46 protein-coding genes (1 of these 46 cut by a window edge) are annotated in these 44,477 nt (G+C 69.3%); 20 read left to right on the forward strand and 26 right to left on the reverse strand.

What is annotated here, in order from left to right; genetic code table 11:
- Nucleotides 1-354: the 5' end (the start) of a hypothetical protein gene (locus B2742_RS12440; protein ID WP_292066758.1), read on the reverse strand. It extends 1,188 nt beyond the left edge of the window; only the first 354 of its 1,542 coding nucleotides appear in the window; it begins with the start codon at nt 352-354; its stop codon lies off the left edge, out of view.
- Between the two features lie 206 nt (nt 355-560).
- Between B2742_RS12440 and B2742_RS12445 the strand changes: the two genes are divergently transcribed.
- Both B2742_RS12445 and B2742_RS12450 read left to right on the forward strand, forming a co-directional pair.
- Complete coding sequence (locus B2742_RS12445; protein WP_292066759.1) at nt 561-2,120, forward strand: AMP-binding protein; 1,560 nt, start codon at nt 561-563, stop codon at nt 2,118-2,120.
- Between the two features lie 83 nt (nt 2,121-2,203).
- On the forward strand, nt 2,204-2,623 hold the full coding sequence (locus B2742_RS12450; protein WP_292066761.1) for a DoxX family protein: 420 nt from the start codon (nt 2,204-2,206) through the stop codon (nt 2,621-2,623).
- Here B2742_RS12450 and ygiD read toward each other — a convergent pair.
- The 3 genes from ygiD to B2742_RS12465 all read right to left on the reverse strand — a co-directional run bounded on the left by ygiD (nt 2,620) and on the right by B2742_RS12465 (nt 4,789).
- A complete protein-coding gene (ygiD, locus tag B2742_RS12455) occupies nt 2,620-3,375 on the reverse strand; it encodes a 4,5-DOPA dioxygenase extradiol (RefSeq protein ID WP_292066762.1) in 756 nt (251 codons plus the stop codon). The two genes, B2742_RS12450 and ygiD, sit on opposite strands and share 4 nt — an antisense overlap.
- A gap of 71 nt (nt 3,376-3,446) precedes the next feature.
- Nucleotides 3,447-3,914: a hypothetical protein gene (locus tag B2742_RS12460; RefSeq protein WP_292066765.1), complete on the reverse strand. Its 468-nt coding sequence runs from the start codon at nt 3,912-3,914 to the stop codon at nt 3,447-3,449.
- On the reverse strand, nt 3,911-4,789 hold the full coding sequence (locus B2742_RS12465; RefSeq protein WP_292066768.1) for a D-alanyl-D-alanine carboxypeptidase family protein: 879 nt from the start codon (nt 4,787-4,789) through the stop codon (nt 3,911-3,913). The genes B2742_RS12460 and B2742_RS12465 overlap by 4 nt, the downstream gene beginning before the upstream one ends.
- Nucleotides 4,790-4,932: 143 nt before the next feature.
- Here B2742_RS12465 and B2742_RS12470 point away from each other — a divergent pair, with 143 nt between their 5' ends.
- Both B2742_RS12470 and mazG read left to right on the forward strand, forming a co-directional pair.
- Nucleotides 4,933-6,309 carry an MFS transporter gene (locus B2742_RS12470; protein WP_292066771.1) on the forward strand — a complete coding sequence of 459 codons (1,377 nt, stop codon included), beginning with the start codon at nt 4,933-4,935 and terminating at the stop codon, nt 6,307-6,309.
- Nucleotides 6,306-7,091, forward strand: a complete 786-nt coding sequence (gene mazG / locus B2742_RS12475) for a nucleoside triphosphate pyrophosphohydrolase (RefSeq protein WP_292066775.1) — start codon at nt 6,306-6,308, stop codon at nt 7,089-7,091. Before B2742_RS12470 ends, mazG begins: the two co-directional genes overlap by 4 nt.
- Nucleotides 7,092-7,269: 178 nt before the next feature.
- Here the strand turns inward: mazG and hflX are convergent, their stop codons facing one another.
- The 7 genes from hflX to B2742_RS12510 all read right to left on the reverse strand — a co-directional run bounded on the left by hflX (nt 7,270) and on the right by B2742_RS12510 (nt 15,042).
- Nucleotides 7,270-8,583, reverse strand: a complete 1,314-nt coding sequence (gene hflX / locus B2742_RS12480; RefSeq protein WP_292066778.1) for a GTPase HflX — start codon at nt 8,581-8,583, stop codon at nt 7,270-7,272.
- Nucleotides 8,584-8,829 carry an RNA chaperone Hfq gene (gene hfq / locus B2742_RS12485; RefSeq protein ID WP_292066782.1) on the reverse strand — a complete coding sequence of 82 codons (246 nt, stop codon included), beginning with the start codon at nt 8,827-8,829 and terminating at the stop codon, nt 8,584-8,586.
- 108 nt (nt 8,830-8,937) lie between these two features.
- Nucleotides 8,938-9,801: a D-amino-acid transaminase gene (locus tag B2742_RS12490; protein ID WP_292066785.1), complete on the reverse strand. Its 864-nt coding sequence runs from the start codon at nt 9,799-9,801 to the stop codon at nt 8,938-8,940.
- Nucleotides 9,798-11,213 (reverse strand): sigma-54-dependent transcriptional regulator, encoded by a 1,416-nt coding sequence (locus tag B2742_RS12495; protein WP_292066787.1) that lies wholly within the window; start codon nt 11,211-11,213, stop codon nt 9,798-9,800. Before B2742_RS12495 ends, B2742_RS12490 begins: the two co-directional genes overlap by 4 nt.
- A 9-nt stretch (nt 11,214-11,222) precedes the next feature.
- Entirely contained in the window at nt 11,223-13,523 is a 2,301-nt protein-coding gene (locus B2742_RS12500; RefSeq protein WP_292066789.1) for a sensor histidine kinase NtrY-like, read from the reverse strand.
- Nucleotides 13,520-14,572 (reverse strand): tRNA dihydrouridine synthase DusB, encoded by a 1,053-nt coding sequence (gene dusB / locus B2742_RS12505; protein WP_292066793.1) that lies wholly within the window; start codon nt 14,570-14,572, stop codon nt 13,520-13,522. Before dusB ends, B2742_RS12500 begins: the two co-directional genes overlap by 4 nt.
- Nucleotides 14,573-14,616: 44 nt before the next feature.
- On the reverse strand, nt 14,617-15,042 hold the full coding sequence (locus B2742_RS12510) for an MAPEG family protein (RefSeq protein WP_292066794.1): 426 nt from the start codon (nt 15,040-15,042) through the stop codon (nt 14,617-14,619).
- Between the two features lie 110 nt (nt 15,043-15,152).
- On the opposite strand from B2742_RS12510, the gene B2742_RS12515 reads away from it, so the two are divergent.
- Nucleotides 15,153-16,292, forward strand: coding sequence for a bifunctional 2-C-methyl-D-erythritol 4-phosphate cytidylyltransferase/2-C-methyl-D-erythritol 2,4-cyclodiphosphate synthase (locus B2742_RS12515; RefSeq protein WP_292066796.1), 1,140 nt, complete (start codon nt 15,153-15,155; stop codon nt 16,290-16,292).
- Here the strand turns inward: B2742_RS12515 and B2742_RS12520 are convergent.
- Nucleotides 16,279-18,609, reverse strand: a complete 2,331-nt coding sequence (locus B2742_RS12520) for a fused MFS/spermidine synthase (RefSeq protein WP_292066799.1) — start codon at nt 18,607-18,609, stop codon at nt 16,279-16,281. The two genes, B2742_RS12515 and B2742_RS12520, sit on opposite strands and share 14 nt — an antisense overlap.
- Nucleotides 18,610-18,693: 84 nt before the next feature.
- Here B2742_RS12520 and B2742_RS12525 point away from each other — a divergent pair, with 84 nt between their 5' ends.
- Nucleotides 18,694-19,185 (forward strand): CinA family protein, encoded by a 492-nt coding sequence (locus B2742_RS12525; RefSeq protein WP_292066801.1) that lies wholly within the window; start codon nt 18,694-18,696, stop codon nt 19,183-19,185.
- A complete protein-coding gene (locus B2742_RS12530) occupies nt 19,182-19,412 on the forward strand; it encodes a sulfurtransferase TusA family protein (protein ID WP_292066803.1) in 231 nt (76 codons plus the stop codon). Before B2742_RS12525 ends, B2742_RS12530 begins: the two co-directional genes overlap by 4 nt.
- Here the strand turns inward: B2742_RS12530 and B2742_RS12535 are convergent.
- Nucleotides 19,375-20,331, reverse strand: coding sequence for a YihY/virulence factor BrkB family protein (locus B2742_RS12535; RefSeq protein ID WP_292066805.1), 957 nt, complete (start codon nt 20,329-20,331; stop codon nt 19,375-19,377). The genes B2742_RS12530 and B2742_RS12535 overlap by 38 nt on opposite strands.
- 164 nt (nt 20,332-20,495) lie before the next feature.
- On the opposite strand from B2742_RS12535, the gene B2742_RS12540 reads away from it, so the two are divergent.
- The 4 genes from B2742_RS12540 to B2742_RS12555 are packed head-to-tail and all read left to right on the forward strand — an operon-like array spanning nt 20,496 to nt 23,814.
- Complete coding sequence (locus B2742_RS12540) at nt 20,496-21,809, forward strand: diguanylate cyclase domain-containing protein (RefSeq protein ID WP_292066808.1); 1,314 nt, start codon at nt 20,496-20,498, stop codon at nt 21,807-21,809.
- 42 nt (nt 21,810-21,851) lie between these two features.
- Nucleotides 21,852-22,448 carry an ArsR/SmtB family transcription factor gene (locus tag B2742_RS12545; RefSeq protein WP_292066812.1) on the forward strand — a complete coding sequence of 199 codons (597 nt, stop codon included), beginning with the start codon at nt 21,852-21,854 and terminating at the stop codon, nt 22,446-22,448.
- Nucleotides 22,449-22,455: 7 nt separating this feature from the next.
- Nucleotides 22,456-23,199, forward strand: coding sequence for an SRPBCC family protein (locus B2742_RS12550; RefSeq protein ID WP_292066814.1), 744 nt, complete (start codon nt 22,456-22,458; stop codon nt 23,197-23,199).
- Nucleotides 23,200-23,217: 18 nt separating this feature from the next.
- Nucleotides 23,218-23,814: an SOS response-associated peptidase family protein gene (locus B2742_RS12555; protein WP_292066816.1), complete on the forward strand. Its 597-nt coding sequence runs from the start codon at nt 23,218-23,220 to the stop codon at nt 23,812-23,814.
- Nucleotides 23,815-23,820: 6 nt separating this feature from the next.
- On the opposite strand, the gene guaA is transcribed toward B2742_RS12555, so the two are convergent.
- The 5 genes from guaA to guaB are packed head-to-tail and all read right to left on the reverse strand — an operon-like array spanning nt 23,821 to nt 29,316.
- Nucleotides 23,821-25,383, reverse strand: coding sequence for a glutamine-hydrolyzing GMP synthase (gene guaA / locus B2742_RS12560; protein WP_292066818.1), 1,563 nt, complete (start codon nt 25,381-25,383; stop codon nt 23,821-23,823).
- Complete coding sequence (locus tag B2742_RS12565; protein ID WP_292066820.1) at nt 25,380-26,027, reverse strand: 5'-methylthioadenosine/S-adenosylhomocysteine nucleosidase; 648 nt, start codon at nt 26,025-26,027, stop codon at nt 25,380-25,382. Before B2742_RS12565 ends, guaA begins: the two co-directional genes overlap by 4 nt.
- Nucleotides 26,024-27,430, reverse strand: a complete 1,407-nt coding sequence (locus B2742_RS12570) for an RsmB/NOP family class I SAM-dependent RNA methyltransferase (RefSeq protein WP_292066823.1) — start codon at nt 27,428-27,430, stop codon at nt 26,024-26,026. Before B2742_RS12570 ends, B2742_RS12565 begins: the two co-directional genes overlap by 4 nt.
- 9 nt (nt 27,431-27,439) lie before the next feature.
- Nucleotides 27,440-27,838, reverse strand: a complete 399-nt coding sequence (locus B2742_RS12575; protein ID WP_292066827.1) for an MAPEG family protein — start codon at nt 27,836-27,838, stop codon at nt 27,440-27,442.
- Nucleotides 27,839-27,855: 17 nt separating this feature from the next.
- Nucleotides 27,856-29,316, reverse strand: coding sequence for an IMP dehydrogenase (gene guaB, locus B2742_RS12580; protein WP_292066830.1), 1,461 nt, complete (start codon nt 29,314-29,316; stop codon nt 27,856-27,858).
- A gap of 131 nt (nt 29,317-29,447) precedes the next feature.
- Between guaB and B2742_RS12585 the strand changes: the two genes are divergently transcribed.
- Nucleotides 29,448-29,996, forward strand: a complete 549-nt coding sequence (locus B2742_RS12585; RefSeq protein WP_292066833.1) for a DUF2061 domain-containing protein — start codon at nt 29,448-29,450, stop codon at nt 29,994-29,996.
- Here B2742_RS12585 and B2742_RS12590 read toward each other — a convergent pair.
- Nucleotides 29,993-30,703 carry an RlmE family RNA methyltransferase gene (locus B2742_RS12590; protein ID WP_292066835.1) on the reverse strand — a complete coding sequence of 237 codons (711 nt, stop codon included), beginning with the start codon at nt 30,701-30,703 and terminating at the stop codon, nt 29,993-29,995. The genes B2742_RS12585 and B2742_RS12590 overlap by 4 nt on opposite strands.
- A gap of 67 nt (nt 30,704-30,770) precedes the next feature.
- Here B2742_RS12590 and B2742_RS12595 point away from each other — a divergent pair, with 67 nt between their 5' ends.
- A complete protein-coding gene (locus B2742_RS12595; protein WP_414633065.1) occupies nt 30,771-31,235 on the forward strand; it encodes a peptidylprolyl isomerase in 465 nt (154 codons plus the stop codon).
- A gap of 34 nt (nt 31,236-31,269) precedes the next feature.
- On the opposite strand, the gene rnd is transcribed toward B2742_RS12595, so the two are convergent.
- Nucleotides 31,270-32,418: a ribonuclease D gene (rnd, locus tag B2742_RS12600; RefSeq protein WP_292066840.1), complete on the reverse strand. Its 1,149-nt coding sequence runs from the start codon at nt 32,416-32,418 to the stop codon at nt 31,270-31,272.
- An 80-nt stretch (nt 32,419-32,498) separates the two neighbouring features.
- Between rnd and purM the strand changes: the two genes are divergently transcribed.
- The 3 genes from purM to B2742_RS12615 all read left to right on the forward strand — a co-directional run bounded on the left by purM (nt 32,499) and on the right by B2742_RS12615 (nt 36,292).
- Nucleotides 32,499-33,536, forward strand: a complete 1,038-nt coding sequence (gene purM / locus B2742_RS12605; RefSeq protein WP_292066843.1) for a phosphoribosylformylglycinamidine cyclo-ligase — start codon at nt 32,499-32,501, stop codon at nt 33,534-33,536.
- Nucleotides 33,537-33,551: 15 nt separating this feature from the next.
- Nucleotides 33,552-34,157 carry a phosphoribosylglycinamide formyltransferase gene (gene purN, locus B2742_RS12610; RefSeq protein ID WP_292066845.1) on the forward strand — a complete coding sequence of 202 codons (606 nt, stop codon included), beginning with the start codon at nt 33,552-33,554 and terminating at the stop codon, nt 34,155-34,157.
- 71 nt (nt 34,158-34,228) lie between these two features.
- A complete protein-coding gene (locus B2742_RS12615; RefSeq protein ID WP_292066848.1) occupies nt 34,229-36,292 on the forward strand; it encodes a M13 family metallopeptidase in 2,064 nt (687 codons plus the stop codon).
- An 83-nt stretch (nt 36,293-36,375) separates the two neighbouring features.
- Here B2742_RS12615 and B2742_RS12620 read toward each other — a convergent pair whose 3' ends face one another.
- The 3 genes from B2742_RS12620 to ndk form a co-directional block, all read right to left on the reverse strand.
- On the reverse strand, nt 36,376-36,576 hold the full coding sequence (locus B2742_RS12620) for a glycine zipper 2TM domain-containing protein (protein WP_292066851.1): 201 nt from the start codon (nt 36,574-36,576) through the stop codon (nt 36,376-36,378).
- A 44-nt stretch (nt 36,577-36,620) separates the two neighbouring features.
- Complete coding sequence (locus B2742_RS12625; protein ID WP_292066853.1) at nt 36,621-37,271, reverse strand: YoaK family protein; 651 nt, start codon at nt 37,269-37,271, stop codon at nt 36,621-36,623.
- 88 nt (nt 37,272-37,359) lie between these two features.
- Nucleotides 37,360-37,779, reverse strand: coding sequence for a nucleoside-diphosphate kinase (gene ndk, locus B2742_RS12630; protein WP_292066855.1), 420 nt, complete (start codon nt 37,777-37,779; stop codon nt 37,360-37,362).
- Nucleotides 37,780-37,923: 144 nt separating this feature from the next.
- Here ndk and B2742_RS12635 point away from each other — a divergent pair, with 144 nt between their 5' ends.
- The 3 genes from B2742_RS12635 (at nt 37,924) to mutL (ending at nt 42,015) form a co-directional block, all read left to right on the forward strand.
- Nucleotides 37,924-39,813 (forward strand): ABC-F family ATP-binding cassette domain-containing protein, encoded by a 1,890-nt coding sequence (locus B2742_RS12635; protein ID WP_292066858.1) that lies wholly within the window; start codon nt 37,924-37,926, stop codon nt 39,811-39,813.
- Between the two features lies 1 nt (nt 39,814).
- Nucleotides 39,815-40,054 (forward strand): DUF2164 domain-containing protein, encoded by a 240-nt coding sequence (locus B2742_RS12640; protein WP_292066860.1) that lies wholly within the window; start codon nt 39,815-39,817, stop codon nt 40,052-40,054.
- An 83-nt stretch (nt 40,055-40,137) separates the two neighbouring features.
- Nucleotides 40,138-42,015 (forward strand): DNA mismatch repair endonuclease MutL, encoded by a 1,878-nt coding sequence (mutL, locus tag B2742_RS12645; RefSeq protein WP_292066862.1) that lies wholly within the window; start codon nt 40,138-40,140, stop codon nt 42,013-42,015.
- 1 nt (nt 42,016) lies between these two features.
- Here mutL and B2742_RS12650 read toward each other — a convergent pair whose 3' ends face one another.
- Together B2742_RS12650 and B2742_RS12655 are read right to left on the reverse strand one after the other, a co-directional pair.
- On the reverse strand, nt 42,017-42,205 hold the full coding sequence (locus B2742_RS12650; RefSeq protein WP_292066864.1) for a hypothetical protein: 189 nt from the start codon (nt 42,203-42,205) through the stop codon (nt 42,017-42,019).
- An 84-nt stretch (nt 42,206-42,289) separates the two neighbouring features.
- Entirely contained in the window at nt 42,290-43,324 is a 1,035-nt protein-coding gene (locus B2742_RS12655) for a Kelch repeat-containing protein (protein WP_292066866.1), read from the reverse strand.
- A gap of 254 nt (nt 43,325-43,578) precedes the next feature.
- Between B2742_RS12655 and B2742_RS12660 the strand changes: the two genes are divergently transcribed.
- On the forward strand, nt 43,579-43,854 hold the full coding sequence (locus tag B2742_RS12660) for a YjhX family toxin (protein WP_292066869.1): 276 nt from the start codon (nt 43,579-43,581) through the stop codon (nt 43,852-43,854).
- On the opposite strand, the gene rsmD is transcribed toward B2742_RS12660, so the two are convergent.
- Entirely contained in the window at nt 43,837-44,412 is a 576-nt protein-coding gene (gene rsmD / locus B2742_RS12665) for a 16S rRNA (guanine(966)-N(2))-methyltransferase RsmD (RefSeq protein WP_292066871.1), read from the reverse strand. The genes B2742_RS12660 and rsmD overlap by 18 nt on opposite strands.
- Nucleotides 44,413-44,477: the final 65 nt, after the last annotated feature.

Below are 44,477 nucleotides of genomic sequence, written 5' to 3' on the forward strand. Positions count from 1 at the left end.
CGCCAGCAGGCCAGCGCCGATCAGAAAGGGCAGTTTGAACTTCGGCCGCTTGCGGACCCAGAGGAAGTACAACAGGGCGCAACCGCAGAAATAGCCGGCCCCGAGGCCGAGAACCATCAGGGCCCCCGCGAAGGTGCTGAAGCTCTCGAAGGCGATGAGGCCGAAGGATTCCTGCAGGGCGGTCCGCAGCGATGCAATGTGCGGCAGCAGGACCGAGAGGTTGGCCGTAAGAACCCCGAGGGCGCCCGTCCAGGCGATGGATTTCAGGAACCAGGGCGGCAGACCCGGCGCCGGACCGGCCGCGTAGGCCGCCGGCAGTTCGGTCAATTTCGGCGGCGGTTCCTTCCCGGTCACGCGCTTTCCCTGCCCCCTGAGCCTGACAGGATTAGAGAGAACAGTGATCGAATTCCAGAGGCTCGGCGACCGGGGTCAGATTCCATCAGCCGCCGGACGGACGCCTTCGGTTTCACGCAAGGTAACGCACCTTTTCAATGCGGCGTGGCGGCTCTAGTTTGGTTGTTGAAGACAAAGGGCGCGGGCCAACCGCATCCGCACGGAGGATGGACTTGCGCGTAGCCCTCGATGCCAAGGACGGCGAACAGACTGTTTTCGATAGCCTGATCGCCGCGCGCGACAGGTACGGCGACAAGGAAATCCTCGAGGATCTCGATCGCAAACCGCTGACCTACACCGGCCTGATCCGGGCCGCCTTCGTTCTGGGCCGCAAGATCGCCGCCATGACCGAACCGGCCGAGCGGGTCGGCATCCTGCTGCCGTCCAGCATGGGGGTGGTGGTCACCTACTACGGCCTGCACGCCCACGGCCGGGTGCCGGTGATGCTCAACTTCACCTCGGGCCAGGCCAACATCAAGGCGGCGATCCGGGCCGCCGGGGTGAAGAAGATCCTCTGCGCCAAACGGTTCGTGAACCAGGCCAAGCTGGAAGACCTGCTGGACGATCTGGCCACGGTCGCCGAAATCGTCTGGCTGGACGACGTGCGCAAGACCATCGGCCTGCCCGACAAGCTGTACGGCCTCATGGCCGGGATGATGCCCAAGCGGTTCCGGGTGAAGACCGACCCGTCCTCGCCGGGCGTGGTGCTGTTCACCTCGGGCAGTTTCGGGGCACCCAAGGGCGTGGTGCTGAGCCAGTGGAACCTGGTCGCCAACTGCCGTCAGGTGGCCCAGCATATCGACCTGTTGCCCGAATGGGTGATGTTCAACCCGCTGCCGACCTTCCACTGTTTCGGCCTGACGGGCGGGGTGCTGCTGCCGATCCTGCACGGGATGAAGGCGTTCCAGTATCCGTCGCCCCTGCACGCCAAACAGATCGTCGAACTGCTGCCGGACGTGAAGGCGTCGATCCTGTTCGCGACCGACACCTTCCTGAACCAGTACGCCCGCGTCGCCGCGCCGGACGATTTCGCCACCCTGCAGTTCGTCGTCGCCGGGGCCGAGAAGGTGCGGCCCGAGACCCATCACCTGTTCAACACCCGCTTCCACGGCCTGAAGCTGCTGGAAGGCTATGGCGCGACCGAGGCGGCGCCCGTGGTGGCGGTGAACCACCCGGATCGCAATCGTCCGGGCACGGTCGGCCAGATGATGCCCGGCATGGAGTGGCGGATCGACCCGGTCGACGGCATCCCCGACGGCGGGCGGCTGTTCCTGCGCGGGCCCAATGTCATGCGGGGCTATCTGTCGGCCGATAACCCTGGAAGCGTCGATCCGCTTCCGGGCGGGTGGCATGACACGGGCGACATCGTGGATATCGACAAGGACGGCTATGTCTCGATCCTCGGGCGGGTGAAGCGGTTCGCCAAGATCGGGGGGGAGATGGTGTCGCTGACGGCGGTCGAGGGGCTGGCCAGCGCAGTCTGGCCCGACTCGCGCCACGCCGTCGTCGCCATTCCCGACAGCCGCAAGGGCGAGAAGCTGGTGCTGGTCACCGACCGGCGCGACGCCGACGTCGCCCGCCTGGCCGAATGGGCCCGCAGCCACGGCGCGCCCGAACTGGCCGTGCCCAAGAAGATCCTCCGCGTGGCCGAGGTGCCGGTGCTGGGCACGGGTAAGACCGACTATGTCCGCATCCAGCAGATGGCCGAGCTGGAAAAGGCCGCCTGACGGTCAAGCTCTTGACTGCAACAGTAACAGTTTCAATATGACGAGCGGTCCGAGCCGGGCCGGTGACGGAAGGAACTGACCCCATGAGCCTGTTCTCCAGACTCGACCCCCATTCGGACAAGGCGCTGGCGGGCCTGCGCATCGTCTCCGGCCTGATGTTCATGCAGCACGGCGCGCAGAAGATCTTCGGCTTCCCGGCGCCCGCGATGGGTCCGTTCGACATCGCCAGCCAGATGGGCGTCGGCGGGGTTCTGGAGCTGGTCGGCGGGGCGATGATCGTGCTGGGGCTGTTCACCCGCCCGGTCGCCTTCCTCATGTCAGGCATGATGGCCGTGGCCTATGCCCAGTTCCACTGGCAGTTCGGCGGAGCCTCCTTCTTCCCGATGGTCAATCAGGGCGAACTGGCGGCGCTGTACTGCTGGGTCTTCCTCTACCTCGCCTTCGCCGGACCGGGCGCCTGGGCCGTGGACCACGTTCTGAAGCGCAAGACCGACCTCGCCTAACCGATCCGCACGCCCGTCATCGAGATCGATCCACCCTCGATGACGTCGTTGAAGAAGCTGACGTCGTCGCCCGGCCTGCGCTGGGCGGCGACGTAGAGCAGCGGCAGATAGTGTTCGTCGGTCGGGACGCTCAACTGGGCGTCCTCAGCCAGACCGACCCAGTCGATCAGGGCGTCGTCGTCGCCGCGCAGCAAGGCCGCCTTGACCGCTTCGTTGAAGCGCCCGGCCCAGTCGTAGGGCTCGCCCCCCGCCCGCTTCCAGGTGCGTAGATTGTGCACGAAGTCGCCCGAGCCGGCGATGATGATCCCCTCGTCCCGCAGCGCCGTCAGCCGCTTCGCCAGCGCATGATGGCCGCGCGCGTCGAGGCTGCGATCCAGCGACAGCTGCACCACCGGAACATCGGCCGCGGGCCAGACATGGGCCAGCACAGACCAGGTCCCGTGATCGAGGCCCCACTGCGTCGTCGGGGTCGCCCCGGTCAGTGCCGAGACCCGCGCCGCCAGCTCGGGCGAGCCCGGAGCCGGATACTGCACCGCATGCAATTGATCGGGGAAACCACCGAAATCATGGATGGTTTCGGGATTCGACTGTGCCGTCACGGCCAGGCCGTTCGTCTCCCAATGGGCCGAGATCATGACCACGCCCTTCGGCTTGCCCACAGCCTCTCCCAGAGCACGCCAGGCGTCCGCATACGGCCCGCCAAGGGCGTTCATCGGTGAGCCGTGGCCGAAGAAGATCGCGGGCTGGCGCATCAGGGTTCGCCTCAGTCTATTAGAAACAGTGTGTGTTTCTAATATGGGCTGGGCGGCAGGCGACGCAAGGCTCACGCACCGATCCGGGGACCGATCGGGCAGACACGATCATAGAAGGCCGGGTCCGCCGGAACGGGCTGGCCCCGCGTCAGGCGAAACCGGTGCTCGACCACCATGGCCTGCTGCTCGATGTTCAGGCCGCCCCAGTCGCAGTCCACCCCGACCGGGTATTCATAAGAGGCCGGCCGATCGCCCGCCCGGATCTTGCCGGTCAGCAGATTGACCCCCTGCTGCGCCTGCCAGACATGCGTCAGTTCATGCACCAGAAGGGCCTGAAGCTTCAGGGCCGCGGTCGAGATGTCGACCGGCAGGGTGAGTGCAGGCCAGACGATCCAGTCCCGTCCGACCCAGCGCCCGGGCACAAAGGCCCGGTCGAAAGGCCAGGGCGCGGGCAGGAAGCGGACGGAGTCGAGCGCCAGGGCATCACCGAAGGCCTCGATCGCCAGGGCCCGTTCTCCGTCCGTAAGGCCCCGGATCACGATGGCGGCGGCGGTCCGGCGTAGCCGCTCGCCGGACTGACCCACTCCCAGTGCCAGGGCTCGAAGGCATAGGGGACGAAGCCGAACCGGCCGGCGTTCTTCACCAGCCAGCGATAGGTGGCGCCGCGGCTCATGTGCAGGCGGCTGGGCGGCGAGGTGTTGTCGACGCCGAGGCCGATGACCTGGCCGACATAGAGGTCCACCGCCGTCCCGGTGCGGTGCGGCGAACAGACGGCGCGGCGCACGCCGTCGCAGTTGCCCGAGGCCGCGCACCGCGCCGCATCGGCCGCGGGGTCGCGGAAGCCGGAGAAGATCTGCAGCAGTTCCGGGTCATTGGCGACTTCCGGAACCTCGGCCCGGGCGGCGGCGACCATCTGGCGATAGGCCTCGAGCACATCGCGGCGCAGCAGGCGGGTCAGGCGGTCGGCGTGCTCCTCCTCGGCCACCAGATAGCCGAGCTGGTACAGCGGCGGAGGGTCGGGACAGGGCTCGTCGCGCACCCGGGCCATGATGAAGGGCCGCCGCTCCTGCCACAGTCCGCGGAAGGTATGGAAGGTGGGCGGGTCGAAGACGCCGGTCGAGGGCAGTTGATGCGCCGTCTGGAAATCCGCGAGCCGTCGCGCGAAGATCGGCGAACTGGCGGCGCAGCCGGTGCCCAGCTCCTGCTGAATCAGGGGCACATAGGTCTCCCACCCCCATTCGGCCGAGCCGAACGGGGCCCATTCCAGCGCGTGCAGCGAGATGCCGTTGGCCAGGGCGGGGCCGCCCCAGTCCTCGATCTGACGGTCGCAGAACTCGGCCTGCGCCCGGGCCGGCCCGGCGACCAGCAGGGTCGCGAGGGCGCTGATAAGCAGCAGGAACAGGCGCATCGGCATGGCGGAAGCTGAGCCTGTCTCTGTGTCCGCCGCAAGGCCCTTCACGTTGCGCCAGAACCAGCCCGGGGACGGCTCGCGTGGCGCGCGCAAAGGCGGCATGGTGGAGCCACGGCCGACTCAGGGCCGGATCGCCGGACGCCCGCATGACCGACGCCGCCCCGATCGCCGCCGCGCCCGCGACGCCGCGCCGTTCCAACGCCATCCTCGCCGCCTTCTCCGGCCCCTGCCTGCCGCTGGCGGCCTTCGGCGTCGCCCTGCCGGTGACCCTGCCCGAGTTCTACGCCACCTATGTGGGGCTGGAGCTGGGGGTGGTCGCGGCGGTCTTCATGGCGGTGCGGCTGATCGACATTGTCTTCGACCCCTTCATCGGCTGGGGCATGGACAAGACGAAGACCCGCTGGGGCCGATACCGCCCGTGGATGGCGATCTCGACGCCGATCCTGATGTTGTCGGCCCTGATGATGTTCGTGCTGGTCCAGCCGGGCGCCGGCGCCGCCTACCTCTTTGGCTGGCTGCTGGTGCTCTATCTCGGTTTCTCGATCGGGACGCTGGGTCAGCTGGGCTGGGCCGCGGTGCTGGCCCCGCAATACGACCAGCGCAGCCGCGTCTATGGCTGGTGGCAGGTGTTCAACATCATCGGCGTGATCCTGATCCTGATCCTGCCGACGGTGGTGGTGAAGACCGGCATCGGCGACTACGCCGACGGCGTGCGCATCATGGGCTGGGCCATCATGATCGCCCTGCCGGTCACCATCGGTCTGGCCATGTTCGTCGTGCCCGAGCCCGTCAACGCCGGCGCGGCGCCGCACGGCGGCCCGAAGGCCTACCTCGGCCTGTTCGGCAAGAAGACGGTGCGCAAGCTGCTGTTCGCCGACCTGCTGTTGGGCGTGGCGCCGGGCATCACCGGCTCGCTGCTGTTCTTCTTCTTCGGCCAGGTAAAGGGCTACGACCACACCCAGGCGTCGCTGTTCATGCTGTTCTATTTCGTAGCCGGACTCGTCGGGGCGCCGTTCTGGGCCTGGCTGGCGACGAAGATCGGCAAGGACAGGGCGCTGGCGACCGCCAGCCTGGTGTTCGCCGTCTTCTACATCGGCGCGACCCTGGTCCCGGGCGGCAATTTCGCCCTGACCGCCGCCGCCATGTTCATCGCCGGCCTGCCCTATGCCGCCGGCCTGTTCCTGCTGCGGGCCATGATGGCGGATGCGGGCGACGAGGTCCGGCTGGACACGGGCGTGGACCGGACGGGCCTGATGTTCTCCATTCTGTCGGCCACGACCAAGATCGGCCATGTCGTGGCGCTGATCCCCTATCTGATCCTGCAGGGGGTCGGCTTCCGCGCCATTCCGGGGGTCGAAGGCAACAGCGAGAGCTCGCTGCTGACGCTGCAGATACTCTTCATCGCCGTGCCCGGCCTGTTGCTGGCGGCGGCCGCCCTGGTGCTGAAGGGCTATCCGCTGACGCCAGCCCGCCACGACGAAATCCGCAAGGCGCTGGAAGCGCGCGACGGCGCCGCCGCATGAGGCCGATCGACCGTCTCATCGGCATCATGGCGAAGCTGCGCGACCCGGTGGGCGGCTGTCCGTGGGACGTGGAGCAGACCTTCGCCACCATCGCCCCCTATACGCTGGAGGAGGCCTATGAGGTCGCCGACGCCATCGAGCGCGGCGACATGGACGAGCTGAAATCCGAGCTCGGCGACCTGCTGTTCCAAACCGTCTTTCACGCCCGCATGGCCGAGGAACAGGGGCTGTTCGCCTTCGACGACGTGGCCAACGCCATCGCCGACAAGCTGGAACGCCGGCATCCGCATGTTTTCGGGGACGAGGCGGCGAAACCGGACGGCGTGGCCCAGAAGGCGCGCTGGGAGGACATCAAGGCCGCTGAACGCGTGGCCAAGGCCCAGCACGGCGTGCTCGACGACGTCCCCGTCGGCCTGCCCGCCCTTGCCCGCGCCGCCAAACTGACCAAACGCGCCGCCCGCGTCGGCTTCGACTGGCCCTCGACCGACGAGGTGTTCGACAAGCTGCACGAGGAGGTGGCGGAACTGCGCGTCGAGATCGCCGCCGGCGATCTCGACAAGGCCCGCGACGAGGTCGGCGACCTGCTGTTCGTGGTGGCCAATCTGGCGCGGAAGCTGGGGGTGGAGCCGGAGGACGCGCTGCGCGGGGCGAACGCGAAATTCGTGCGGCGGTTCGGGTTTATCGAGGCGGCGCTGGCGAAGGACGGGCGCGGACCGGAGCAGAGTGATCTGGCCGAGATGGACGGGCTGTGGGACGCGGCGAAGGCGGCGGAACGGGCCTGACCCTCTCTACCCTTCTCCCTTTGGGAGAAGGTGGCCCGAAGGGCCGGATGAGGGTCGACTTCAGAAGTCGGCCTGAGCCGGACCGCTAGCGACCAGCCAGCCGCCCCTCACCCTTTCGCGCAGCCGATCGCTGCGCTCCCGAGCGCTCAAGCCCTCTCCCAACGGGAGAGGGGCGCGGTTACCCGAACTGCCGCTCGAACCGTCCCAGCGCCGCCGGGTGCAGGCGCACCGTCACATGCGTCCGGCCCTCGTCGTCCGTTTCGCGCCCCGTAACCCGCCCGTTCTCATACAGCCACGCCAGCGCCTCCCCCTGCGACGGGTCCAGCACCAGCACCGTCTCCGGGTCGTCGTCGATCAGGCCCGCGATGGTCTCGCGCAGGGGTTCGATCCCCTCCCCGGTCCAGGCCGAGACGGCGACCGCCTTGCCGTCACGGGCCAGGCGTTCGGCCTGACCAAACACGGCCTCGCGGGCCTCGTCGTCGAGCAGGTCGATCTTGTTCCAGACCTCCAGCACCCGGCGGGTCTTGCCCTCCGGGGTCTCGATCTGTTTCAGCACCGCCTCGACGTCCTTCGACTGCGCCTCGCTGTCGGGTGAGGCGATGTCGCGGACGTGCAGGATCAGGTCGGCCTCGCCCACCTCTTCCAGGGTCGCCCGGAAGCTCTCGACCAGTTCGTGCGGCAGGTCGGAGATGAAGCCGACGGTGTCGGCGACGATGGCCGGACGGCCCTGCGGCAGGCGGATGGTGCGCTGGGTCGTGTCGAGGGTGGCGAACAGCAGGTCCTTGGCCACCACGTCCGAGCCGGTCAGCCTGTTGAACAGGGTCGACTTGCCGGCGTTGGTGTAGCCGACCAGGGCGATGGTCGGGAACGGCACCTTCTGGCGCTGTTTGCGGTGCAGGCCGCGGGTGCGGCGCACCTCGTCAAGCTCGACCTTCAGCTTGACGATGCGGTCGGCGATCAGGCGGCGGTCGAGTTCGATCTGCGTTTCGCCGGGCCCGCCGGTCGAGCCGGTGCCGCCGCGCTGCCGCTCGAGGTGGGTCCAGGTCCGGACCAGCCGCGACTTCTCATAATCCAGCCGGGCCAGTTCGACCTGCAGCCGGCCTTCCTTGGTCCGCGCGCGGCGGCCGAAGATCTCGAGGATCAGGCCGGTGCGGTCGATGACCTTGCAGTCCCAGGCCTTTTCCAGATTGCGCTGCTGCACCGGCGACAACTGGTCGTCGATGACCACCGCCTCGGCCTCGGCGGCGCGGACCAGGGCGGCCAGTTCATCCACCTTGCCCGAGCCGAACAGGGTGGCGGGCGTGACCTTGCGGATGCGCACGATCTCCTCGCCGCGCACGTCGAGGTCCAGCGCCCGGGCGAGGCCGACGGCCTCTTCCAGACGTTCGACCGACTGGCGCGAGCTTTCACTCGCCCCGGAGTCGGAGCGTTCGGGGTGGATGACGACGGCCCGGATCAGGGGGACGGCGTGGTCGATATGTTTCTGGGTCAATCAGTCTTCTTCGGCGTCGGGCTCGTACAGCTGCACGGGCGCGGACGGCATGATGGTCGAGATGGCGTGTTTGTAGACCAGCTGCGACTGGCCATCGCGACGCAGCAGCACACAGAAGTTGTCGAACCAGGTCACGATGCCCTGCAGCTTGACGCCATTGACCAGGAAGATGGTCAGCGGCGTCTTGGTCTTTCGGACGCTGTTGAGGAAGGTGTCCTGAAGGTTCTTGGACTTGTCTTGCGACATGGCAGGTTCAGCCTGTTCTTGCTTGTTCTCCGGCCGAGGGAGCGGCGCGGGGCTGGATCGAATGTCCGGCCTCTCACCTTAGCCACCGCCCGCGCGGGGCCGCAACGCCTAGATGGCGTCGCGGATCGCCCGGTCAAGGTACAGGGTGCGCAGACGGGTCGCGATCGGGCCGGGCTTGCCGTCGCCGATCTTCACCCCGTCGATCGAGGTCGCCGGCATGACGAAGCCGCTGGCGGAGGTGTAGAAGGCCTCGCGCGCGCGCTTGGCCTCGTCCACCGAGAAGGCCCGCTCTTCCAGTTCGAGCCCTTCGTCGGCGATCAGTTGTATGACCGCGGCCCGGGTGATGCCCTGCAGGATGTTGGCCTGGGTATCCCGCGTCCGTAGCTTGCCGTGCTCGTCGACGATCCAGGCGTTGGTGGACGAACCCTCCGTGACCAGCCCCATTTCATCGACCATCCAGGCCTCGGCGGCGCCGCGTTCCTTCGCCGCCTGCTTGGCCAGGACGTTGGCCAGCAGCCCGACCGTCTTGATGTCGCAACGGCCCCAGCGGATGTCCGGCTGGGTGATCACGGCCACGCCCTTCTTCGCGCTGGCGTTGCCCTTCGACAGCGGCAGGGAGCGGGCGGTGACCACGACGCTGGGCGCCGTGCCCTCGGGCGGGAACGGGTGGTCGCGACGGGCCGTGCCGCGCGTGACCTGGATATAGACCAGCCCCTCGCGCACCCGATTGCGGCGCACCGTCTCGTTCAGCACCCGGGCCAGGGCCTCGCGCGTCATCGGGATGGGGATGCGCAGCTCGTTGAGGCTGCGGTGCAGGCGGGTCATGTGTCCGTCGAAATCAGCCAGCCGGCCGTCGAACACCGACCAGACCTCATAGACCCCGTCAGCGAACTGGAAGCCGCGGTCCTCGACATGGACCGTGGCCTGGCCGTGCGGCTGGTACTGGCCGTTGACATAGGCGACGCGGCTCATGCCTCGACAGGCTCCTCGATATCGTCCTCGCCGCCGCGGGACGGCGAGACGCCGAGCGACTTCAGCTTCCTGTGCAGGGCCGAGCGCTCCATGCCGATGAAGGCCGCGGTGCGGGAGATATTGCCACCGAAACGCATGATCTGGGCCGCCAGATATTCGCGCTCGAACACCTCGCGGGCCTCGCGCAACGGCAGGGCGATGATGCGTTCGCCGCCGAGGGTGCCGGTCGAATTGGCGTTGGTCGCCTCTTGCGGCAGCATGTCGGCGCTGATCGGCTCATCGGGATCGCCGGTGGCCAGGATCAGCAGCCGTTCGACGTTGTTGCGCAGCTGGCGAACGTTACCCGGCCAGGGATGGACCTGCAGCACGGCGATGGCGTCGTCGCCCAGCCGCCGCTTGGTCAGCCCCTGGGACACCGACAGGGTGTCGATGAAATAGTCGATCAGTTCCTGGATATCCTCGCGCCGCTCCGACAGGGCCGGGACCCGGATCGGCACGACATTGAGGCGATGGAACAGGTCCTCGCGGAACCGGCCCTCGGCGATCTCGGCCTTGAGGTCGCGCGAGGTCGAGGTGACCACGCGGATGTCGACCTGGACGTCCTGCTCGCCGCCGACCCGGCGGAAGCGCTGCTCGACCAGCACCCGCAGGACCCGGCTCTGGCTCTCGCGCGGCATGTCGCCGACATCATCGAGATAGAGGGTGCCGTTGTGAGCCCGCTCGAAGACGCCGATCTTGCGCGGGCGGCCGTCATGGCCCTCTTCGCCGAACAGTTCGAGATCCAGGCGCTCAGGGGTCATGCCGGCGGCGGCGATGGCGACGAACTCGCCCTTGGACCGGGCGCTGGCCTCGTGGATCTGACGCGCCACCAGCTCCTTGCCGGAACCGGGCGGACCGGAGATCAGGACCCGGCTGTTGGCAGGCGCAACCTTGGCGATGGTGCTGCGCAGCGCCTGGGCCGCCGCCGAACGGCCGATGAAGCCCGTCGGGGCCGCGACCTGGGCGCGCAGCCGCCGGTTCTCGCGCTTCAGCGAGGTCGCCTCGAGCGCGCGCTGAACAACGACCACCAGCCGATCGGACTTGAAGGGTTTCTCGATGAAGTCATAGGCCCCGCGCTGCAGCGCCGTGACCGCCGTCTCGATATTGCCGTGGCCCGAGATCATCACCACGGGCAGGTCGGGATCGAGCTCCTTGATGACGTCAAGCAGTTCGAGCCCGTCCAGCCCGCCGCCCTGCATCCAGATATCGAGCAGGGCCAGCGATGGCCGCCGGGCCCGGATCGCGGCGAGGGCCTCGTCCGAGTTGGAAGCGACGCGCACGCCGTGGCCTTCGTCCTCGAGCAGGCCGGACACCAACTCGCGGATGTCGGCCTCGTCATCGACGACCAGAATGTCGGCTCCCGTGGATCGCATATCGCCTCGCTATTCGGCGGCCGGAACCGTGCGGGACCGGGACGCTTTCGCATCCTTCGTCCCGACGACGCCGGTCGGTTTCGGTTGGGATTTCAGGGGGAAGATCAGGCACACGCGCGCGCCGGCCAAGACCTCGGCGTCGGCCAGCTTCAGCTCGCCGCCGTGTTCCTCGCAGATGCGTTTGACGATGGCCAGGCCGAGCCCGGTGCCCTTCTCGCGCGTGGTCACATAGGGTTCGGTCAGCCGGTCGCGGTCCTTGGCGGGCAGGCCCATGCCGTCGTCCTCGATGATGAAGACCACGGTCTCGTCCTCGACCAGCAACCGCGCCGAAATGCCCGGGCGTTCGCCGTCCCCGTCCCGCGGGGCGATGGCGCGCCGGGCGGCCACGGCCTCCCCGGCGTTCTTGAGGATGTTCGTCAGGGCCTGGCCGATCATGGGCCGGTCAGCGTGCAGCACGACCGAAGGCAGCGGCTCGATCAGTTCGACGCCGATCCCGGAGGCCGCCACCCGCTGGGCGAACACCGCCTCGCGCAGCAGTTCCGCCGGATCGACGGCGGTGAAACGCGGCGCGGGCATGCGGGCGAAGGACGAGAATTCGTCGACCATCCGGCCGATGTCGCCGACCTGGCGGATGATGGTCTCGGTGCAGCGGTCGAAGACCTCGACGTCATCGCCGACCTGGCTGCGGTAGCGCCGGCGCAGGCGTTCGGCCGACAACTGGATCGGCGTCAGGGGATTCTTGATCTCGTGGGCGATACGCCGGGCCACATCGCGCCAGGCCGCGTTGCGCTGGGCCGTGACCAGCCGGGTGATGTCGTCGAACGTCAGCACCATCTCGCCGCCGATGCCGCCCTCGATCCGCACGCGCAGGCGGCGGGTCTCGCCTTCCAGACTGACGTCGATCTCTTCCTCGATATGGGCCTCGGCGCGGGCGGCCAGTTCGCTCAGTTCGGGCGAGACCTTGCCCAGAGGCCGGCCGATGATGGCGGTATCCCGGATGGCCAGAAGCTCGACCGCGCTGTCGTTGATGGCCGAGACCCGGCGCTGGCGGTCCAGACCGATCACGCCGGCGGAGACGCCCGACAGCACCGTCTCGATGAAGCGGCTGCGGCCCGTCGCCTCCTCGCTGGCGGCCCTGAGCGCGGCCTGCTGGGCCTCAAGGTCGCTGGTCATGCGGTTGAAGGCGGCGGACAGGGTCTTGATCTCGCCCGGGCCCTCCTCGCCGTCGACACGCGCCGTCAGATCGCCCGAGGCGACGCGGTCCGCCGCCTCGACCAGCCGCCCGATGGGCCCCGAAATGGCGCTGGCGGCGCCCATCCCCAGCCAGATGGCGCCGACCAGCACCAGCAGGGCGGTCTCGAAATAGCTGAGGGCGAAGGCGGCCTGGATGCGTTCGCGGCTTTGCTGGGCCTCGCGATAGGCGACGATCGATTGCTCCGCCGAGGCCAGCTGATCGATCAGCCCCGGCCGCAGCGGCCGGACCACATAGAGGTAGGCGTCGCCGTAGGCGGGAAAGGCCGCCAGTCCCCTGACCGCGTCCGGGTCCTGTGTGACCTGCTGCACCGACGGCAGTTCCCGCGCGGCGGCCTCCTCCAGCGCGGCGGGCGGCGGGGCCAGGTAGACCGGCGCGTTCGGCCCCTCGCCGCTGGCCAGCACCTCTCCGTCCGCGCCGAGGATATAGATGGCCGGATAGCCGAACAGCTCCCCGACCTGGGTCAGGGCGTCCGAAAACTGGATCCGGTCGCCGAACAGCGGGCGAACGCCCTCCAGTTGCTCGGCGATGACGGCCAGGTCGCCGTCGATCTCGTTCGAGACGTCGTCCAGATAGGCCTTTCCGATGTCGGCGCCGTTCTCCACCGCCGTCTGCACATTGCCGCTGAACCATTGGTCCACGCCGCGGTTGACCAGCACCCCGAACACGAGGGCGATCAGCACCGCCGGCACCAGCGCCACCATCGAAAACAGAGTCACAAACCGCAGGTGCAGCCGCGCGCCCGCGTCGGTCCGGCGCCGGAACAGCGACAGGGCGCGACGCCCGACCACCACGGCCAGTCCGCCGATCAACAGCAGATTGACGGCGAGAATGATCAGGACGGCCTGGCTGGCGGTGGCGCGCGCGCCCTCCCCACTCGCCCCCGGCGCCACAGCCACGAGCCAGATCGCCGCGGCGGTGATCAGGAAGGCGACGGCATAGGCGGCCAGAAAGGTGTTGCTGCGGCGTTCCTCGGACCAGCCGGCGACCCAGCGGACCGCGGCGCGTCGATCGACGGGCGGTGCAGGGTTTGCGTCGGCGGCCGATGGATCCGTCATGCCACGGCAGCTTCGGCCAACTGTGGCGGAATATCAACACCCGGGTTGCCGGAATGCGTCACTGGCTCCCAGAGCGCCGTCAGGGCCCGTTCGACCTCATCGGGCGTCTCCAGCCGGCACAGCCGTGACTTGGCGGCGCGCCGCTCCAGGGGATCGGCGGGCCACGGCGCCTGTTCGACATACCAGCCGAGATGTTTGCGGAACATCTTCAACCCCAGCGGCAGGCCGTAGAAGGCGGCCGAGGCGCGCAGATGTTCGATGACGATGTCCAGCCGCTCCCGGCGGTCCGGCTCCAGCAGGACGGTCCCGTCGGTCAGGGCCCGGTCCATATGCGCCGCCAGCCACGGCCGCCCGTAGACGCCCCGCCCCAGCATCAGGGCGTCGGCGCCGGACTGTCTGAGCGCCTCGCGGGCATCGTCCGCGGTCAGGATGTCGCCATTGACGATGACCGGGATGCCCACCGCCGCCTTGACCTCACCGACCGCGGTCCAGTCGGCGACGCCGGTGTAGAACTGCTGCCGCGTCCGGCCATGCACGGTGACCGCCCGGACCCCGATTTCCTCGGCCCGCTTCGCCAGCATCGGGGCATTTCGGTGGGCGTCGTCCCAGCCCAGCCGCATCTTGACCGTCACCGGCCGGCTGGTCGCCTCGACCGCCGCCTGCATCAGCCGGCAGGCCAGGTCCGGCGTCCGCATCAGGGCCGAGCCGCAGGCCGAGCCCGTGACCTCCTTGGCGGGGCAGCCGAAATTCAGGTCGATGATATCGGCCCCCGCGGCCTCGGCCATGCGCGCGCCCTCGGCCATGGCCGCCGGATCGCGCCCGACCAGCTGGATCACCGTCAGCGGCAGGCCCTCGCCCACGGCCGCGCGCCGCACGACGTCAGGGCGGGCGCGGGCCAGCTCGGCGGCGGCCACCATCTCGGTCGCGACATAGGCCGCGCCCAGCCGCGCGGCGAGCCGCCGGAACGGCAGGTCGGTGATCCCGGTCATGGGCGCGGTCAGCACCCGGCCGGGCACCCACACGTCGCCGATCTGGAGGCCGCTTTGCATGGCCGGGCAAATAGGGGGTTTGCGCCCCCGGGTCCAATCCCGACTCAGGCCTGGAAGACCACCATTGCGGCGCGAAGGGCGAGAACCACCAGGACGACGCTCGCCATCATGAACACGGAGAAGCGGACGATGATCACATTGACCAGCGCCTGGATCAGGCTGTGCGCCACCCTGAGCCCGACGTAGGCCCAGGCCAGTCCGACGGTCAGCACGTCGCCCTGGTCCAGCAGGGCCAGCGTCAGGGCCGTCGCATAGAACAGCGTCGGCTGTTCCATCAGGTGGTTGTAGTTGTCCGCCTTCCATCGCACGCGCGGCGGCAGGCCGCCCAGCATGACGTCGCGCGGCAGGGTCGGATCGAGTTTCGTCCGCGCCCGGATCATGGCCGGCACGCGGGTGGCGTAGAGCCAGGCCCACATGACCATCGACCAGAGCACCAGGGCGATGACCGGTTGCAGGATAGAGTGCGCCATCGAGAGTCCTCCCCTCAACACGCTGACTCCCTCTCAGTCGGTTGTCAAACAGGATGCACTCGCCCTCGGGAGGCCTCGTCAGCGCCGCACCGGATCGGTAGAAGCGGCCCATGAGTTTCTCCGCCATCATCGTCGCCGCCGGAACCGGAGCCCGCGCGGGCGAGGCCAAGCAATGGCGCGGGCTGGGCGGCCGGCCGGTCCTCCGCTGGTCCGCTGAGGCCCTGCTGTCGGCCGGCGCCTCCGAACTGGCCGTGGTTGTCGCCCCCGGCGCAGAAGCCCTCGCCGCCGACGCACTGTCCGGTCTCGAAGGCTGGTTCGCGGTGGCCGGCGGCGCGACCCGCGCGGCATCAGTCCAGGCAGGTCTGGACGCCCTGACGGCGCCGGCGGACGCGCGGGTTCTGATCCACGACGCGGCCCGCCCTTTTCTCGACGCGGCGACGATCGGCCGGGTTCTGGCCGCGCTGGAACAGCATGAGGCCGCCCTGCCCGTCCTGCCCGTCGCCGACAGCCTGCGTCGCGGCGTCGACGGCAGCCTGGGCGAGTCGGTCGACCGGGACGGGCTCTGGCGGGCCCAGACGCCGCAGGGCTTCCGGCTGGAGACGATCCGGCGCGCCTACGCCGCCTGGCCGGACGGAGCCTCCCCCACCGACGATGTCGAGGTGGCCCGGGCCGCCGGGCGAACCGTCGCCATGGTGGCCGGCGATACGCGGCTGATGAAACTGACCTACCCCGAGGATTTCGCCATGGCCGAAGCGCTCATTCCCCGTCAGACCCGTGTCGGCCAGGGCTTCGACGCCCACCGCTGGGGCCCGGGAACCTCGGTCTGGCTGTGCGGCGTCGAGATCGCGCATGACCAGACGCTGATCGGCCATTCCGATGCCGACGCCGGCCTGCACGCCCTCACCGACGCCATCCTCGGGGCCATGGGCGACGGCGACATCGGCGATCACTTTCCGCCCACGGACCCGCAGTGGAAGGGGGCCGCTTCGGACCGCTTCCTGACTCACGCCGTCGAGCGGCTGGCGGCGCGCGGCGGGCGGCTGGTCAATGTCGATGTGACCCTGATCTGCGAGCGGCCCAAGGTGAAGCCGCACCGTCAGGCGATGCGCGAACGCCTCGCCGACCTGCTGTCGCTGCCGCTGGACGCCGTCAGCGTCAAGGCGACCACCACCGAGGCCATGGGCTTCACCGGCCGCGGCGAAGGCCTCGCCGCCCAGGCCCTGGCGACGATCGAGCTTACTGGCTCCTGAGCGCCTGCAGTTCGGGCGTGTCCTGCATGCTGCGCTGGAGCGACCCGAACAGATTGACGTAGTCGTCGGTCCAGGGACGCACCGCGGTCCGGGCCGGCGTGTGCCACCGGGCGTCGGCGCGGAAATCCGCCAGCCCCTGGGGGGTCGGCGACAGGATCAGCGCCTCGGTCGAGGCCTCGGCCATCTCCGGCGTGTCGTCCCGCTCATAATAGAGCTGGTGCAGGCTCGGCCGGTCGAGGGCCTGGGCCGCCGCGATGGCCGGCAGGGTGATGTCGAGGTTGCGGTTGGACAGGTGCAGCAACACCACGCCGTCCGGCTTGAGCAGCGCCAGATAGCCCGCGATCGCTTCCTCGGTCAGCAGGTGGGTCGGCACGGCGTCGGACGAGAAGGCGTCGATGATCAGCAGGTCGTAGGACCCCGGCGTTTCCTTCGCCAGCGTCAGACGGGCATCGCCGAGCACGGTGTCGATCGGGCCCGAGGCGCAGTGCGATATGTAGGTGAACCAGCGGGGATCGCGCGACAGATCGTTCACCATCGGATCGATCTCGAAGAAGGTCATCGTGTCTTCGGTGCGCTTGTAGGTCGCCATGGCGCCCGAGCCCTGGCCGACCACGCCGATCCTCGCCGGACCCCGCCGTCCGATCATGTCCGCCGCCTGCCCGATGGGGGTGGACGCGGCATAGTAGAGGGTCGGCACGCAGTCGAACCGACCGTCCCGCGCCTGGGCCCCGTGCAGGGTCGTGCCGTGCATCAGCACATGGACGTCGCCGCCCAGCCGGGGATCAGGCGAGTTGGCGACGCGCATCACCCCGAAGAAGCTGCGCTCCGACAGGCTCCAGTCATAGCCCCGCGCGATCCACTGGGCCGAAAGCGTGATCATCATCAGGATGGCGGTGAAGACCAGCGCCCGGTCGCGCGCCAGAAAGGCGCAGATGGCGGCGGGCATCAGCAGGACCATGGTCAGCTGATCCATGCCCAGCGGGAAATTGTCGTAGAACCAGCCGCGCGCGCCGTCATTGGCGTTCAGCCAGAGCGAAATCAGCACCGGCGACGCCGCCACCACGGCGGCGGCGACGAGGGTTCCGACGTGGGTTCCGCTCAGCCTGCCGCGGCCCCATGGACGGGCCAGACCGACGAGCACCAGCATCAGCGGATACTCCCACACCATGTTGAAGATGACGGGGGCCAGCAGGGCGGTGAAGGCCCCGCCGACGACTCCGCCCAGCGACATCAGCAGATAGAATTCCGTCAGCCGGTCGGGCGATGGTCGCCTTGCCGCCAGCAGCTGGTGGCACATCAGGGCGGCGAAGAAGAAGGCGGTCAGGTGCAGGCCGAAGGCCATCGCCCAGTTGGCCGAGCGGAAGGCGACGATCAGAACCACGATCGCCCCCGTCGCGCCCTGGATCACCAGGGTGACGTTCAGTGGAATCCACGGCCGGTTCTGGAAGGCGATGACGAAGGTCAGCAGGTACAGCGCCAGCGGCAGGACCCACAGGAAGGGCGCCGAGGCGACGTCGGTCGACAGGTGGGCGGTCACCCCCAGCATGAGGCTGGACGGCGCCGCCGCCAGAAGGACCAGGATGCCCTTCTCCCGCCACGGGATCGGCGCGCTGGCCGCGAGCCGGGCGGGCTCCGACGTCCGGTCCAGCCGCCGGCGCCAGACTGTAAACGCCAGGGCCACGACCATCAGCACGAAGAGGACATAGCCGCCGCTCCAGCCGAACCAGCCGCGCTGGCCCGACAGGGTCGCCAGCGGCTCGATCACGATCGGATAGGACAGCAGGGCCAGGAAGCTGCCGAGGTTGGAGGCGGCGTACAGGACATAGGGGTTCTTTCCGTCCGCGTGTCCGGCGCGGACCCGGGCGTACCAGGCCTGCAGCAGGGGCGCCGTCGCCGACAGCACCGCGAACGGCGCGCCCACCGACATGGTCAGGGTGGCCAGCAGCCACAGGATGGGCGCCGCGGGATCGGGGTCGCCCAGCAGGCCGTTGACGCTGAGCGGCAGGAACAGGGCGGCGGCCAGCAGCAGACCCAGATGGATGCCCACCTGGGTCTTGATCGACCCGACCTTCTGCAACAGGTGGGCATAGCCGTAGCCGGCCAGCAGGGCGGTCTGGAAGAAGACCATGGCGGTGTTCCACACCGCCGGGGATCCGCCGAGCATCGGCAGGACCAGTTTGGTCACCATCGGCTGGACCACGAACACCAGCGCCGCCGAGGTGAAGATGGCGACCGCGAACAACAGGGGTGTCAGACGGTCGGCCGGCCGGTCAGGCGCGCCGGAATCGATGCCCGTGTCCCCGGTGGTGTCGCTCATGCCCGCCCCGTATGCTGGCGCCGTCTCCGGGCGCGCCCGGCCACCCTGAACCGACTCGCTGCCCTTTCGGAAGGCCTCGACCCCATGTTCCCCGAAGATATCCAGACCCTCGCCCGGCAGGTGATCGAAGCGGCCGCCGCGCGCGGGCTGACCATCGCCACGGCCGAGAGCTGCACCGGCGGCCTGGTCGCCGGCGCCCTGACGGCCATCGCGGGGTCATCGGCGGTCGTGGAGCGCGGCTTCGTCACCTACAGCAACGCCGCCAAGACCGAGCTGCTGGGCGTGTCCGCCGAACTGATCGAGGCCGTGGGGGCTGTGTCCGAACCGGTCGCCCGGGCCATGGCGGACGGGGCCCTTGCGCGCTCGCGGGCGACAGTCTCGGTCTCGGTCACCGGGATTGCAGGCCCCGGCGGCGGCTCGGCGGACAAGCCGGTCGGCCTGGTGCATTTCGCCGCCGTCGGCCCGTCCGGCGCGGTCCATGTCGAGCGCCGGTTCGACGACATCGGGCGCGAGGCGGTCCGTCTGGAGAGCGTGCACGCGGCCCTCGGCCTGCTGCTGGACCGGATCGGCGCATGATCGTCGACGCCCGCGGCCACCGCTGTCCGACGCCAAGCCTGAAGCTTCAGAAGGCGCTGCGGGGGGCCGCGCCCGGCGCGCGCCTGACCTTGCTGGCGACCGATCCGATGGCGCGGATCGACGTGCCGCATCTGATGGCCGGACTGGGCGGAGACGTCGTCTCGATCGACGAGGCCGACGGCGTGCTGACTATCGTGGTCGTGACGCCCGCCGCTCCGACAGGCTGACCACCGAGTCCGGCAGCGGTTCGTCGGGTTCGATTTCGGGCGCGCCCATCGAGCGCGCGGCGATCTCCATCTCGGTGGCGAAGGCGCCGCCGTAGAAGATGGCGTTGACGTTCCACGACAGCCAGATCAGCAGCACCACCACCGCGCCGACCGAGCCATAGGTGGCGCCCAGCGGGGCGATCTGCTCGACATAGATGGCGCACAGCCACGAGGAGATGGTCGACATCACCGTGGCCACCACCCCGCCCGCGATCGACGGCGCCCAGGCCACCGGGGTCCGATGGGACATGGCGTAGCGGTAGAGCATGGTCAGGCCGATCGCGAGCCCGAGCGCCGGCCACAGACCCTCCAGCGGCAGGCCGCCGCCGGTCGCGGCTCCCTCCCCCGGCCCGGCGTGCTCCAGCAGGCGGGATGTCACCACGGCGCCTGACACCACGGTGAACAGCAGGAAGGCGAACAGCGCCACGAAGAAGGCCAGCAGATTGAATTTGAAGAAGCCGTGCGGCTCCGTCTCGTCATGGATCAGATTCAGTCCCGCCAGCAGGGCCTTGAACCCCCGGTGCGCGGCATAGCCGCCGATGACCACGGCGAAGAAGCTCTGGGCCGAGACGGTCCGGGCCGAGGCGTTCGCCAGCCGCTCGATCTCGGCATAGAAAATCGCCCGCGCCGCCGCCGGCATGACATCAGCCAGGGCCGCGGCCTGTTCGCTGACCTGGCTGATCGACAGCACGGCCTTGTAGAAGCCGATCAGAATGGCGATGGCCGGAAACACCGCCAGCAGGGCGAAGAAGGACACCCCGCCCGTGTAGAGCATGACGTCGCGGCCCCAGCTGCGCGAGAACGCCTTGACCGACAGCCGGCCCCACAGCATGGGCGCCGCCCAGCGCGCGGCCTCGTCGATGTCTGATTTCGCCTGCAACCCGGTCCCCACACCCTGCAAGCCCACACTACTACCCCAATTCGGCCGGTGGGAAACCTGTTGCGGAAAGCGACGGTCAACCGTTGCCTGGAGGCGGTCGCCCTCGCTATGGTCCGCCGCCATGAGACCGCGCCCGGGGCTGGGAGCGGCTGGAGATTTCGCCCTTGGGTTCCGATCCACGCATACTGGTCGTCGCCCCCGACGATGGCCTGATCGGTCCGTTGTGTCAGGGGCTGGACGCGCTCGGCTGGCGCACCGTCACCGCCCGCTCGATGGCGGGGGCCATCCAGGTGCTGATCGACTGGCCGCTGGAGACAGTGATTCTCGACGCCCGGCTGCCGGACGCGGCCGAGGGCGTCCGCGCCCTGCGCCAGACTGTAAGCCCCCGCCGGCTTCCGATTCTCGCCATCGGCGCGGAGGCGGCGGCCTGGGAGCCGGGTCTCGCTGACATCGTCATGTCGAATCCCCCGCACGCGGCCCAGGCGGCCCTGCGCCTGGAGAATCTGGTCCGGTCCGCCATCGCCGAGGAAGAGGTGTCGCTGCGCGAAGCCACCTTCGCCGCGCGCGGACAGCCGCTGCCGGTCTCCGACCTCGACGCCACGCCGCTGCGGGTGCTGGCCGCGGGCAAGCCCGACCGGCATTTCCTCGCCCTGTCGAACGCCCTGACCGCGCGCGGTTGCGAGGTGGTCGCGGCGCCGACGCCCTACACCGCCTTCGACTATCTGCATGAGCGGCCGTTCGACGCCGCCGTCCTGTGGGGCGCGGAGGATCACACCCCGGCCCTGTCGATCGCCTCGGGCATGAAGCGGAATACCCGGCTGTATCACATTCCGGCGGTGCTCTATCTGCGCGGCGCGGGCGAGATCAACCTGTCGGAGCTCTACAACCGCGGCTTCGCCGACGTCGCGGCCGCCGACACGCCCGAGGATGAGACCGCCGAGCGGATCACGGCCCTGGCCCGCGCCCATCGCCGCCATGTGGCCATCCGCAAGGCGCTGGAAAGCGCGCGCGGCTCGGGCCTGACCGATCCCGCGACCGGCCTGTTCACCCCCGAGCTGTTCGCCAGCCATCTGGCCCGCGTGGCCGAGGGCGCGCGCCTGCGCCGCCGCCCGCTGTCGGTCGCCGTGCTGCGCGTGTCCGAGACCGAGGCCGTGGTCGAGGCCCGCAAGGGCGGCTGGCTCGACCGGGCCCTGCCCCAGATCGGGGCCATGGTCTCGCGCCTGATCCGCACCGAGGACACCGCCGCCCGCCTGTCGCCCGACGTCTTCGCCCTCGCCCTGCCGGCGACCCACGGTCTGGCCGGACGGATCGCCGCCGACCGCATAGCCGCCGTCATCGGCTGCACCGCCTTCGACGCCGGGCCGGACCGCTCGCCCTTCGTGGTTGAGTTCGAGGTCGGGGTGGCCGAGGTGGCCGCCGGGGAATCGCCCGCGGCCGTGCTGGAGCGCGCTTCGAAGGACGTTCGCGCATCCGCTTGACGATCATTTGACAAACTATTTTGTCTAATACAGGTTGGGGGCATGACGGCTCGCCCTTCAGCCCTGCTCGACGATCTGGACACCGCCCTGCTGGCGTTGGCGCCGATCCGTCGCCGCATCCTGGCGGCCCTGACCGAGCCCGCCTCGGCCGCCGGACTGGCGGAACAGCTCGCCCTGCCGCGCCAGAACATCGGCTACCACCTCAACGCGCTCGAGGCCGCTGGTCTCGTTCAGCTGGCCGGAGAGCGGCGCAAGCGCGGCTTCACCGAGCGGCTGTTCGTCGCGGCGCAGAACTATGTCTTCGATCCCGCCATGCTGCAGGCGCCGCCGGACCCTGACGCCATCCAGGCCCAGGACCGCCACGCCGCCGACCATCTGATCGCCACCGCCTCGACTATGGTCCGCGACGTCGCCCGGATGCGTCAGGCCGCCGATGCGGAAGGCGCGCGGCTGCTGACATTGACGGTTGAAGCCGATGTCGCCTTCGCCACGCCCGCTGATTTCGACGCCTTCACCGAGGACGTCAGCGCCGCCGTCGCCGCCCTCGCCCGGAAGTATGCGGCGCCGACCGGCCGCCGTTACCGACTCACCGCCGTCGCCCATCCCGCCGTCGTCAAACCCGTCCCTGCCAGGAACTGAGCCCGCCATGACCGAAGCCCCCGAACAGCCCATGGAAGACCACGTCCTCGTCGAGGTCACCGTCCCCGCCCCCGCCGACGCGGTCTGGGCCGCCCTGCGCGACCCGCAGAAGATCCACCAGTGGTTCGGCTGGGAGACCGAGGGCCTGAAGGACGAGATCGACTTCATCTTCGTCACACACGCCAGCGCCGACGATGAAAAGCGGGTGGTCACCTTCGTGGGCGTCAACGACCGCTACGAGGTCGAGGCCCGCGGCGACGCCAGCCTCGTCCGGGTGGTGCGCTCGGCGCCCGCGGGCGACTGGTCCGATGTCTTCGACGGCATGATCGAAGGCTGGATTTCCTTCACCTGGCAGCTGGCCTTCGCCTTCGCCCGCCACCCGGGTCAGACGCGCCGCACCCTGTTCTTCTCGGGTCCGCCCCGCGAGGACCGGCTGGCGCGTTCGCTGCTCGGCCTCGACGCCGCCCCCGCGCCGGGCGAGCGCTGGACCCTGCCGCTGGGCCCGGACGCCGACGCGTCGGGCGAGGTCTGGTTCCTCGCGCGCCACCAGACGGGCGTCACCGTCGATGCCTGGGGCGACGGCCTTCTGGTCGTACTGGACCAGCCGCCGAACGAGAAACGCCCGCGCGGCACGACCATGATCACCCTGACCACCTACGGCCTGTCAGACGCAGCCTTCGCTGACCTGGAGACGGGCTGGAAGGCCTGGTGGGACCAGCGGTTCGAAACCGTGGCGCCGGGCTGCGACTGACGACAGGCGTTCAGGGCCATGTGCAACACCTACCGGTTCAAGCCCTTCGCCGATCAGCCGTTCGAGGAGATCCGGCAGATCGGCATCGACCTCGAATTCCCGGACGGCAGGCCGAACATCGAGCCGCGCGACGACATCCGCATCGGCGATACGGCGCCGGTGGCCGTGCGGACGGCCGATGGCGTGGCCGTGCGGATGACGAAATGGGCCTGGACGTCGCCGCAGGGGCGGCCCGTGTTCAACTTCCGCTCGGACGACCGGTCGTTCGCCAACAGCCTGCGATGCATCATTCCGGCGGACGGCTTCTATGAATTCACCGACGCCCTGCCCGGCCAGAAGCGCAAGACGAAATGGCTGTTCACCATGGTCGATGCGCCGGCGTTCTGGATCGCCGGCGTGATCCGCGACGGCGCGTTCGCCATGCTGACAACCACGCCCGGCGCGGATATCGCGCCCTATCACGACCGGCAGATCGTCCTGCTGGAGCCAGGCGGCGCGATGGCGTGGCTGGACCTCACGACGGCCGAAGCGGACCTGCTCCGCCCCCTGCCCGCGGGCCGTCTGGCGGTGGAACAGGTGTTCCCGCTTCCGGAGACGGGTCAGCTCTTCAGCTGAAGGGCCTCACTCCCACTCGATCGTGCCCGGCGGCTTGGACGTCACGTCATAGACGACCCGGTTCACGCCACGGACCTCATTGACGATCCGCGTGGCGCAACGGCCGAGAACGTCCCACGGGAACTCGAAGAAGTCGGCGGTCATCCCGTCGGTCGAGGTCACGGCGCGCAGGGCCAGCACCTTCTCATAGGTGCGCGCGTCGCCCATCACGCCGACCGTCTTGACCGGAAGCAGGACGGCGAAGGCCTGCCAGATGCTGTCGTAGAGGCCCGCCTTGCGGATTTCCTCGAGATAGATGGCGTCGGCCTGCTGCAGGGTCTCGACGGCCTCGGGCGTGATCTCGCCGGGAATGCGGATGGCCAGACCCGGCCCCGGGAAGGGATGGCGCCCCACGAAGGCGTCGGTCAGGCCCAGTTCGCGGCCCAGGGCGCGGACCTCGTCCTTGAACAGCTCGCGCAGCGGCTCGACCAGCTTCAGCTTCATGAAGTCCGGCAGGCCGCCGACATTGTGGTGGCTCTTGATGACATGGGCCTTGCCGCTCGAGGACGAGACGCTCTCGATGACGTCGGGATAAAGGGTGCCCTGGGCGAGGAATTCGGCGCCCTCGATCTTGCCGGCCTCGCGGTCGAAGATCTCGATGAAGACGCGGCCGATGGTCTTGCGCTTGGTCTCGGGGTCCGACTGACCGGCCAGGGCGCCGAGGAATTCCTTCGACGCATCAACATGGATCAGCGGGATGTTGTAGTGCTCGCGGAAGAGGGTCGTGACCTGGGCCGCCTCGTCCTTGCGCAGCAGCCCGGTGTCCACGAACACGCAGGTCAGCTGGTCGCCGATCGCCTCATGGATCAGGACGGCGGCCACCGAACTGTCGACGCCGCCAGACAGGCCGCAGACGACCTTGGCCGATCCCACCTGCTCGCGGATCTTCGCGATCTGCTCGTCGCGATAGGCGGCCATGGTCCAGTCGCCCTTCAGCCCGGCGATCCCATGAGTGAAGTTCTTCAGCATGATCGCGCCGCGCGGGGTGTGCATCACCTCCGGGTGGAACTGGACGCCGTAGAAGCGGCGCGTTTCGTCCGCGATCACGGCGTAAGGAGAGCCGGGCGACGAGGCGACGACGTCGAAGCCGGCCGGGATGGCGACGATCTTGTCGCCGTGGCTCATCCAGACGGTCTCGTCCTCGCCGACCGGGGCCAGACCGGCCAGCAGGGGTGAGGCCTTCTCGACGGTGATTTCGGCGCGGCCGAACTCGCGGTGATGGCCGCCCTCGACCTTGCCGCCGAGCTGCTCGCACATCGTCATCTCGCCGTAGCAGATGCCCAGCACGGGAACGCCCGCCTCGAACACGCCCTGCGGCGCGCGCGGGCTGCCTTCCTCGTGCACGCTCTCGGGGCCGCCCGACAGGATGATGGCCTGCGGCCGCATGGTGGCGAGCGCAGCCTCGACCTTCGAGTAGGGATGGATCTCGCAATAGACGCGCGCCTCGCGCAGGCGCCGGGCGATCAGCTGGGTGACCTGGCTGCCAAAGTCGACGATCAGGACCTTCTGGTGATCAGCGGGGGCGGTCATGCGGGCTCCGTGAGAACAGGCGTGAAATGGTCATGCAGCAGGTCGAGGGCCTCGGCCAGCCGGAGATCGATCTCGGCCAGGGCGTCGGTCCAGTGTTCGAGGCGGGACAGGTCGGTGCGGCCGTCCGAAACGCCGCGCAGGCCGATCACCGGCACGCCGAACCGGGCGGCGGCGCGGACCACGGCGAAGGTCTCCATATCGACCATGTCGGCGTCGACGGCGTCATAGCCGGCGCCGGAGACGACGCTCCCGCCGGTGCCCAGTCGGGCGGGCGGCAGGGCGGCGGGGCCGTCAGCCAGCGGCAGGACGGCGGGCAGGCGCGGGTACGGCGTCTCCCCCTTCGGAAAGCCCAGCACGCTGGCGTCCATGTCGCGGTAGCTGACGTCGGTCACCCGATAGACGCAGGCGTGCTCAAGGGTGCGCGAGCCCGCCGAGCCGAGCGAGATGACGACGTCAGGCAGGACGCCCTCCGCCTGCAATGTCGCCAGCGCCTGCGCCACACCGGCCGCGGCCTCGACGGGGCCGACGCCGGTGATCAGCGGGCGGATGCGGGCGCGCAGGGCCGGGCCGTACTCAGGCTCGGCGGCGATGACGCAGAGGGCGGTCTTCGGACCGAAGCTGGAAAGGGTCCAGTCCCGGCTCACGCCCGCCGCTCGTAGAGGGCCACGAAGAAGCCGTCGGTGCCGGTCGAGGCGGGCGACAGCCGCAAGCGGCCGCCGGTCGCGGCCTCCGCCAGACGCGTGCGCGCGGCGTCGGTCAGGGTGTCGGCGGCCAGCGCATCGGCGACCGGCAGCGGGCTGAAGCCCTTGTGGGCCGCCTCGAAGGCGTCGGCCACAGCCTCGTTCTCGCGGCTCAGGATCGAACAGGTCACATAGACCAGCCGCCCACCCGGCTTCACCAGCGCGGCGGCCTGGGCGAGGATGCGCAGCTGCAAGGCATGCAGCCGCTCGATCTCGTCGGCCTTCAGCCGCCAGGCATCCTCGGGCCGACGTCGCCAGGCGCCCGAACCGCTGCAGGGGGCGTCGACGAAGACCAGATCGGCCTTGCCGTTGAATTCCTCGACCCCGCCGCCGTTCTGGCCGATCAGCCGCAGGTCGGCGGCGACGCCGGCGCGCGCGAGGCGCGGCTTGATGTTGTCGAGCCGCTTCTGCACCACGTCGCAGGCGATCAGCCGCATCGGTGCGGCCGCCGGTTTGGCCTTCGCCGCCGCCAATTCGTCAGCGCCGGTCGGCGACCAGCCGGCCGGGCTGGGCGCGGCCACGCGCGCGGGATCGGCGGCCGGCAGGCCCTGCACCGCCAACGCCAGCGTCTTGCCGCCGCCGCCGGCGCAATAGTCGACGACGATGCTGTCCGGCGTGAACGAGAGCCCGGCGCCCGCCACCCATGCGGTCAGCTGGCTGCCCTCGTCCTGGATCTCGATGCGGCCGGCGTTGAAGGCGTCCAGCGCCTGGACATTCGGCGCGGGCTCCGAGGGCAGCCGCAGGCCGACGGCGGACCAGGGCGTGCGCTCGGGCATCAGGCCGGTGGCCTTCAGCTCGGCCCGGGCGGCCTCGACGGTCGTTTTGGCGGTGTTGACGCGCAGATCGACTGGCGCGCGGGCCATCAGCCCGGTCGCCTCCTCGCTCCAGCGCTCGCCGAAGGTCGCCTTCAGGTCCTCGATCACGAAGGCCGGCAGGTCCGTTGCGGTTTCGGACAGGTCGCCCTCCCCCGCCGCGATCCGGGCGCGCTCCTGTTTCGACAGCGGCCGCGGGCCGTAGCCCTCACCGGAGTGCAGCGCCTCGATCTCTTCCAGCGACAGGTTATCGAGGAAGGCCAGCGCTCCGACGACCAGCGCCCGCCCGTCCTCGCGTCCGCCCATGGCGGCGACCAGCCGGCCGCGCGCGCGCAGCACCTGATAGACACGCTCGGCGACGGCGCGGCGGTCGCCGGACCCCGCATAACGGTTGGCGGCGCCCCAGGCCTTGATCACCACCTCGGCGGGGGCGCGGCCCTGGGCGATGCTGTCCAGGACGGAGGCGGCGGCGGCGAGACGGGCGGCTGGGGTCAATGCGGGCTTTCAGACAAAAAGGGCGGCGATCACCATGACCAGGCCGGCCAGGGCGACGAGCCAGACCAGACTGCGGACATAGGGGATGCCGAAGGCGTAAAGCGGCAGATAGATCAGCCGCCCGAAGAAGTAGAGGTGCGTCCCGATAAAGGTGAGCTGCCCGTCCTTACCCGCAATATGCGCCATGATCACGGCGGCGGCGAAGAGTGGCAGAGTTTCGAACAGATTGGCCTGGGCCCGCATCAGGCGGCCGGCCAGCTTGCCCGGCGGCGGCGTCTCGCCGTCGCGCGGTCCGGCGTTCCATTTCGGCCCCAGTTCGGCGGTTCGCGCCGCACCCGCCCAGCCGATCTGAACGATCGCCAGAATGAGCGTGAAGGCCAGCATGATGAATTCCGGCGTCATATCCATGGCGTGAGCCTCCCCGCTCATCCCTGACGATAGTTGGGCGCTTCGCGCGTGATCATCACGTCATGGACGTGGCTCTCCCGCAGCCCGGCGCCGGTGATGCGCACGAAACGCGCGCGTTCCTGCAGGTCGGCGATGGTCGCGGCGCCGACATAGCCCATGGCAGCGCGCAGGCCGCCGACCATCTGGTGCAGCACCGGGGCGATCGGCCCCTTGTACGGCGTCTGGCCCTCGATGCCCTCGGGCACCAGCTTCTGGGTGTCCTCGACTTCCTTCTGGAAATAGCGGTCGGCCGAGCCGGCGCCCATGGCCCCGACCGAGCCCATGCCGCGGTACGACTTGTAGGACCGGCCCTGGTACAGGAACACCTCGCCGGGGCTCTCGTCCGTGCCCGCGAACATCGAGCCCATCATGGCGCATGAGGCCCCGGCCGCGATGGCCTTGGCCAGATCGCCCGAATATTTGATGCCACCGTCGGCGATGACCGGCGCGCCGGATGCCTTCGCCGCGCGGGCGGCTTCCATGATGGCGGTCAGCTGGGGCACGCCGACGCCCGCGACGATGCGGGTGGTGCAGATGCTGCCCGGGCCGATGCCGACCTTCACCGCGTCGGCGCCCGCGTCGATCAGGGCGCGGGCGGCGTCATAGGTGGCGACATTGCCGGCGATGATCTGGATGCGGTTGGACTCGCGCTTGATCCGCTCGACGACGCGCGAAACCTGGATCGAATGGCCGTGGGCGGTGTCGATGACGACGACGTCCACGCCCGCTTCCGCCAGCGCCATGGCCCTCTCATAACCGGCATCGCCGACGGTTGAGGCGGCGCCGACCAGCAGCCGGCCCTGGTCGTCCTTGGCGGCGTGGGGATGCGCCTGGGCCTTCTCGATGTCCTTCATCGTGATCAGGCCGGTGGCGCGATAATCCTCGTCGACCACGATGACCCGCTCGATCTTGCGGTCCCGCAGCAGGGCCCGCGCCTCGTCGCGTCCGGCCCCCTCGCGCACGGTGACCAGATCGCCCGTAGTCATCAGCTCGATGGCCTTGCGATTCGGATCGGTGTCGAACCGCATGTCGCGGTTGGTCAGGATGCCGACCAGTTTTCCCGTCGCCGGATCGACCACCGGGAAGCCGGAGATCTTGCGCTTGGCCACGATCGCCCGGATCTCGCCCAGCGTCGTCTGCGGCGTGATGGTCACCGGATTGATGACCATGCCGCTTTCGTAGCGTTTGACCTCGCGGACCATGTCCGCCTGTTCCTCGACCGTCATATTGCGGTGGAGGATGCCCAGACCGCCGGCCTGGGCCATGGCGATCGCCAGCCGGCTTTCGGTGACCGTGTCCATGGCGGACGAGGTCAGCGGGATGTTCAGTCGGATGTCGCGGGTCAGCTTCGTCGAGACATCCGCGTCTGCGGGCATGATCTCTGACGGGCCGGGTTCCAGCAAAACATCGTCGAAGGTGAGCCCTTCGCGTATCTCCATGAGGAGTCTCCGTTTTGCGGGCCGCGTATAACGTGTTGCAGCGCGGAACGGCAAGGCCCGCCCGGGCTTATCGTCACGATAACAACAATTGGCTTGCCGGATGCGGCGCCCGCCCCACATCTGACGAACACATGGTCCGCATACTCATCAGCACCGCCCGCCGACTCGCCCTCAAGATCGCGAGCTATGGCGTGATGCACCTGGTGGTCGCCATCCTGGTGGCCTTCGCCATCACGCGCGATTGGCGGGTGGCGCTGGCGGTCGGCGTGGTCGAGCCCTTCTTCCAGACCATCGCCTATTCGATCCACGACCGCGTCTGGCACCGGATCGAGCGCCGCCGGATGCTGTCAGGGCTGGAGGAGGCGTCCGAGGCCTTCACCGCCCGCCTGCAGATCATGGCCCCTGAGGAGCAGACCCGCGCCCACGGCCATGCCGGGCACAGCCACGCCCTGCCCCGCTCGCTGAGTCAGATCGCCGCCAAATCCGTCACCTATGGCGTGATGCATTTCGTTGTGGCGGTGACCGTCGCCTTCGCATTGACCCGCGACTGGAAGGTCTCGCTGGCCATCGGCATCATCGAGCCGTTGGTGCAGACGGTGTTCTTCACCGTCCACGATCGCATCTGGAGCCGGATCGAGGCCCGCAAGGCGGCGCGGGCGGCGGAGATGGCCTCGGCCTAGCGCCGGTTCATCGCCACGAGGAATACCTCGGCGCTGTCCTTCCGGCTCGACTCCGGCTTGACGTATTTCACCGTCTCGAACTCGGCGCGGAGCCGGGCCAGGACCCCGCCCGCGTCGCCGCCCTGGAAATTCTTCGACACGAAATGCCCGCCCGGCTTCAGCGTGCGAATGGCGAAATCGGCGGCGATCTCGATCAGGGCGATGATCTTGAGGTGATCCGTCTGGCGGTGGCCGACGGTGTTGTGGGCCATGTCGGACAGGACCAGGTCCGGCGCGCCGCCCAGCAGGTCCATCATCTGCTGATCGACTCCCGGATGGGTGAAGTCGGCCTGGATCATGATCGCGCCGGGCACGGGCTCGACCGGCAACAGGTCGACGCCCACCACGGCGATGGCCCCGCGCTTGACCGCCACCTGGGCCCAGCCGCCCGGCGCGGCGCCCAGGTCGATGACCCGGCTGCCGTGTTTGATCAGGTGGAACCGGTCGTCGATCTCCAGCAGTTTGAAGGCCGCGCGGCTGCGCCAGCCCTCGGCGCGGGCGCGCTCGGACCATTTGTCGGACAGCTGCCGCTTGATCCACTGCTGGCTGGACATCGACTTGGTGTCCGCGGTCTTCATCTTGGTGCCCATGCCACGGCCGGCGGCGGTGCCGCCCGAGGGCGGGCGCACCATCCGTCTGCGCTCAGCGGGCTTTTCTTCGTCGGTCATCGCATCCACATAGCCGTCAGCGGGTTTGCGGGCTATGGACCCGCGACAATTCACAAGGAGCGCGCCGATGGCCGACCAGACCCTGACCTTTTCCCTCGACACCGGCGACGGCGCCGACCGCGACGTGGTCATCAAGCTGCGCCCCGACCTGGCCCCCGGCCACGTCGCCCGCATCACCGAACTGGCGAGCGAAGGCTTCTATGACGGCGTGGTCTTCCACCGCGTCATCCCCGGCTTCATGGCCCAGGGCGGCGATCCGACGGGCACCGGCACCTCGGGCTCCAAGAAGCCGAACCTGAAGGCCGAGTTCTCGAAAGAGCGCCACGCCCGCGGCGTCTGCTCCATGGCCCGGACGTCTGACCCGAACAGCGCCAACAGCCAGTTCTTCATCTGCCTGGACGACGCCTCCTTCCTCGACGGCCAGTACACCGTCTGGGGCGAGGTCATCGAAGGCATGGAACACGTCGACGCCCTGCCCAAGGGCGAGCCGCCTCGCGCGCCGGGCAAGATCGTCAAGGCGACGGTGAACTAAGCAAAAGGGCCGCTCGAAAGAGCGGCCCTTTTTCCTATTCGATCTCGACGACCTCGACCCGGGCGCCGTTCAGCACCAGGGCGATCTCGCCACGCTTCAGCTTGAGCGCATCCTCGCCGAACAGCTGGCGGCGCCAGCCCTTGAGGGCGTCGACGTCGGCCTCGTCATCGAGGGCGATCTTCTCGAGGTCGGCGACATTGGCCAGCAGTTTGGTCGCCACCCCGGCGTTATCGCTCTTGGCCTTCAGCAGCACCTTCAGCAGTTCGACCACCGACGGCGGGGCCGGCTGGTTGTGGGCCGGGCGGTCCAGTTTGGGGGCATGAGCCTCGGGGTCGGCCAGCACACGCTTCAGCTCGGCCGACAGCTCCAGTCCCAGACGCGAGGCGCCGAAGCCCTTGGGCACGGACCGCAGGCGGTTGAAGGCGTCCGGATCCGTCGGGCCTTGGGCCGCGATCTCGTCGATCGCCTCGTCCTTGAGGATGCGGCCGCGCGGCTGGTCGCGGTCCTGCGCCGTACGCTCGCGCCACACCGCCGTGGCGACGAAGGCGGCGAGGTATTTGGCCGACCATTTCTTGGGCTTGAGCCGCTTCCAGGCCTTTTCCGGGTCGGTGTCATAGAGGGCCGGATCGGTCAGATCCTCCATCTCGGCCATGACCCAGTCGAGGCGGCCTTCCTTCTGCAGCCGGTCGCGCAGCTTGGGATACAGGGCCGCCAGATGGGTCACATCGCCCAGGGCGTAGACCAGCTGAGCCTCCGACAGCGGGCGCCGGGCCCAGTCGGTGAACCGGCTGCCCTTGTCGACTTCCTGGCGCAGCATCTGGCGCACCAGCGCCTCATACGAGACCTGATCGCCGAAGCCGGCGGCCATGGCGGCCACCTGGGTGTCGAACATCGGCTTGGGCATGGCGCCGAGTTTGACGAAGATTTCGGTGTCCTGACGCGCCGCGTGGAAGACCTTGATGATCTTCGGATCGCGCAGCAGATCGAGGAAGGGCTCGAGATCCAGCCCCTCGGCCATCGGGTCGATGATGGCGGCGTCCGTGGCCGACGCGGCCTGGATCAGGCACAGGCGCGGCCAATAGGTCGTCTCCCGCATGAACTCGGTGTCGACGGTGATGAAGGGCTGGTCGGCCAGGCGCTTGCAGAAATCGCGAAGCGCCTCGGTGGTGGTGATCGGCGTCATTCGGATGCTATAGCCCCGCGCGATGCGGTTGTGGCAAGACCCGCCGCGGAATTCCGCCCACTGATTCAGGCCCGTGACCGATGAGCGACACCCCCGACAGCTTGCGCAATGGCCTGACCTATGCCGATGCGGGGGTCGATATCGACGCCGGCGAGATGCTGGTGGACGCCATCAAGCCGCTGGCCAAATCGACCCGCCGGCCCGGCGCCGAGGCGTCGCTGGGGGGATTCGGGGCCCTGTTCGACCTCAAGGCGGCCGGATTCGAGGACCCGCTGATCGTCGCCACCACCGATGGCGTCGGCACCAAGCTGAAGATCGCCATCGAGACCGGACGCCATGACGGCGTCGGCGTCGATCTGGTCGCCATGTGCGTCAACGATCTTCTGGCCCAGGGCGCCGAGCCCCTGCTGTTCCTCGACTACTACGCCACCGGCAAGCTCGAGATCGACGCCGCCAAACGTGTCGTGGCCGGCATCGCCGAAGGCTGCCGTCAGGCCGGCTGCGCCCTCGTCGGCGGCGAGACCGCCGAGATGCCCGGCATGTACCAGGGCGGCGACTACGACCTCGCCGGCTTCTCGCTGGGCGCGGTCGAGCGCGGCCATGCCCTGCCCTACCTCGACCGCCAGCAGGCCGGCGACATCATCATCGGCCTCGCCTCCTCGGGACCGCACTCGAACGGCTACTCCCTGATCCGCAAGGTGGTCGAGAAGTCGGGTCTGGCCTGGGGGGACGACGCCCCCTTCGCCCGTGACCGCACCCTGGCCCAGGCGCTGATGGAGCCGACGCGCATCTATGTGAAACCGGTCCTGCCGCTGATGAAGGCCGGTCTGGTCAAGGGCGCGGCCCACATCACCGGCGGCGGCCTGATCGAGAACCCGCCGCGCTGCATCGCCGAGGGCCTGCAGGCCGGTTTCGACTGGGACGCCTGGCCGATGCCGCACGTGTTCCAGTGGCTCGGCGAAACCGGCGGCATTTCGGATCACGAACTGCGCCGCTCCTTCAACTGCGGGGTCGGCTTCATCCTGGTGGTCGCGCCGGAGAACGCGGAGCCCGTGCTGGAGGCTCTGCTGAACGCCGGCGAGGTCGCCTTCGTCTGCGGTCAGCTGGAAGCCGCCTGAGGTCGGGCGCCGCGGATGTCCGACCATCACGCCAGCCCTTCAAGAGTCGCCGTCCTGATCTCCGGCGCGGGGTCGAACATGGCGGCGCTGATCGACGCCGGCGGCCAGCCCGATGCGCCGTTCGAGGTGGTTCTGGTGCTGTCGAACAAGGCCGAGGCCGGCGGCCTCGCCGTCGCCGAGGCCAAGGGCGTGGCGACGGCCGTCATCCCGCACGAGGCCTTCGGCAAGGACCGGGCGGCGCACGAACAGGCGGTCCAGGCGGTGCTGGAGGCCCATGGCGTCGAGGTCGTGGCCTTGGCCGGCTATATGCGGCTGCTGACGCCCTTCCTCGTCGGGCGCTGGGCCGGGCGGATGCTGAACATCCACCCCAGTTTGCTGCCGAAATACCGCGGTCTGGACACCCATGTGCGGGCGATCGCGGCCGGCGACGCCGAAGCGGGCTGTTCGGTGCATCTGGTCACCGAGGGCGTCGATGACGGTCCGGTGCTGGGGCAGACCGCTGTGCCGGTCCTGCCGGACGACACCCCGGCCTCGCTGGCGCAACGGGTGCTGGATAGCGAGCACCGGCTCTACCCCCGGGTCCTGGCCGAATTCTGCCGGACGCAGATTAGAAGTTCGTAATCTCACGCCTTTTCCGGCGACAGCGGCGCCGGCCTGAGGCAGCTTGCCGCCCGAATTCAACGGGGGCTTCCATGCTCAGATTCAAACTCATGGCCTGCGCCGCCGGCGCCGCGCTGATCTTCGCCGCCGGCGCGGTCCAGGCCCAGACCGCTCCGCCGATCGTGGAGATTCCCGCCTCGGGCCAGGCCGAGATCGGCGCCTTCGGCTTCGACACCGGCGGCATGGACACCTCGATCCGTCCAGGCGCCGACTTCAACCGCTTCGCCAGCGGCGTCTATCTCGACAACACCCCCATCCCCGCGGACAAGGCCGCGTACGGCGTGTTCGACATGCTCTACGACCGCTCGCAGGACAATCTGAAGACCCTGATCGAGGAGAGCGCCGCCAACCCGTCCTCCAGCCCCGAGGCCGCCCGCATCGGCGCCTTCTACGGCAGCTTCATGGACGAGGCCGCGGTCAACGCCCTGGGGGCCAGCCCGCTCCAAGCCGACCTCGCCGAGGTCCGAGCCGCCGGCACCCGCGAGGAAATCGCCGCCCTGATGGGCCGCACCCAGCGCGGCTTCGGATCCAGCCTGTTCGGGGCCGCCGTGTTCGAGGACCTCAAGACGCCCGACCGGAACAGCGCCTACATCGTCCAGGGCGGGCTCGGCCTGCCCGATCGCGACTACTATCTGGAAGCCAGCTTCGCCGAACAGAAGACCGCCTACCAGGCCTATGTGGCCCGGGCGCTGGAACTGGGCGGCTGGCCGAACCCGGAACAGGCCGCCGCCGACATCGTCGCCTTCGAGACCCGGATCGCGGAGCACCACTGGACCCAGGTCGAAAGCCGGCAGCTGGAGAAGCTCTACAATCCGACCTCGGTCGCCGAACTGGCCGTCGCCGCCCCCGGCTTCGACTGGGCCGCCTGGGCCCGCGGCGCCGGACTGGACCAGACCCCCGTGCTGGTGGCGATGAACAACACCGCCTTCCCCGGCATGGCCTCGGTCTTCGCCGAGACGCCGGTCTCGACCCTTCAGTCGTGGCAGGCCTTCCATGTCATCAACCAGGCGGCCCCCTATCTGTCGCAGCCCTTCATCGACGCCCGCTTCGACTTCTTCGGCAAGGTCCTGAACGGCCAGCAGGAGAACCGTCCGCGCTGGAAGCGGGGCGTGCAGCTGGTCGACGGTTCGCTGGGCGAGTCGCTCGGCAAGGAGTATGTCGCGCGCCACTTCCCGGCCGAGTCCAAGGCCCAGATGGAGGCACTGGTCGCCAATCTGCGCCGCGCCATGACCGCCCGTATCGAGGGGCTGGACTGGATGAGCCCCGAAACCCGCCAGCAGGCGCTCTACAAGATGAGCCGTTTCGGCGTGAAGATCGGCTATCCGGAGCAGTGGCGCAGCTATGACGGCCTGCGGCTGGAGCCGGGCGACCTGTATGGCAACGTCGAACGGACGACGGCCTTCGAATGGGACTGGAACCTCGGCAAGCTGACGCGTCCGGTCGATCCGCTGGAGTGGGGCATGACGCCCCAGACGGTGAACGCCTACTACAACCCGCCCCGCAACGAGATCGTCTTCCCGGCGGCCATCCTGCAGGCGCCCTTCTTTGATCCCAACGCCGACCCGGCCGTGAACTACGGCGGCATCGGCGCGGTCATCGGCCACGAGATCACCCACGGCTTCGACGACCAGGGCCGCAAGGTCGACGGCGACGGCGTGCTGCGCGACTGGTGGACGGCCGAGGACGCGGCCAAGTTCGAGGAACGCGCCCGTGTGCTGGGCGCCCAGTACTCAGCCCTGAGCCCGATTGAGGGATCCAACGTCAACGGCGACCTGACCATGGGCGAGAACATCGCCGACCTGGGCGGGCTGCTGCTGGCCCTGGACGCCTACCACCTGTCGCTGAACGGCGCCGAAGCGCCGGTGATCAATGGCCTGACCGGCGATCAACGGGTCTTCCTCGGCTGGGCCCAGGTGTGGCGCCAGAACTCGCGCGACGAGGCTCTGCGCCAGCAGGTCACCGTGGATCCCCATGCGCCGGCCCAGTACCGGGCGGGCGCCACGGTGCGGAACATCGACGCCTGGTACGCGGCGTTCGGCGTCGAGCCGGGCGACGAACAGTATCTGGCCCCGGAAGCGCGCGCCCGCATCTGGTAAGGACGCAGCCAAAATGAAGTCGGCCCCGGCGAGCGATCGCCGGGGCCGTTTTCGTTCGGGACCGCGGTGCGGCGTCCGTTTTGTCAGCGGGGCGTGGTGGCCGCGCCCGCAACCGCGCCGATGGCGGCGCCGGCGACGGTCGAGCCGGTATCGCCGCCGATCACCTGACCGGCCACGGCGCCGCCGACAGCGCCGGTGGCGGCGCGTTGTTCCATGGTCGATCCGCAGGCGGCCACCAGCATCAGGGCGGCCGCAGCGGGGGCGAGTTTCAGGATGGTTTTCATTTCAGGCTCCTTGGGGAGGATAACCCGGTCATAACGCCCGGTCGTCAGCCGCGTTCCGTGCGGGCCTCCGCCAAGGCGACCACCACAGCCAGGCCCGCCACGACCGCGAACGCCGGCCAGAGCGCCAGCACCTCGAACCGCAGGAAGCTGACCGCTCCGATCGCCCCCCCGACCGCCAGCCCGGTCCACAGCATCAGGAAGGGGACCCAGTCCCAGCGCGCGCCGCCATGCAGGGCCGTGGCGATCCTCTGCCCCATCCGCACCAGGGTTCCGGTCATATAGGTCAGGCCGACCCCGACATCGCCCTGGCGCTGGAACACCGCATTCTCGACCCCCATGGCCATGACCACGGCCACCATGCCCAGCTCGCGCCAGCCGGCGGTGCACAGCCCTGCGCCGGTCAACAGCAGGACGGCCTCGACGGCCAGCACCACGGATCGCCGCCCCTCGCCGACCCGCCGGGCCACCGTGGCGCCGATCACCACCCCGACCACGAACAGGACGATCAGGCCGAAGGCGATCGCCGCCTGGTCCCATTCGCCCAGGGCCAGGCCGACGCCCAGCCGGGTGGAGTTGCCGCTCATGAAGGAGACGAAGAAGCCGCCCAGGGTCATGAAGCCGACGGCGTCGACATAGCCGGCCAGGGCCGACAGGGTCGCGGCCAGCATCACGCCCTTGCGGCTGTAGTCCTTCACGGCGATTCCCCGATGAAGCCCCAGCCTGACACGAAAACGGCCGGATCGTCACCGATCCGGCCGCCGTCAGTCGATTGGGCGTGAGCCGTTAGCCGACGATCTGGTCGTCCGTGAAGAACTGGGCGATTTCGATGCCGGCGTTCTCGAGGCTGTCCGAACCGTGGACCGAGTTCTCGCCGATCGACAGGGCGAACAGCTTGCGGATCGTGCCGTCAGCGGCGTCCTTCGGGTTGGTGGCGCCCATGACTTCGCGGTAGGCGGCGACGGCGTTCGGGCCTTCCAGCACCTGAACGACGACCGGCTCGGCGGTCATCTGGCCGACCAGCTCGCCGTAGAACGGGCGCTCGGCGTGGACTTCGTAGAATTTCTTGGCTTGCGCGTCGGTCAGCTTGACGCGGCGCTGGGCCACGATGCGCAGGCCGGCGCCCTCGATCACGGCGTTGATCGCGCCGGTCAGGTTGCGGCGCGTGGCGTCGGGCTTGATGATCGAGAAGGTGCGTTCGGTCATGGGAGTGACTTCTTGTTGGGAGATTGAAGGTCGCGGGCTTATAGCGGCGCCCTCCCCGGTTTCCAACCGCCACACAATTTTGCCTCTTTCGCGCGCCGCAAGGCGGTTCGATGCGTCAGGGGCCGCCCGAGATCACGACCGACCATGCTCCAGATCACCGACCTGACCTTCAACGCCTGGGGCCGCAAATTCCTCGAGGACGCCTCCGTCTCCCTGCCGCCCGGCGCCAAGGTCGGGCTGGTGGGCCGCAACGGCATCGGCAAATCGACCCTGTTCAAGCTGATCCTCGGCGAACTGGCCGCCGGCGGCGACGAGATCAGCCTGCCCAAGACGGCCCGCATCGGCTCGGTCGACCAGGAACACCCCGCCACCTCGGTCAGCGTGCTGGAGACCATTCTCGAGGCTGATGAGGAACGCCACAGCCTGCTGGGCCGTCTCGAGACCGCCGAGCCCGAGGAGATGGGCGAGATCTGGACCCGGCTGATCGAGATCGACGCCGACGCCGCCCCCGCCCGCGCCGCCGAAATCCTCGTCGGCCTCGGCTTCGACCACGAGAACCAGCAGCGGCCGATGTCGGAATTCTCCGGCGGCTGGCGCATGCGCGTGGCCCTGGCCGCCGCCCTGTTCGCCGAGCCGGACATGCTGCTGCTCGACGAACCGACCAACTACCTCGACCTCGAGGGCGCCCTGTGGCTGGAGGCGCGGCTGAAGAAATACCCGCACACCGCCCTGATCATCTCCCACGACCGCGAGATGCTGAACGAGGTCTGCACCCACATCCTGCACCTCGCGAACCGCAATCTGACGCTCTACACAGGCAACTACGACCAGTTCGAAAAGGCCCGCGCCGAGAAGGCCCGGCTGCAACTGTCGGCCAAGGCCAAACAGGACGCCGAGCGCGCCCACCTCCAGGCCTTCGTCGACCGGTTCAAGGCCAAGGCCTCCAAGGCCGCCCAGGCCCAGTCGCGCATGAAGCGTCTGGCCAAGATGCAGCCGGTGGCCACGACCATCGAGGAGCGCGTCGCCCCCTTCATCCTGCCGTCGCCGCCGCGCCCCCTCGCCCCCCCGCTGATCCGGCTGGAGCGCGCCAATGTCGGCTATGAGACCGGCAAGCCGATCCTGCGAAACCTGAACCTGCGCATGGATCTGGACGACCGCATCGGCCTGCTCGGCGTCAACGGCGCCGGCAAGTCGACCTTCGCCAAGATGATCGCCGGCGCCCTGAACGTCTCCGACGGCGAACTGCACCGCGACCGCAAGATGCGGGTGGGCTGGTTCCACCAGCACCAGATCGAGGCCATGGACCCGACCGACACGCCGCTGGAGATCATCCGCCGCGCCATGCCCGACGCCCCCGAGAGCGCCCGCCGATCCAAGCTGGCGCAATGGGGCCTGGGCTACGAGAAGCAGGAAACCACCGTCGCCAGCCTGTCGGGCGGCGAGCGCGCCCGCCTGCTGCTCAACCAGGTGGCCATGGACGCGCCCCACGTCCTGATCCTCGACGAACCGACCAACCACCTCGACATCGACAGCCGCCGGGCTCTGCTCGACGCCCTGAACGACTACTCCGGCGCCGTCATCCTGATCACCCACGACCGCTCCCTGATGGAGATGGTCGCCGACCGCCTGTGGCTGGCGGCCGACGGCACGGTGAAGCCCTTCGAGGGCGACATGGACGATTACGCCAAATTCGTCCTGGACCGCGCCAAGGCCGCCGCCGTCAAGCCGAGCCAGATCAAGGACGAGACGGTCGCCGCCGCCGCGCCCGCATCGAACAACAAGGGCAAGAAGAACGAAAAGAAATCAGGCCCTTCGCCCTCGACCCTGCGTCACGCGGTCAAGAAGGCGGAAGAGCGGATGGCCCAGCTGACCGCCGAGATCGCCCGCATCGACGATGACATGGCCAACGCCTCGGTCAGCAACCCCAAGGCGCTGGAGGGCTTGACCCGGGCGCGGGCGAAAACCCAGTCTGACCTCGACGCCGCCGAGGCGGCCTGGGTGGCCGCGGAGGAAGCACTCGCCGAGGTGAGTTGAAATGAAGCCCATCCAGTTCAGCCGCGAGGAAACCGCGGACATCACCGCGAAGCTGCGGGCCTATTTCCGCGACGAACTGGAGACCGACCTCGCCGCCCTGCCCGCGGAGATGTTGCTCGACTTTCTGGGCCGCGAGATCGGCCCCTTCTTCTACAACCGCGCCGTCTATGACGCCCAGGCCGTGGTGGCGAAGAAGGCCGAAGACATTGTGGAGACCCTCGCGGGTCTGGAGCGCGGCTAGGCCGACGACGTCGGCGTCACCGAAGCGGGCGGATCGGGGTTTCGCTACTTCCGGATGCCGGAAAGCGGCATACTTGCGAATCCATGCCCATCCGCCGCCTCCCCCCTGAAACCGTCAACCGCATCGCCGCCGGCGAGGTGGTCGAACGCCCGGCCAGCGCCATCAAGGAACTTGTCGAGAATGCGCTCGACGCAGGCGCGACGCGCATCGAGGTCCAGGCCGACGGCGGCGGGCTGACCCGTATCCTGATCGCCGACGACGGGCACGGCATGGCCGCCGATCAGTTGGCCCTCGCCGTCGAACGCCACGCCACCTCCAAGCTGGAAGCCGATGACGCGGGCGACGTCGACCTGCTGCGCATCTCCACCCTCGGCTTCCGCGGCGAGGCCCTGCCCTCGATCGGCTCGGTGGCCCGCCTGACCATCACCAGCCGCCCCCGCGAAGGCGGCGACGCCCACAGCATCACTGTCGAGGGCGGCGACCAGCGCCCCGTCGCCCCCGCCGGCTTCCCCGGCCCGCACGGCGCGCGCGTCGAGGTGCGCGACCTGTTCTACGCCACCCCCGCCCGGCTCAAATTCATGAAGTCAGAGCGGTCCGAGGCCATGGCCATCTCGGAAGAGATCAAACGCCAGGCCATGGCCCACGAGGGCGTCGCCTTCACCCTCGATCTCGACGGCAAGACGACCCTGCGCCTGCCCGCCGAACACCCCGGAGACGTGGGCCGGTTGAAGCGGCTGGCCGCCCTGCTGGGCCGCGATTTCGAGGCCAACGCCCTGCTGATCGACCAGTCGCGCGACAACGTCCGCCTCACCGGCTACGCGGGCCTGCCGACCTATTCCCGCGGCAACGCCGGCCACCAGTATCTGTTCGTCAACGGCCGCCCGGTGAAGGATCGCCTGCTGCAGGGCGCCCTGCGCGGGGCCTATGCCGACTTCCTCGCCCGCGACCGGCATCCGGCCGCGGTGCTGTTTCTCGAGATCGATCCGCTCTACGTCGACGTCAACGTCCACCCGGCCAAGGCCGAGGTCCGCTTCCGCGATCCGGCGCTCGTCCGGGGCCTGATCGTCGGCGCCCTGCGCCACGCCCTCGCCGCCGCCGGGCACAGGGCCTCGACCACGGTGGCGGCGGACGCGCTGGCGGGGTTCCGCCCCCATTCCGGCGTCGGCCCCGGACCCGCCTACAGCCCGTCCTCCCCCTCGGCCCAGGGCTGGAGCGGCTGGCAGGGCTGGGCCGCCCCGGCGAGCGCGAACGCCCAGATTATTCCGGGACTTAACGACCGGTCGGCGCGGGTCGAGTACGGGTCCGGCGACAATGAGGATTTGCGCTACAGAATCGGTGAGAATTCGACGACGCCGGAGTCGTACACGGAGGATTTGAGAGACTATCCGCTCGGCGCCGCCCGGGCCCAACTTCATGGCACTTACATTGTCGCCCAGACCCGCGACGGGCTCGTCGTCGTCGACCAGCACGCCGCCCACGAACGCCTCGTCTACGAGCGGATGAAGGTGCAGATGGCGCGCGGCTCGGTCACCCGTCAGGCCCTGCTGACCCCGGAGGTGGTCGAGCTGGACCCCGCCGAGGCCGAACGCGTCTCGGCCCGCGCCGACGAACTGGCCGAGCTCGGCCTGATCGTCGAACCCTTCGGCGCCGGCGCCGTGCTGGTGCGCGAAACCCCGGCCCTGCTCGGCGACACCGACGTCCAGGGCCTGATCCGCGACATCGCCGACGACCTGGCTGAACACGGCGCGGCCCTGGCCCTGTCCGAACGGCTCGGCGAGGTCTGCGGCACCATGGCCTGTCATGGCTCGGTGCGGGCCGGGCGGGTGCTGTCGGCGCCCGAGATGAACGCCCTGCTGCGCGAGATGGAGGCCACGCCGCATTCGGGCCAGTGCAACCACGGCCGCCCGACCTATGTCGAGCTCAAGCTGGCTGACCTGGAGAAGCTGTTCGGACGGCGCTGACTCAGACCGTCGCCGGCCGGCATATCTCGATCACCCGGGTGACCAGCCGGGATTCCCGCAACGGCCCCAGAATAGGATCGTTCTCCGGCGGCACGACCAGCAGAAGGAAGAGCACGGCCGCCTGGGCCAGGACAACCAGGGCCAGGATGCCGATCAGGGCAGGTGTCAAACCGGACCGGCGCACGCTCATGCCGCCCTCCACAATCAGATACCGCTGGTATGCGGTAGAACGGGCCGGCACAAGCCTACGAAACCTGATCGGCCGGCGGCCGGGTCAGAAGGCGAGCGCCTCCAGGGTCGCGCCCGCGCGGCCGCCGGAAACCAGCTCGCCGCCCGCGACCGCATAGACGACCCCGTTCACCGCCGCCGCCGCCAGCCCGTGCCGCGGCGTCCGCATCGGCGGCCCGGCCGCCCAGTGATCGGCGCCCGGATCATAGATCCAGGTCTCGGCGAACACCCCGCCGCCCGCGCCGGGGGCGAACCACTCGCCGCCGAAGACGACCAGTTTCCCGCCCGCCGCCGCCATGGCCAGACCCCCGCCGACCTGCTGGCCTGACGCTTCGGACCGCGGGATCGGCGCGAGCGTGTCCCAGCGGTCCTCAATGGGATCATAGCGGTCCAGCTGTCCCGTTCCGCCGCCGCTGACGGTCCGGCCGCCGGCGACCCAGATCGCCCCGTCCAGCGCCGCGCCCGCCGCGCTGTTGCGGGCCATGGGACAGGGACGCGCCGTCTCCCAGCGGTCGTCGCCCGGGATATAGACCCGGTGGGTCGCGACATCGCCGTGGTCCCTCCACCCGGCGTTCGTCTCGCCGATCGGCGAGCGGCCGGTGATCAGATGCAGCACGCCGGCATGATTGACCCCGACCGTCTCGCACAGTCGCTCCGGCAGCGGGGCGACGGCCTTCCACTCCCCGGCGTCGAGAGCCCAGACATCGGTCATGGCGGTCCAGTCGCCCGCGTCGGATCGGGCATAGCCGCCGAAGGCGTAGATTCGCCCGTTATTGCCCGCGATCAGCATCGGATGGTGGCGCGGCGCGGGAAGCTTCGGCCCCTCGTCCCACAGGTCCGTGGCCGGATCGTACAGGCCGACGCGATCCTCGACGTGCAGGGGCTCGCCGGGCCGGCTGACCAGACCTCCGGCGATCACCACCAGCCCGCCCCATTCGACGCCATAGATCTCCTGCACCGGCCAGGGCGCCGACGCGCGCGGCGTCCACGCGACCTCCGGCTCCTGCGCGGAGACGGCGAACGGAACAGCGGACGAAGCTCCGGCGGCGGCGAGGAACGCGCGGCGATCGATCTGGCTCATGGGGCGCAGCTTGGCGCAGAACCGCGACCTGCGCTATATGGCGGCGTCCAACCCTCGGGATCATCCCGACAGGAAGCCTATGTCCGAGATTGCGCGAAAGGCCTGAGGCCTCCACGGCGCTGACTGTGAAGAGCCTCTGAACCGCACGTCGGCGTCCCAGCCGAAATCGGTCTGATCGCGCTTGCGATCAGGCTCAGATTTCGGCCCGGAGCACTGCGCCGGCGCGACCTTTCACGCCTTTCCGGACATTTTCCATGAACATCTCCCGAGCGGAGCAGCGGACGCTGCACGCCCTGGCCCAGGGCGGCGCGATCGTCCTAGACCGCGACGCCGACGGCCGCATCCTGCGCGCCGACTGTTTCACCCGCGACGGCTTCCTGCTGACCGACTGCAATCTGTCGGTCTGGAGGAAGCTGAAAACGAAGGGCCTGATCGCGTCGATCGGCGGCGGGCCCTACAGGGTCAACCGCGACGGTCTGGCGCGCATGCGCAGCCAGCTCGACAACCGGGTGTCAGCCCGCGGCTGGTAGAACCCTGAGGAATAGGACGCGCGCGGCGCCGTAGTCGCGCGCGTCCAGTCGCTCATAGCCCGGCGTATCGATCTCCGGCTCGTCGGAGCCGCGTTCGAAGACGACGACCGCGCCGGGCCTGAGCCAGCCGCCCTCCAGCAGCCGGAGCAACGTCTGCTCGCCCAGCCCCTTGCGATAGGGCGGATCAAGGAAGGCCAGGTCGAAAGCCTCGCCGTCGGAACCGGGACGGCCGCCGAGGTCCGTCGCGCTGCGCCGGTGCACCCGGGTGCGGCCCATGACCCCATAGGCGTCGGCGTTCTCGCGAATGGCCCCACGCGCCTCGTCATCCGTCTCGACGAACAGGGCGAAGCCGGCGCCGCGGCTGATCGCCTCGAACCCGAGGGCGCCCGAGCCGGCGTACAGGTCCATGACCCGCATGCCGTCGAGCGGTTCGGCCCAGGCGGCATGTTCCAGCACATTGAACACAGCCTGCCGCGCGCGGTCAGAGGTCGGGCGCGTGCCCTGCCCCTCCGGCGTGACAATGGTCCGCCCCTTCAGACTGCCGGCGACAATCCGCACGGATCAGCCCTTGGAGCGGGGACCGCGCGGCGAACCGCGCCCGCCGGCAGGCCCCGCGCCCGGAC

The organism is Brevundimonas sp. UBA7664 (assembly GCF_002483305.1).
In the GTDB taxonomy this organism is placed as follows: domain Bacteria; phylum Pseudomonadota; class Alphaproteobacteria; order Caulobacterales; family Caulobacteraceae; genus Brevundimonas.

Bases quoted from the DNA above. Each gene is read 5' to 3' on its own strand.
- B2742_RS12445 (WP_292066759.1), top strand. From the start codon at position 561: ATGGACTTGCGCGTAGCCCTCGATGCCAAGGACGGCGAACAGACTGTT.
- B2742_RS12450 (WP_292066761.1), top strand. From the start codon at position 2,204: ATGAGCCTGTTCTCCAGACTCGACCCCCATTCGGACAAGGCGCTGGCG.
- ygiD (WP_292066762.1), bottom strand. From the start codon at position 3,375: ATGCGCCAGCCCGCGATCTTCTTCGGCCACGGCTCACCGATGAACGCC.
- B2742_RS12465 (WP_292066768.1), bottom strand. From the start codon at position 4,789: ATGCCGATGCGCCTGTTCCTGCTGCTTATCAGCGCCCTCGCGACCCTG.
- B2742_RS12470 (WP_292066771.1), top strand. From the start codon at position 4,933: ATGACCGACGCCGCCCCGATCGCCGCCGCGCCCGCGACGCCGCGCCGT.
- mazG (WP_292066775.1), top strand. From the start codon at position 6,306: ATGAGGCCGATCGACCGTCTCATCGGCATCATGGCGAAGCTGCGCGAC.
- hfq (WP_292066782.1), bottom strand. From the start codon at position 8,829: ATGTCGCAAGACAAGTCCAAGAACCTTCAGGACACCTTCCTCAACAGC.
- B2742_RS12490 (WP_292066785.1), bottom strand. From the start codon at position 9,801: ATGAGCCGCGTCGCCTATGTCAACGGCCAGTACCAGCCGCACGGCCAG.
- B2742_RS12495 (WP_292066787.1), bottom strand. From the start codon at position 11,213: ATGCGATCCACGGGAGCCGACATTCTGGTCGTCGATGACGAGGCCGAC.
- B2742_RS12500 (WP_292066789.1), bottom strand. From the start codon at position 13,523: ATGACGGATCCATCGGCCGCCGACGCAAACCCTGCACCGCCCGTCGAT.
- dusB (WP_292066793.1), bottom strand. From the start codon at position 14,572: ATGCAAAGCGGCCTCCAGATCGGCGACGTGTGGGTGCCCGGCCGGGTG.
- B2742_RS12510 (WP_292066794.1), bottom strand. From the start codon at position 15,042: ATGGCGCACTCTATCCTGCAACCGGTCATCGCCCTGGTGCTCTGGTCG.
- B2742_RS12515 (WP_292066796.1), top strand. From the start codon at position 15,153: ATGAGTTTCTCCGCCATCATCGTCGCCGCCGGAACCGGAGCCCGCGCG.
- B2742_RS12520 (WP_292066799.1), bottom strand. From the start codon at position 18,609: ATGAGCGACACCACCGGGGACACGGGCATCGATTCCGGCGCGCCTGAC.
- B2742_RS12525 (WP_292066801.1), top strand. From the start codon at position 18,694: ATGTTCCCCGAAGATATCCAGACCCTCGCCCGGCAGGTGATCGAAGCG.
- B2742_RS12530 (WP_292066803.1), top strand. From the start codon at position 19,182: ATGATCGTCGACGCCCGCGGCCACCGCTGTCCGACGCCAAGCCTGAAG.
- B2742_RS12545 (WP_292066812.1), top strand. From the start codon at position 21,852: ATGACGGCTCGCCCTTCAGCCCTGCTCGACGATCTGGACACCGCCCTG.
- B2742_RS12550 (WP_292066814.1), top strand. From the start codon at position 22,456: ATGACCGAAGCCCCCGAACAGCCCATGGAAGACCACGTCCTCGTCGAG.
- B2742_RS12555 (WP_292066816.1), top strand. From the start codon at position 23,218: ATGTGCAACACCTACCGGTTCAAGCCCTTCGCCGATCAGCCGTTCGAG.
- guaA (WP_292066818.1), bottom strand. From the start codon at position 25,383: ATGACCGCCCCCGCTGATCACCAGAAGGTCCTGATCGTCGACTTTGGC.
- B2742_RS12575 (WP_292066827.1), bottom strand. From the start codon at position 27,838: ATGGATATGACGCCGGAATTCATCATGCTGGCCTTCACGCTCATTCTG.
- guaB (WP_292066830.1), bottom strand. From the start codon at position 29,316: ATGGAGATACGCGAAGGGCTCACCTTCGACGATGTTTTGCTGGAACCC.
- B2742_RS12585 (WP_292066833.1), top strand. From the start codon at position 29,448: ATGGTCCGCATACTCATCAGCACCGCCCGCCGACTCGCCCTCAAGATC.
- B2742_RS12590 (WP_292066835.1), bottom strand. From the start codon at position 30,703: ATGACCGACGAAGAAAAGCCCGCTGAGCGCAGACGGATGGTGCGCCCG.
- B2742_RS12595 (WP_414633065.1), top strand. From the start codon at position 30,771: ATGGCCGACCAGACCCTGACCTTTTCCCTCGACACCGGCGACGGCGCC.
- rnd (WP_292066840.1), bottom strand. From the start codon at position 32,418: ATGACGCCGATCACCACCACCGAGGCGCTTCGCGATTTCTGCAAGCGC.
- purM (WP_292066843.1), top strand. From the start codon at position 32,499: ATGAGCGACACCCCCGACAGCTTGCGCAATGGCCTGACCTATGCCGAT.
- purN (WP_292066845.1), top strand. From the start codon at position 33,552: ATGTCCGACCATCACGCCAGCCCTTCAAGAGTCGCCGTCCTGATCTCC.
- B2742_RS12615 (WP_292066848.1), top strand. From the start codon at position 34,229: ATGCTCAGATTCAAACTCATGGCCTGCGCCGCCGGCGCCGCGCTGATC.
- B2742_RS12620 (WP_292066851.1), bottom strand. From the start codon at position 36,576: ATGAAAACCATCCTGAAACTCGCCCCCGCTGCGGCCGCCCTGATGCTG.
- ndk (WP_292066855.1), bottom strand. From the start codon at position 37,779: ATGACCGAACGCACCTTCTCGATCATCAAGCCCGACGCCACGCGCCGC.
- B2742_RS12635 (WP_292066858.1), top strand. From the start codon at position 37,924: ATGCTCCAGATCACCGACCTGACCTTCAACGCCTGGGGCCGCAAATTC.
- B2742_RS12640 (WP_292066860.1), top strand. From the start codon at position 39,815: ATGAAGCCCATCCAGTTCAGCCGCGAGGAAACCGCGGACATCACCGCG.
- mutL (WP_292066862.1), top strand. From the start codon at position 40,138: ATGCCCATCCGCCGCCTCCCCCCTGAAACCGTCAACCGCATCGCCGCC.
- B2742_RS12650 (WP_292066864.1), bottom strand. From the start codon at position 42,205: ATGAGCGTGCGCCGGTCCGGTTTGACACCTGCCCTGATCGGCATCCTG.
- B2742_RS12655 (WP_292066866.1), bottom strand. From the start codon at position 43,324: ATGAGCCAGATCGATCGCCGCGCGTTCCTCGCCGCCGCCGGAGCTTCG.
- B2742_RS12660 (WP_292066869.1), top strand. From the start codon at position 43,579: ATGAACATCTCCCGAGCGGAGCAGCGGACGCTGCACGCCCTGGCCCAG.